Raw genomic sequence first — 57,671 nt, 5'->3', positions numbered from 1 at the left:
TATTTTTATATTATAAGGTTTTAAAACAGTGTTATTTATTACATATAACTGACACGTAATTACGGTGAAATTGAAAGGAGATTGATTTGAGCATTTTAAGAAAATTATTAAAAAGTAAGATATTTTATTTTTTATTAATAATATTATTCATAGTATTAGTATTACTTGCTGTACGTCAAACAACATATAAACCTATTCAAGTTGTTAAGCAACATCTTGGAGGACAAGCTCCTTATCTTAGTGTTAATAGGTTACTAAAACAGGTTGAAATTAATGAAGAACAAGTATTACTTTTTTATTATAATAATAAAAATAACATAGCTTATGCTTTATTAGAAAAAGGAATATTGGGGTACAAACTACTGCACGCAAGTGGTGAACTTAAAGTTAAAAGTAATGTTATACCAGTAGGGTTGCAATTTGGATTCTATAATAAAGAAGCAGGATGGGTAGGTTGTGGTGTTATTTATGACGATTCTGTGGCTAAGATTATTATAGATGATAATAATGCAAATATCATTAATGCAGATGATATAAGATTATGGTATTTAGTAGGAACAGGAGAAATAGACACAGATAATACTAAAATAATTGATTACAATGGAAATGATATAATACATTAAATATGTTACTTGACTCACAATAAAAGAGTGCTATGAAATAAGAAATCTGAAAATTACATAAGTATATTAAAAATCATACAAAAAGGAGATAGATAATACTATCTTCTCTTTTTATATAATTAGAAACAAGCATGATAAATCAATCACCAATTAGAACGAAAAGTAAGAACACTATTAGGTATGAATTATCATAAATTAAGAAATAATTTTAATAACGAGCTAGAAATTTTTTTAACATACGGTTGTTAAAATGAATTTTGTTTTAAATTATCAATTATTTTGGCATCTTGGGCAAATGCCATATATCACCAAGTTATGGCTAGTAATAACGTAGTTGGTATCTTCACTGAGATACTGTTCATATTCTTTAAGAGGACAGTAGTCAATTGGTTTGATTTTTTTGCATTTAGTGCAAATTAGATAATGTTTATGTCCTTTTTGTTTAATTTCATAAATGTTTTTTTGTTCTAAATTTGAATAGAATTTAGTAATTAATCCTTTAGTAACAAAAACTTCTAATGAACGATAGATAGTAGACAAATCAATATTTCCTTGCTCTTCATTCAATTTAAAAAATAAATATTTTGCGTCTATTGGTCTATTTTCTCTTAATAAAAATGAATAGATATTTTCTCTATTTTTAGTGTATTTAATTCCTATTTCTTTGAAAATTTCTTTAATATCATTATTAATATTCATTTGTTCACCTTCTTATAGTTTAATAAGCAACATAAAATAATATAAAACCAGCTTAAAGTTTATATGATTATAAAAATAAATTGCAGTTTTAAATAGTTGGGAACTATATACTAAATAGAATTTTAATTATATAAAGCGTTAATTTACTATATGAATTAGCATAATGTTCTTTACAAATAATGATATCATGCTATAATATAAATTACAAGAGCAAATGCGAATCATTTGCAAATGGAGGTGTGAAATGAAAAAAGTATTCTTATTAGTAACTTTAGTTGTTATGTTATTAACTAGTAGTTGTTCTAATGAATCTAATGATCATAATCGTAGTGATGTAAAAGTAGCTGTATCTATTATTCCACAATCAACTTTTGTTAAAGCTGTAGGTGGTGATTATGTTGATGTTATAACTATGATTAGACCAGGTAATAGTCCTGCAAATTATCAACCAACACCAAGAGAAATTAAAAAATTAAGTGATGCAGATATTTATTTTTCTATAGGCGTTCCTACAGAATCAGCGAATATTATTCCAAAACTCTACAGTTTAAATAAAAATATTAACTTAGTTTCATTGCAAGAGACAGTAGACAAAATATATTTACCTATAATAGCAACAGATTATGATAATTATGATGAAGTAGAGCATAGTCAAAATAAAGAAGGTCAGCGTGATCCACACATATGGATGTCTCCAAAGAGAGTTATAGTAATGATTGAAGAAATCAAATCTAAATTATGTGAAATTGACCCTGAGCACAAAAGTACATACATTTCAAATGCAGAAAGTTATATAAACAGCTTAAAAACACTAGATAGAGAGTTAACCAACGTTACAAAAGAACTATCACAAAAAACTTTTATTATATATCATCCTTCATTAGGGTATTTTGCTAAAGATTATGGTTTAAAAATGATTACTATTGAACAAAATGGTAAAGATGCTACAGCACAGAAGCTGCAAGATGTTATTGATTTTGCGAATGAACGGAATATAAAAGTTATTTTTTATCAAGCAGAATTTGATAAGCAGCAAGCACAGACTATTGCAGCAGAAATAAATGGAACTACTGTAGAAATTAAACCTTTAGCATCTAATTATATAGAAAATATGAAGAAAATTGTAGAAACTTTCAAAACAATACTAGAAAAGGAATAAAAAAAATGAATGTTATAAGTATATCAAATCTATCAGCACATTATAAAGGTATATGTGCGTTAAAAGAAATTACTTTCAAAATTAAAAACAAGTCTTTTCTTGCAGTTTTAGGTCCGAACGGTGGTGGAAAATCAACACTGTTAAAGATAATCCTTGGACTAAAAGCACCTACTAGTGGAGAAGTTCATATAAAAGAAGATACCAAAATGGCATATGTTCCACAGTTTAAATCTTTTGATTTGGAATTTCCCATTAGTGTTAATGATGTTATCTTACAAGGACGGATTAAACAAGGAATAAAGTTTTTCCATCGATACAGTGAAACTGATCAGAATCTTGCAAAATATTTTATTGAAATGTTAAATTTAAAAAATGTTATGCATAGACAAATTGGTGAATTATCAGGTGGACAGTTACAAAAAGTTCTTATTGCCAGAGCCCTAGTGTCAGATCCTGATATTCTGTTATTAGATGAGCCTACTGCTAACATTGATGCAGAAGCAAAAAAAGATATTTTAAACATTTTAAAAGATTTAAATAAAGATAAGACCATTATTATGGTAACTCATAGTATGACAGATATTTTTTCTTATTGTGATTGTTTTGCTTTTATAGATAGAACCCTTAAGTATTATGAAAATAGTAATAATGGAAATAAAAATGCGTTGAGTAAATTATATTCTTTTCCAATAGGTGTTAATGACAAAAACTATAAAAAAAGCTTATTGAAAGATATCTATACTGAAGGGAGTATTCGTTTATGATAGGAGTTATTTTTAAGTATCAGTTCATACAGAACGCTATATTAGCTGCGCTTTTTTCTAGTATAATATGTGGCATTGTCGGTACAATCATTGTTGAAAAGAGATTAGTGAATATGTCTGGAGGGATTGCACATTCATCTTTTGGAGGTATAGGTTTTGGATATTTGCTAGGAATAGAACCAATCATTCCCGGGATTATTTTTTCCATACTATCAGCTTTGGGAATTATAGGGATAAAGCGTTTATCTAATACTAAAAGTGACACCCTTATAAATATGTTTTGGGCAGGGGGTATGTCACTTGGAATTTTATTTATTAATCTGACACAAGGATATCCTCCTGATATGACGTCATATTTGTTTGGCGATATTTTAACAGTGTCTAAACTGTACGTTAAAATTTTGATTGTTTTAAGTTTTTTTATTTTATTTATTATTAGTAGTATGTTTACATATTGGAAGGCTTATCTTTTTGATGAAGAGCATCTAAGAGTAATGGGTATAAATATTCTAAACTTAGAGATTTTTTTGATGATAATTATTGCAATTAGCATTGTTTTAATGATTAAAGTAGTAGGAATTATATTAGTCATTGCATTACTTACAATTCCACCAGCTATTGCAAAACTATTCACAAAAAATTTAAAAAGTATGATGATTTTTTCAATTTTTATAGGTGTCTTTTTATGTTACTTAGGTCTTTATTTATCATACATTTTTAATATACCTTCAGGTGCAACAATTATATTAGTATCTATAGCACTCTATTTATGTTTATTAGGATATAAACGTGTAAGAACTCATCATTATTCAGACATATATGGATAACTAAGGTATTATTAATATATAAGCCTATTATAATACATTAATAGGCTTGCTTGATGTAACTTATCTTGTTAACCTCTTAATATTATTAATAATATTTAACCCAAATTATAAATAAATACTTTTAATCAATGAAGCTCATTCTTCGAATGAGCTAATAAAAGTTTAATAGTTTTCAAAATCAGTGTGTGTACTATATAATTTTGACTAAGTGTTATATAATAAATTCGAAGTAATTTGGACTAAATATAGCTGTTTATAGAATTAATAATTTAATGTTATACAATTTTGGAGGTAAATATGAAATTAATATCATGGAACGTAAATGGTCTTAGAGCTTGCATTAAAAAAGGATTTTTAGATTATTTTAATAAAGTGAATGCAGATATTTTTTGCATACAAGAAACAAAACTTCAAGAAGGGCAAATAGATTTAGAATTAACGGATTATCATCAATATTGGAATTATGCTGTCAAAAAAGGCTACTCTGGTACTGCAATATTTACAAAAGAAAAACCTATTTCAGTTTCATATGGAATGGGAAAAGAAGAGCACGACAAAGAGGGACGAGTTATAACTTTAGAATTTAGTGATTTTTATTTAGTAAATGTATATACTCCTAATTCAAAAAGAGAACTATTAAGGCTTGAATACAGGCAGTTATGGGAGGATGATTTTAAAGATTATCTTAAAAAATTAGATAACTGTAAACCTGTGATTCTATGTGGAGATTTAAACGTAGCACATAATGAGATTGATTTAAAAAGTCCTAAGACAAATCGTAGGAATGCTGGATTTACAGATGAAGAGAGAAATAAACTATCAAAGCTACTTGAAGTTGGTTTTATTGACAGCTTTAGATATTTTTATCCAGATAAAAAAGGTGCTTATTCATGGTGGTCCTATATGCGTAAGGCAAGAGAAAAAAATACGGGCTGGAGGATAGATTATTTTATCGTATCAGAGAAGTTAAAGGATTTAATGAAGGATGCCGTTATTCATTTCGATGTCATGGGGAGTGATCATTGCCCTGTTTTACTTGATATAAGCATAGATTAAATATTTGATTTAATAATTTTAATTATGTTAACTCATTAGTATGTGGATTGGGAAATGACAATAACAATATTTTTCGATACTTGACAAATAAAAAAAAAAGGTGTACATTATGTATGAAATAATATATTAAGCTAGGGGAGCCATTTGGCTGAGATAGTTTTTAACTGACCCTTATAACCTGATACGGATAATGCCGTTGTAGGGAAGCATTGCATGATTATAACAAGGCGCAAGATGCCCCCCCACATTATATAGGTAGCTCGGATATCGATTAGACCTAACAAATAGGCGGTGTGCAATCTTGTGTGTTGAAACGGTGTATTGCAATTACTACGTAATTGCTTCCGTTGTTATAAAGGTATATTTTCAGTCAATAATCTTCCTGGGTTAAAAAAGGAGGATTTTTTTATGTTCAAACAATTTCAAGAAGCACTTAATAGTGGGCAATTACAGGATATAATAGCTTCAACAGTAGGACAAATATTAATAGCTTTAATTGCTGTAATATTACTAATTGTTGTTTTAGCTATTGGAGGTAAATCAAATAAGATGAAAACAAAAGAATTGGTTTATTGTTCAATGGCAATAGCTATTGCAATGGTTTTATCACAAATTAAACTGGTAAAACTCCCACAAGGAGGTTCTATTACGCCGTTTAGTATGTTGTTTATTGTACTTATTGGCTATTGGTTTGGTGTTACAAAAGGTATTATTTGTGGTGTAGCGTATGGGTTCTTTCAATTAGCTATTGGAGGATGGGTAGTTCACCCAATACAATTATTACTAGATTATCCACTAGCTTTTGGTGCACTTGGTTTAGCTGGTGTTTTTAAAAATTCATCTAATGGTCTTTTAAAAGGTTTAGTGCTAGGTGCTGGGGGAAGATTTTTCTTTCATTTTATAACTGGAATTGTTTTTTTCGCAAGCTATGCTAAAGAGGTAGGCTTTGACACAGTTCCATATTCATTTGCATATAATATTTCTTACATAGCTGGTGAAGTGTTTTTAACAATACTTATTTTAATTATTCCTGCTGTTGGTTCTGCTATGAATCAAATTAAAGCTAGGGCAACTGCATAGCGGTTTTTTATATTAGATGTTATTTTAGGGGTATATGATAAATGTATACCCTTATTTTATTTAATTAGAGAACTTAAATTTAGATTTGATGTTAATTGTCAAATCTCCATCTTCCATCTAGCTTAATACACACCTTATTAACACATCATCTATAATAATTACAAGTATTGCTATTAAAATAGAGATAATAAATACCAATAATGTTAATCCCAGATTTTCATAAAATTCAAATATTCTACTAGAGCCTTTTGGTTATAAAGTATCATTAAATTTTTGACATATCAACTTCGTATGCTCTTCCAATCTACTGAAATCTTCTAATTCAGAATTATACAGTACACTATTTAAAGATATATGAATAATCAAGGTTAAAGAAATTTTTAGTAATTTTTTTTGAGTTTTATTAGGTATTGAGATTTTCTCAGTTACAATGCTTGTATTTTTCAAATAATTGCATTAGATAAACTTGACAATTTTTCAACAAAATAATATATATTTCATTAATTTCATATATTTAATTAAATTTAATAATTATTACAATTTCTTAATAAATTTGTTTTTATAGTCTATCTATGAGTTAATGAATGTATTTTTATTACAAAAAAGTAATTATAATAAGTCTTTTTTTAAACAATAAACCATTATTCAGCAATAAAAATATAAATATTTATACAATTTTTAAAATAAAACATTTTCAAAGAAACATCAAAAAACTACAATGTTCAATTAAGGGGAAAATACAAAAAAATAGAAAAATACCATATATTATAAAATAATATAATTTGTTTTACAAAATACGATCAAGAAAGAATAGAAAAAATTATAAAAAAATGTAAAATTATAAACAAAATACATATAAAACAAAGTATTGTAATAAAATATGTAAAATTTGGGATAAACAATACTGCGTGATATACTAATATAAGTAAATTAATATAAAATGATTTGAATAAAAATACTATTAATACTTGAAATTTAACTAAAAAAATATTTGGTAAAGCATTCTACCAAAATTCAAATTTATATTTGATTAAAAAGTAGCAAAATACATAAAACAAAATTTTAAGTAATAACTTAATTACAAATCATATGAGGAGGATAAAAATGACAAGACAATTAGACGATAATCATTGGCCATTTCTTAATTATGAACTTCCACGTCTCAATAAGCTTTCTTCAAATCTCTATGGAGCAAGCTTTTATTTAATGAAGCTATTACCAGCTAGATATATTTTACAGAAAGCTTATGAGCAAGGAAAGATTAAAAGAGGAAGCAGAATTTTTGAAACAACTTCGGGAACATTTGGACTTGCACTAGCAATGCTTTCAGCAGTAAAAGGTTACAAGCTTAAGCTTATCAGTGATCCGGTTATTGATAAGAGATTATACAATAGGTTAAAAGATTTAGGTACTCAAGTTGAAATTATAAGTACACCTCATCCCACAGGAGGGTTTCAACAAGCCCGTTTAGACAGATTAAATGAATTGCTTAATCAAAATCCAGATGCATTTTGTCCTAATCAATATTCAAACGTTTACAATCCTAAGTCATATAAAAAAGTAGGTCAATTTATAATGGACGAGCTAAGTTGCATAGATTATTTAGTAGGACCAGTTGGTTCGGGGGGATCAATGGTTGGTACTACTACATTTTTACGCGAGTATTTTCCTAATTTGAAAGTAATAGGTGTAGATACTTGTAATAGTATATTATTTGGTCAAAAAGACGGGACAAGGAAATTACGTGGACTAGGAAATAGTATAATGCCACCAAATCTTAATCATACAGTATTTGATTTTGTTAGTTGGGTACCAGCTGGTATAGCTTTTAAAGCTACAAGAAAGCTTCATCAAAATCATGGTTTGTACATGGGAGGCACTAGTGGAGCTGCTTATCTAGTTGGAAATTGGATAGCTGATAAGTATCCTAATAAAAAAGTTGTTGTCTTTTTTCCAGACGAAGGACATCGCTATGCAGATACAATTTATAATGATCAGTGGTTAAAAGATATACCTAGAGCATTTGAGCAAATTCCTGATGAGCCTAAGATTGTTAGTAAACCACGTGATGATGAAGAATCATGGACTATTATCAATTGGAATCGTCAATCGATTGAAAATGTAATGAATGAGATGAAAAACGAGAAGCTATTAAAATCAACTATATAATTTTAAAAATAGCGAATGATATGGTGGGTGCTTTGTATTACTGAAGTTAAAAAAATAAAAAAATGATAGCGGGGGATAGGAGGCAATTTATGTCTAAGTTAGCCTTCCTTAAACGGTTATAAGCTACTAAAGTGTCTTGAGGATGCAAAAGCTACTATTGTGCAAACAACACCAGCAACAACTAAAACAATAGATAAAAAGATTGATGTTATGTTATCTAATAGGGTTGTTCTTAAAGAATATAATTGTGAAAAAAGTGATAATTCAGATATACTATTATTTTATGTAACAGAAAAGACAACAAAGCTCAGTCATACACTAATTGATGCAAATGTTGGAATAAATATACTTCTGGTAAAGTAGAGTTAATCAAGACTTTATTAGTAGAGAAACCGTATGTAACTGAGTTTGGTAAAAATATACAGAATATATTAAATGATTTGGAAGTTAGAGAAAACACTATTTAATTGTATAAATGATTCTAGGGCTAGTGGTAAGCTAGCCTTGAATATAATGATAATTTGTAGGAGGAAAGATAATGAAAAATTTGGCTAAGCCAGTAACATTTACAGGTAGAATAAAAACAGGTCCAGATGATCTTCTTCATGAGGAAATATTGAAACCACAGTTTGATTATGAAAGTGAGTATTACTTACCTTGGTATATATTGATAGAAAAAGCTTTACTAGTTGAATATAAAAGAATGGGTTTGATTGAAGGTAAAGTTACACATGAAATTAATAATATTCTAAATGAGATTACTAAAGAGAATTTAATTGGCGATCCAAAGCTAAATATGACAGATATATCATTTGCAATAGAGCAGTATGTTGAGCAAAGAGTTAAAGGAAACGCATATGCTTGGCATGTTGATAAAAGTCGCAATGATTTTCAAGCTTGTGCTCAAATTATGTTTGGGAGAGAACAAATTTTTGAAACGATTCATTTATTACAATGTTTTGCAGATACTGTTTACAATTTAGCAAATAAAACAACTATGATACCTATGCCAGGATACACACATTATCAGGCAGCTCAAATTATCAGTCCAGGATTTTATTTATCATCAATTTATGAGCAACTTATTAAGTCAATGTACGGATTATTAAATATATTTGATAGACTTAATAAGTGTCCATTAGGCGCAGGAGCTATGGCAGGACAAGAATTAGATTGGGATAGGAATAATATGGCTTATGTTTTGGGATTTGATGATGCACAGAGACATGCACTGGTATCAGTAGCTTCTAGAGAGTGGACAGTACTAGTAGCTGGGGAGTTATCAAACTTAAGTATGATATTGAGTAGATTTGTTACGGATTTAATACAATGGGGAAGTAGTGAATATGGTTTTATTGATTTACCCGATCAACTATCAGGTATTTCATCAATAATGCCTCAGAAAAAGAATTTTCCTGTTCTTGAGAGAATTAGAGCCAGAACTGCACATGTTTCTGCTTTTTACATAGATTTTATAATGGGACAGCGAAACACATCATTTACTAATTTGGTAGAAGTATCAAAAGAAGCTGGAACTTATGTTATAAATATGTTTAAAACAATACAATCTGTTTTAAAGTTATTTACAGCTGTTATAGATAATTTAAAATTTAATGAAGAACGTATGCAAATAGTATGTAAAAGTAAATATTTTGGAGGTTCATCTTTAGCTAATTTGCTTACTTTACATGGTAAAATACCTTACAGAAAAGCTCAAGTAATAGCTGGTAAGTATATTAAAACATTACTAGATAGAAACTTTGCTTCACAACAAGTAGATATTGAACTGCTAAGTGCTATTTGTAAAGATTATGGGTTTGAAATTAATTTAACTTATGATATGGTTAGTGCTGCTTTTAATTATATAAATAATTTGCATGACAAAACAACTAGAGGAGCTGCAAGTAATCAATCAGTAATTAAGATGCTTAATGAGCAAAAACTAGAGTATGAGAAAATATGCTTTGCTTGGAAGGAGCGAGGTTTAAAAATTGAAGAAGCTAATAAAAAGTTGGAATCTTTATTATTGGCATAAAGGTGGAGATAAAATGAGTTTTAAATATAGAAAATCAGATGATTTTAAAAAAGTTGTAAATAACCAATCAAAATACAGCAGTGGTCAAGGTAGTTGTTTTGGAACTTTTAGAGAATTACTTCAAGGAGTTCTTTATGAAAATGATGTTGATTTTCTTGTGACATTTCCTATTGAATGTTACACTAGGACAATTTTAATTTAGACTCTGAAAAACTCAGCGTATATCCATCTATTAAATTAAAAGCTTTGAAAATTGTTAAAATAATTTTAATGCACTTTGGACTACCCCTGAAAGGGAGTTTAGAAATTTATAGTGATATTAATGTAGGTAAGGGTTTATCAAGTTCAACTGCTGATATGGTGGCAGCTTCTAGAGCAATTGAATCGTGCTATGGTATATCAATTTCAAATAAATTATTGCAAAGCTTTTTACGTCAAATTGAGCCTTCGGATGGGGTAATGTACCCTGGTGTTGTATCTTTTTATCATCGTAAAGTACGGCTACGCGAATTTCTGGGTGAAGTTTCGCCTATAACAATAGTGGCAATTGATGAAGGTGGAGAAGTGAGTACTGTAGAGTTCAATAAAATATCAAAACCCTTTAGTAAAGAGGATAAATTAGAATATCAAAGTCTTTTAAATAAAATTTTACTTGCTATAAAGAGGCGAGATTTAGAAACTATAGGCAAAATTGCAACACGAAGTGCAATATTAGATCAAAAACTAATACCAAAAAAGAATTTAAACTATATGATAGCGATTTGTGAAGAAATAAAAGGTTTAGGAGTAATAGTTACACATAGTGGTACATGTATAGGAATTATGCTTTCTAATGAAAGTACGGAGTATCACAATCAGTTAAGATTAGCAAAAGAAAGAATTAAGAATTTAACAGATGAAGTACTTATTCATTATTCATGGAAGGAGAGCAACTATGAAAAAGAAGCTTTTATTTATTGAATCAAATACGTCGGGAACAGGTATGCTAGCTTTAGAAAAATCAAAAAAACTTGGATATTACCCTGTGATGATTACCAATAATCCCAAAAGGTATCTTGGGTTAGAAAAAATAGATTGTCAAGTAATAGAGTGTAATACAAATTCTTTAGTAGAGCTTAAAAACTGTATAGAATATAAATTTAAAATAGATGAAATTTCGGGGATAATGACTACAAGTGAATTTTATATAGTAACAGTAGCTGAATTAACTAAATATTTTGGGTTACCTTGTAATAGTCCGGAATCAATGAAAATATGTAGAAATAAAGCAAAAACAAGGATTAGACTTGAAGAAGTACAAGTTAGGCAACCAAAATTTATTATAGTTAATTCTGTTGAAGATATAAAAAGTGAAAAAATGGATATTGTTGGATTACCTTGTGTAGTTAAGCCAGTTGATGACAGTGGTTCAAATAATGTTTGTCTTTGCGAAACAATAGAGCAGGTAAAAAAACAATCAAAGAAGATACTTAGAGAAGAACTAAATGTTAGAGAGCAAGAAAAAGAACATGCTGTACTAATAGAAGAGTATTTGGATTTTCCAGAGTACAGCGTTGAGATGTTTACATCGCAAAACAAAACATATTGTATTGGAATTACAGAAAAGAAATTAATAGGTTATCCATATTTTGTTGAATATCAGCACATATTTAATGCTGATCTATCTGAAAATATAAAAAAAGAAATTGAGTTAACAGTAAGAAAGGCTTTAAAAGCAGTTGGTATAACATTTGGTGCGACACATACAGAAATAAAACTGACACCCAAAGGGTGTGCAATAGTTGAAATTAATGCTAGATTAGCAGGAGGAATGATTCCACAGTTAATTAAATATGTAACGGGAATAGATATGCTTCAAAATCAAATTAAAATAGCTGTTGGACAAGTTCCAGAATTAAATATAGTATATACTGGCTACTCAGGTATTCAATTTCTTACTGCAAATGAAGAAGGAATTTTTAAAGGAGTAAATGGTATTGAAGAAGTAAAAGAAATGGATGGTACAAAAGAAGTAAAGATCACATATCTGGTAGATAAACCTATCAAGCGACCAAAGAATGCTTATCATCGCTTAGGATACTTTATAGTTACAGCAAAGACATATGAACAAACTCAGCTTAGGCTTGAAAATGTAAAAAATAGACTTAGAATAATTGTTTCAAATTAAAAATTATTTAAATTACGAAGGGGGTAATTGAAATGATAGAAATGAGAAGTGATACTTTTACATTGCCAACAAAAGAAATGATAGAGGCAATAACTACAGCTCATTTAGGAGATGATGTTTATGGAGAAGATGTAACAGCAAATCAAATAGAAAAGCTAGCAGCGAAAATCCTTTCAAAAGAAGCAGCTTGTTTAATGCCAAGTGGAACAATGGCGAATTTAGCAAGTATAATGGCTCATTGTCCTCGTGGCTCTAAAGTACTTGTAGGTAATGAATCAGATATTTATATTTATGAAGCTGGAGGAGCTTCTGTGTGTGGAGGAATAGTGTATGAACCAATAAGTACTCAGCCAGATGGCAGACTTTTGATTAAGGATTTAGAAAATGCGATACCAAGTGATTTAAATGACCCTCAGTTTGCACTTCCAAAATTAATCTGCCTTGAAAACCCTCATAATCGTTGTGGGGGAACAGTTTTATCTCTAAACTATTTAAAAGACGTTCAGAATTTTGCTAGAAGTCATGATCTTTTTGTTCATATGGACGGGGCTAGAATTTTTAATGCTTCTGTTGCACTAGGAGTAAAACCATCTGAAATAGTACAGTATGCTGATTCTATACAATTTTGTTTATCAAAAGGCTTATCAGCTCCTATAGGATCAATGGTAGTAGGAAGCAAGATTTTTATAGATAAAGTTCGATGGATTAGAAAGATGCTCGGAGGCGGAATGAGACAAGTTGGAATAATTGCTGCGCCTGGGATTGTTGCTCTTGAGCAAATGATTGATAGGTTAAAAGAAGATCATGAAAATGCACGTATGTTTGCAGAGGGGTTATCTAAAATGCCTGAAATTAAAATTGACTTAGATAATGTTAAAACCAATATTGTATTTTTTGAAGTTATAGATGATAGATTTACTTGGGAAACATTTGTAGATGAAACTAAAAAGAGAGGATTAAATATAGGAGAGTTAGGATATGGACGTATTCGTGCTGTTACACATTATGGAATAACAAAGAAAGATATTAAAGAAGCCTTGAAAATTATAAGGGATGTTTTTAAAAATTGTTGTAGCAAAAGGAATTAAATTCAATAATATTGTTAAATTTAAAAAAAATATAAAAATTAATACTAAATTATGGCTGAAAAAAATTCATATTACAAACAAATTTTAACAAATATTTTAAAAAAATCATGATATAATACATTATGGAATTTATCATATCTTATATTATTAGTTAATATACTTTGTATGTCATGTACAATCATTAAATAATTGAATAAATAAAATATTAATATTACTATATTTTTAATTTAATTAATACAAGGTAATATTTAGGAGGATAAAATGTTAACTGAAAAACCATTCATTCATTTATTTAAAACACCATTAGGTTATTATTTTTTTGATGTCAATACAAATTGTATTATAAGAGTTAAAGAAAAAGTATATAACATTCTTTTCAAGAGGCAAGAAGGTACTCTAAAAAATAGTGAAATAGATATTGAAACAAAAGATATAATTAAAGGTCTAATAGACAAAAAATTCTTATCATCCAATAAACCCAAAGAAATTGAACATCCTCAAACGAGATACCTTGATTATCAATTAAATAATAAAATGAAGAAAATAACACTCCAATTAACTCAGAATTGTAATTTCAGATGTTCATATTGTATTTACTCACAGACTGAAAACGGTAAGCAAAGACATCATTCTAATAAAAGAATGAGTTTTGAAACAGCAAAAAAAGCCATTGATTTTTTAATTGCTCATTCAAGAGATGAAGGAAGAGTTAATATTGGATTTTATGGTGGAGAACCGTTGCTTGAATTTGATTTGCTTAAAAAATGTGTTTTATATGCAGAAAAAGTTGGCGAGGGAAAAGAAATTGATTTCTCAATTACTACAAATGGAACTCTTTTTAATTCTGAAATTATTGAATTTTTTATGAAGCACGATGTAATTACTTTAGTTAGTTTTGATGGACCAAAGGAAATTCATGATAGACACAGACGATTTGCCTCAGGAGAAGGAAGCTTTGAAAAAATAAATGAAAATTTACGTTTTATAAAAGAGAATTATCCTCAGTATTTCGATAAATTATCATTCAACGTTGTTGTTAATCCACAAGATGATTATAACTGTGTTAATAGATTCTTTGTAGATTATGAATATTTTAAGGAATCAAATGTTAGATCATCATTGATTGATGACTTGTATCTTGATGAAAAAAATAAAATCACAGAAAATTATATAGTTTCTTTTAATTACGAAATTTTCAAGATGTTTCTCAACTATCTAGGTATGGTAGACAAGAAATATATTTCACCTATTGCGTTACAGGAACTGGATAGTTTGAAGAAGTTTGAAGAAGAGTTAGATAGAAGAGAAAAATTATTAGAAAAAACTGCGCCAGGAGGACCATGTATCCCGGGTCAGCTTAGATTGTTCATAAATACAGAGGGTTATTTTTATCCTTGTGAGAGGGTTAGTGAGGTATCACCAGTTATGAGAATAGGACATATTGATAGTGGTTTTGACATGAAAAAAGCACAAAGTTTACTAAACGTAGGTAAATTAACTCAAGAACAATGTAAAAATTGTTGGGCAATCACCCATTGTACTTTATGCGGCAAACATGCAGATAATAATCATGAACTTTCAGGAGAACTTAAAAGCCGTTACTGTAATGGTGTAAGACAAGCACTTGATAATAAATTGAAAAAATATGTAGAAATTACAGAAATCAAGAAACGGTATGAGGATGTTTTGTGTTAACTTAAGGAGGAAAATATGAATAAAAATAAAGAAAAATTATTAATCTATCCTTATGGACATGAATTTGCACCTATTGTTAGAAATAATCAATTATCTTTAAATTACGATATAATGCATCTAGTTTCACCGATTGGGTTTGCTTTAAACAATGAAGATGCTGGAAAAGCAGACCATGGAAGTAAAATAGGTAAAATTGTAAAGAATGATTTTAGTAAACATATTGATGAATGCGATACTTTATTAGTTGCTGATTGTAAAGTACCAGATAAATTTAAAAAGATAATATACGATAACATAATTCTTGCAATAAGTAAGAAAAAAAATATCATATGTACACTTAAATTTGAAAATCAGCAAATTAAGCAAATGCAAAAAGAAGCTGAATTGAATAATGTATATTTTAGATATTATGGCGAATATCCAGAGTATAAAGTTAATGTATTTGGAGATTGGGTAGAAGGACTTATTGAAACAGAGACTCCTGTAGTTTTCGTTGCTGGAGAGACAGAAAATACTAATAAATTTGAAATACAACTTACATTAAAAGAAAGGCTAGAAAAGAATGGGTATAAAGTAAGTCAGATAGGGAGTAGGCATTATTGTGAATTATTAGGTATGCATTCTTTTCCATCATTTATGATGAATGCTAATACGAATGAATATAAGAAAGTTATTTTATTTAATAGATTAGTAAAGAAAATTGAAGAAAATGAATCTCCAGATATTATAATTATAGGCATTCCAGGTGGAGTACTACCCTTTAGCAAAAAATTTACAAATAAGTTTGGTATATTAGCATTCGAAGTTTCACAAGCTGTATCTCCAGATTTTGTTATAATCAGTACTTTATATAATGAGTTGGATGATAGTTATTTTGATAAATTAAATAATTTAACAAAATACAGATTTGGATTTGAAATAGACTGTTTTAACATGTCAAATACTCAATTTAATTGGAATGCTTCTAAATCATCAAAAAAGATAGCCTGTAATTTTCTAGATACAGAGTTTATTGATAAAGAAGTGTTAAGATATACAAAATATAAGAAGCCTATTTATCATGTATTTAATAATGATGATAAAAATAAAATGCTCAAATTATTAATTGATACTTTGTCATCATATAGTTCAAGTGAACTAGCTAATTTGGGGGAGATTTAATATGACTGAATTAAGTAAAACTAATATCATGGAAGAAATAGTTAGTATTATTAAAAAATTATTCGAAACAGATATAACTTGTATAGGTAAAGGTTATGAAAATGAAAAACTTCTAGGTATCAAAATAAGATTAAATGCGTCTCAATTAGTATATGTTTTATTAGAGTGCGAAAGATTATTTAAGATTAAAATCCCACAAGAAGATATAGTCAAAGGGAGTTTTAATACAGTTAATAACATTGCAGACATTATTTATAAGCAGCTTAAGATAAACCAAAAACCAGCAATATAAAAAAAGGTTTGTGTATCAATAGTTATACTGATGAATTTTATTTTAGGTATAACATTGATATTATAATATAATTTATAATTAGTTCAATATTATTCACAGGCTAATTATAAATTTTTATAACATAAAAAGGGGGTGAAACAATGAAAAAATTAGGTAGAAAAATCAATATAGAGGAGCAGACAATAAAAGCTTTTCATGATCCATGTGCTTTGTGTGGTAGATGTTCCTGTGGTTGTTCTGGTGATAAAATTTATTCAAAAGATTATGATTCAGATAATGATGCAGCTTATGATCCATCAGGTGCAGCGATGTAGGAGAATATATCCTGTATTAGCTATAATAAAAACTTCCTTGGTAAAATTTTATACCAAGGAGGTTTTTATTATATTAAAATACACCAGAAAGATTGTGAATTATATATATTTGAATTAATTAAAAATATACTGAGAGAAAAAAATATATTAATTGAATAGTTTATTAATAAAAAGTAAAACTATCAAGAGGGAGTGTTATTGAGTATATCAGTAGCTAAGTTATAAAAATGATATTAATACATTACAAAAATTAAAAAAGAAAACAACTATGGAGGAAGAATAAAATGACTAGCAATCTTGAAATTTATAAATGTGACATATGCAATAATATCGTAGAAGTTTTGCATGGAGAAGGTGTACCGCTTGTTTGTTGTGGTCAAAAGATGGAATTATTAAAAGAACAAACAGCTGATACTTCAAAAGAAAAACATGTACCATTTATTGAAAAAATAGAAGGTGGGTATAAGGTAAGAATTGGAGAAAACGAAAGCCATCCAATGACGAAAAAGCATTATATTCAGTGGATAGAATTAATCGCAGGGAATAGAATATATAGAAAAGAATTAGCTCCTGATGATATACCAGAAGTTGTTTTTAAAATTGAGAAATTAGATAATGTTTATGCTAGGGAGTATTGTAATATACACGGACTTTGGAAAGGTAGAATTTAATAATCAAAAATTTTAATAAAAAACCAAAAAAGGTATTGACAAAACATTCAAAAAGGTGTACTTTAAAGTTGTTAGCACTCATCAGTGATGAGTGCTAACAAAAAACTATTAAAGGAGGAACTTAATATGTTTGAATTGACACCTTTTAACAACAGTTTCACTAATGACTTACTTACTTTTAACAACATGATTGATGATTTCTTCAATAATAGATATTTATCTTCAAAAAACATACGGAATGACACATTTAAAATTGATGTGAAGGAAAGTGAAAAAGAGTACTTAGTTGAAGCCGAACTACCAGGTATAAAAAAAGATGAAATGAAGATTTACTATGAAGAAAGAAGAATGATGATTGTTGTTAAGCGTGTAGTACAAGCAAATGAAGAAAAAGAAAACTATGTTCACAGAGAAAGAAGAATAACTTCAATGCAAAGAAGTATATATCTTGGAGATATAAATGTAGGTGCTATTGAGGCAAAACTTGAGGATGGTATATTAAAAATCAAAGCACCAAAAAAAGAAAAGATAGACAATAGACTTCAAATTGAAGTCAAGTAATATAAATAAAAATATTATAAAAGGAGGAATTGATATATTTGGATTAACACCTTTTAACAGAAATTCTATGCAAAAAAAATATAATAATGATATTGTTGATCTTAATGACATGATTGATGATTTCTTTAGTGATAGTTTTTTTCCGATAAGAAATTTGCGTAATGATACATTTAAGATTGACATTAAAGACAATGAGAAAGAGTATTTAATTGAAGCTGAACTACCAGGTATAAAAAAAGAAGAAATTAAGCTAGACTATAATGAAGGAAGACTTACAATTGCTGTTCTAAGACAAGAACAGAAAAATGAAGAAAAAGAAAATTATATACACAGAGAAAGAAAAATGACTTCAATGCAAAGGTGTATGTATCTTAAAGATATTAAAGCAGGAACTATTGAAGCAAAACTTGAAGAAGGAGTATTAAAAATAACAGCACAAAAAGAGGAAAAAGTTGATAATAGGTATAAAATTGAAATTCAATAGATAATATATTACTTTAGGATGGGTCATGTTATTTACATGTACTCATCTTTTTTAGCAGATAATCAAAATTTTATTTCATATATGAATCGCTTACTCTTATGAACATGTAAGTAAGAGTATTTAACGGGTTGACCAACCCAATAGATCATAAACAATTCAATAACTGTAAGAGGCTTCTACGAATTTAAGCATTGAAAATGCAATAGAAACTGTTTTAAATTTGTTAGATAATTTTTTGTTATAGACTAATTTAACTAATAATATTGCTATTAATGTTCTTACAATTTTATCTGTAATACCTACATTTTTATTAAAATCCAATTTCATAACATCACCTCAATATTAGTATTCTGTTATGTATTAAAAATATACAAGATTGATATAACATTCATATTATAAAAGATGTTATAAACGTTTATTTCTTAGGAATGTAATAAGGTATTTAACTATTGTAAAATTATATTTAAAGTTTCATATTAATTTCCCCTATTTGCTTAAATCCTAATTTTGTATACAGTTTTTTAGCTGATTCATTACCTTCTTTATAAGTTAAAAAAATTTGCGATTTTTATCCATTGTATAGCTAGTTTCATAGCCTTTAGATTGATATTTCTTGTCAATCACAAGTTGCCACATTAATGTTTTCCTATATTATGGCTTTGCATATCCATATCATACATTAAAAAACTGTTAATACTTACAATTCTATTATACTTACATTTCAAACAAAGATATGCTTTACACTATTTTAAAAGGATTTTGTAAAAAAAAATAGAATAATACAATAATTGAAATTATTAAAATACATTATTAAAAATAGAAAAACTATACTTAAACCCAGATTATTCATAGAAAATTATGAGCAGTGAACTAAAATCTATGATTTTATGTGAATCGCTTACTCCTATAAAGGAACGGAATAGGAGATTCATTAATAAGTGTTCTTTCTGATTAGAAGCTATCCATTAAATTCTCGACATACCAATTCGGTATGCCTTCTAATTCACTGAAAGCTTCTAATTCAAAAACTCACAGCATATTGTTCAACGTTATATGAATAATCAGGGTTAAATTAGAATATATAGATAGCAACTAATTGATGATTTAACAATTTGTATTGTGGAATATGGAGGAATGTTTTAGTGAACTATGTTGTAAAAAAAAATATTTATAATTTCGTTAAAAATTACTATGTTAGTTTAAATATAAGAAGACACCTAATTATGGGTCTACTTATGATAATATTTTTAACACATGGAAAAGAAGATTTAATTATTAACATATTAATTATTATTACAATAAATTTTTTGCACTTTTTATTCTTTTCTGACCATCTTAGAACAGAAACAAAAAACTCCATAAATAATTTTTATGATAAAAAACTAATAAGTGACAATGATGTAGTAATAATTTGCAATTTAAAAAAATTTAATGGACCAAACTTTGGTACTTTATATGCTAATAATAAAGCAATTGAATTTATTCCTTTTAGGGACAATCTTCAAGATGAAAGATTTATTATTGATGAAGCAAATATTCAAAATGTACAAATAATACTAATAGAAATTAAAAGTTCAGTATTTAACAGGATATTTTTTAATGATTTGTGTAAAGGAGTATGTCTGTCTTGTAATGGTAAAAAAATATTATTACAAACATCAGAGCCTGAAGAAGCTATCGTAAAGATTAAAGAAAAGATATATGTTTGATTACTATATTTTATAAGTATAAACAGTAGTAGTTTTTAATTATTCAAATGTTAAATTAAAGGGAGTGTAAAGAAATGGTCTTAATTCAAATGGCAGGTTTTTCAGGTTCGGGAAAGTCTACTTTAGCAAAAGAAATTTCAAAATATTTTGATGTTATAATTCTTGATAGGGATGTTATTAAAACTTCAATGATGGAAGCTGGAGTTGATTTAAATATAGTAGCAAATGCATCATATCATACTACATTTTGCTTATGTAGCTATTACCTGAGTTTAGGAAGGAGTGTAATAATTGACACCCCTTGTTTTCACTGTGAAACATTAAACACAGGGATTAATATTGCAAAGAAATATAATGCATAGTATAAATATATTGAATGTAGAGTAAAAGAGTTTAAAGAAATTGATAAAAGAATAAAACAGCGTGATAGAATGTTAAGTCAAATAGCTTGCGTGAAAGAAGACATTTTTTATAAGAACTATAACAAATCGAAACATCCAAAAGATACTGAATTCTTAATTGTAAATACATCACAGTCTATTACATCATATATTAATAAAGTTGTTGAGTATATAAAGCATAAATAGTTTAGCGAGATATTATGGCTTAAATTTTAAAGGTTAAGTAAAATAACCTAAGCTTTTTATCATATCATTATCGCCATATGTTAAGAGTAGTGTAAGTAACTGTGCAAAATACATTAAAAACAATTTGAAACCAGATATTTCAGAAATTAAACACACTAATATATTTATTCTATTTATAAGATATCTATTGACTAATATAAATTATAAGAAATTAATAAATAGAGAGGGACTATATATGCAAAAACTTAAAATGATTTTAAGCGAAAAAGAATATTATCATGAAAAAATAAAAGCATCTATAAATGATGAAAAAATGGGTTTTTGTGGATTTATGATATGCTTAAGCATAGGTATCTTATTAGTAAAATTTATTAAAGCTAAATTTAGCATTTTTCAAATGAAAAATAATATTAAAATATCAAAGACTCCTTATATAATATCATTGAGTTTCCTCTTATTATTTATAACACAATTTTATTTGATTAGAAAGAACCATAAAAAGCAGTTTAGTAAAAATGATATTATTAAATGTACATGCATAGCTAGCGAATATGGCTTATTTTTTACCTTCAATAAAGAAGAATATCAATGTAGATGGGAAGATATATTTTTAGTTGAAGAAAGCAGAAAGTATATTAGAGTATTTCTAAATCAAAGTGAGTTTATTTTAATGAAAAAAAGTGATATAGAAGGAAGAGAATTAATAGAATTTAAAGAATTGCTCAATCGTAAACTTGATAAAAAAAGCAATGAATTATTGAAAGCAAAGTAGAAAAAAGGGTACACAATTTATATGGGGTTTAATAAAGTTATAAAAATCTTTTGTTATTTATTCTTAAGAAAAGATAAAATTTCTGTTGAATATAGCAAAAAATGTATGATATAATATTTGAAAAGGGCGGTGGTAATATGGAGAAAATATTAAAAGAGATAGTTGAAAAGCTTAACACAATAGATGAAAGATTTAACACAATAGATGAAAGATTTAATACAATGGATGAAAGATTTAATACAATGGACGAAAGACTTAATTCGATGGAAAGTACAATGGATGAAAGATTCAATACAATGGATGAAAGATTCAATACAATGGATGAAAGATTCAATACAATGGATGAAAGATTTGAAGACTTAAAGCAAGATATAAAACGATTAGATAACAGAATCACTGAAGAACATAGATTAACTAGGAAAGAATCCAAGCATGAAATACAATATGTTTATGATGAAGTTAAAGAACTTAGACAAGACTTTTCAACGGTTAAATTAGTAACAGCGGACAATATGAAGTCAATTGCAAAGCTTCAAACTAAAAAAAACTAAATCTCAAATAATGTAGCACAGTTAGCACCGCATGATAGTAAGAAATAAAATTTTTTGGATCAGACAAACATATTGATTATTTAGTATTTTCTGATTATAAATATAGGACATTTGGTGTAGGGCATTTACAACGAAATTATATTATTTATTAAGCAATGTTTGGACTATAGATAACATAAATTTCTCAACAAAACAATCATTTCTGGTTGTTTTGTCGAGAAATATTATAATCAAAAGTCAAGATCTGAAGAATTGAAATTATCCAGTGTTTGCATCTGAATTGGGTTTTGAATAAGAGTAGAACCTTTAAAATTATGATCGTGGAAGAATACACATGAAGAGGTTCCACTGAAACCATGAATGTGACCAATAACATTTCCATTTTGGTCTTTAACTGGTATTGGAGGACCAGTTTCTACTTCTATATCATGGAAATGATTAAAAAAGAAATCAGAATTCACACTTAGTATATGAACATGTCCTCCAGTTTTTTCAATTTCAGGACCTGTTACTCCAGCAAATCTATGATTGTGTAGTAAATCTTGCCTATCTTGAGGAGCTCCTAACATTGTACTTCCTGAAAACTCATGGACATGGGTTTGAAATTCATTGCAAGTATCTTTACTACAAGCACATTGCTTACAATTTTTTTCATTTTTCTGTGTCATTATTTCTTCCTCCTTTATCTTGGATAGTACATTATATGAAACAATTTTTGTCTGGTGCTTTTTAGTATGAGATAAAGTTAAATATTTTATAGATGTAGATATTATGAAGTTTTTATCAGTTAATTTCAATACGAATACAGAGCATTGAAGGTGAAAAAAGATAAGAGGTTATTTGGACTTGATATTCCTGTTATCAAAGAAAGATTCTATAAGAGATTTATAAAGAAGTAAGAGGAAACATTTCAGTTAAAATAATGTCTGACCTATTTTGGACGGATAATGTTATAAAGAGAAGGGAACAGCACTGTCAAAGTGCTGTTCTCTTTTGATTTCGTCAGGTAACTTTTGAAAAGTGTGTATCTAGCGGTGATAGAATAGCCTCTTATGGGCACGAGAAGCCTTTAACAAAAAATATCAATACATAGTAACAATTATTTAAATATATAAATTTACCATTTAAATTCTTACTAAAATAGCATTGTTTATGACTTGAATAATATCAAGTTGTAATTATAATTAGAACAAAATGTTTCTTTCGACTAGAAACATTTTAAACTTTTGTAATTCGACAAATAATGATAAAGTAATACTAGGGAATATAAGTAATAAGGTAGGTGCTAGATTTGAACAAAAGAATTTGTGAAATTATAAAAATTATATATGAAAGACCCAATAAGTTTGATGTTAAAGGACTAGCACAATTCTTAAATGTCAGCATAAAAACAGTGCAGTCAGATATCCAGGAAATAAATGAATATTTTAATTCTAAAGGAATTGCTTCATTGCAAGTAATGGATAATAGGTTTTCCATAAAAAAAACAAATAAATCTATATATGAGACACTTAATACACTTAGCTTTTATGATTACAGATTATCAAGGGATGAACGTTTAGAAATAGAAGCTCTTTTACTTATATTTACTCCTAAACACGTCACTTTATCGAATATAGCTGAATTTATGTATGTATCTCGTTCAACAGTTATCGGAGATTTAAAATATCTGAATGATTACTTGAATGATTATGGTCTTTCAACAAATTCACAAACCAATACTGGAATTTGCATTAATGGACCTGAAAAAAAGGTAAGGGATTTATTTGTAAGTATTTTGCAAAAATATGGGTATTTATATAGTTTATTTTCTCATCAAGAAGGAAAAAGAAATGTAAACGGAGGAGAAACAAAAGCTGATGCTAGAGAAAAAAATATAATTCTGCAAAACTTAACATCTGAAGCTGAAGGGTATTCAGGACTTCATTTGACAGAATGTTCCTTTAACATGCTGATAAATTATTTGTGCATGGCGATTTTTAGAATGAAATCAGATAAACATCTTAGAAACGATGAGCAAAAAGTTACAAATGTTAATAACAAATTGATTGAGAGGTTATATAAACTCGTTTGTCAACATTTTAACCTTGTATACAATAAACATGAATTAGCATATTTGAAAAGCTTTTCAGTAAATTTAACATATTTGAAAAAGAACAGCTGTGTTGATGGAAGCAAAGAGATAGTGAATATACAAATTATAACAAGATTATTTATTATGAATGTATCTATGTCTTTAAAACTTCCTTTATACAGAGATTATGAACTTTTTCAAAGCTTATCTAATCATTTACAAAGAATATTTAATGATGGATTTAATAATTCCACTGAAAATGACGAGATTAATGTTATTTTAGAAAAATATTCAGATATTAAAAAGATGGTTACTGAAAATATAGAAATCTTAGAACAATATGTAAATAGAACTATTAGTGATGAAGAAATTTCATATATCGTCATATATATATGTGCTTCCATTGAAAAGATAAAGACTCAAAAAACTACGTGTAATGTAATTTTAATATGTAATAGTGGTATTGGAACAAGTCAACTATTGAAATCAAAATTGCTTGAAAGGTTTGATTTCAATGTAATTAATGTTATACCTAAGCATAGATTAAGAGATTCACTAAGTAGCGAAGTAGACTTTGTTATTTCCACAGTAGATCTAGAGGATATTGATGTTCCATTTATTAAGATTTCTCCTCAATTGCCTGATAGTGATTTTCTAAGAATGAGAAAAATGATTGATGATTATGGCTACATTAACTCTGAGAAATTTGTGAAAAATGATTATTCAGATATTATTAATAAAATAGAACCTATAGTAAATAATGATGAGTTACTTGATGTAATTAAAGAAAGCTTGAATAATTACTTCGCCAAAAAAAATAAGGTGGTTTTAAGTCTTTCAAACTTATTAACAGAAGATTTTATTCAGGTAGATGTACAAGCAGAAACATGGCGGGAGGCAATAGAGAAGGCTTCAGCAAATTTGCTAAACAAAGGATATATAAATCGTAATTACATACAATCTATGATTAGAGATGTTGAACAAAATGGTCCGTATATTGTAATTTCAGAAGGCTTTGCAATTCCTCATTCAGCTATTGATGAAGGAAGTATGAAATTAGGTTTTAATTTAATTAAATTGAAAAATCCTGTGGTGTTTAATGCTGGGATTTTAGATCCTATTAAATATGTATGTGTTATAAATGCTGTAGATAACGAAAAGCATTTAAATGCATTATTTAACTTAGTAAATTTACTTCAGATTTACGAATTTAAAGAAGCTTTAAATAAGGCTCAGAGTAGCAAAGATATGGCAAAGGTTATCGAAATATTTGAAAGAAGGATACAATAATTAATTGGAGGTATTTAAACATGTTTTTTAGTGAGGAAATTGTTTTTTTTAATCAATCCTTCAATAACAAGGAAGATGCTCTAAAAAAATTAGCAGGCGAATTTTTAAAAAAAGGGCTTGTGAAGGATACGTTTTTCCAAGCTGTTATTGATAGAGAGAAGGGTTATCCAACAGGTTTAAACATAAATGGAATAGGTGTTGCTATTCCTCATACTGATGGAATTCATATAAATAAGCCTCAGATTGGATTTATGTCTTTAAAAGAACCAGTAATTTTTAAAGATATGGTTGATGATCAGCATGAAATAGAGGTAAATACAATTTTTATGCTTGGATTATTAAAATCAGAGCAGCAAGTTGAGATGCTTCAGAAACTTGTTGGATTATTTCAAGATGAAACATCTTTAAAAAAGGTTATAGCTTGTAAAAATATTGATGAATTTAAGGACATAATGAAAAAAGCTAATATAAATTAATAATTAATTTTTTAAAGGAGATGATTTTTTGCTAGTTTCATCAAAAGAATTATTTAAGGTAGCAAGGAAAAATAATTTTGCTATACCAGCACCAAATTTTGTGGATCAAAATTCTATTAAAGCTTATATAGAAGTTGCAGAAAAATTGAATTTACCAGTTATTATAGGTTTTGCAGAAGCACATTTAGAATACTTATCATTTGATGAGGCATTGTATTTAGGTAAATACTATGGCGAAATAGCTAAAGTTCCAGTAGTATTACATCTTGATCATGGTACAACTAAAGAGTTAATCTTTAGAGCTATAGATGAAGGCTTCAAATCAGTTATGATAGATGCTTCTATGCATTCATTTGAAGAGAATGTTAAAAAGACAAAAGAAATTGTTGAGTATGCTCATCTAAGGGGAGTAGTTGTAGAAGCAGAAATTGGTCATGTTGGTAATGGTGATGAATATAAAAGTAATGATAATAACGATAGTATTTATACTACTGTTGAAGAAGCAAAGAAATTTGTTGAACTTACAGAGGTAGACTCTCTTGCAATATCAATTGGAACTGCTCACGGAGCTTATAAAGGAAAGCCAGTTATAGATTTCGATAGATTAAAGGAAATTAGAAATGCTATAGATACTCCTTTGGTGCTTCATGGAGGTTCATCATCAGGAGATGATAATCTTGGTAGATGTGCTACAGAAGGAATAAGCAAGATAAATATATATACTGATTTAGTTAATGCTGCTTTTAATAAAGCACAAAGCATCAAATCTAATAATTATTATGAATTAAGAAATGCACAAAAAGAAGGCATGAGAGAATGCCTAGAACATTATTATGGTGTATTTCAAACAAAAAAATTTAGATAAGGAGGTGAGAAAATGAAAAAAATAGGCACACCATTTTTTATAGTTAATCCAAAGTCGTACTTATATGGAGAAGAAAGTTTACAACTAGCACTTGTTGCAGACAAGCTTGCTGAAAAATATAATGTAGAGATATTTTTCACTGCACCTTTTGCAGATTTAGCCAATATTAAGGCTCATACAAAAAACCTTAGAATAACAGCTCAACATATGGATCCATTAGTTCCAGGACGTGGAATGGGACATGTGTTACCTGAATCATTAAAGGCAGCTGGTGCTGAAGCAGTATTTTTAAATCATGCAGAGCATTCATTAACCTTAACTGATTTAGTAAAGAGTATTAATAGAGCAAAAGAACTTGGAATAAAAACTGTTGTTTGCGCAGATTGTTTAGAAGAGGCAATAGCTATTGCTAAATTAGGTCCAGATATATTGTTATGTGAACCTACTGCTTTAATTGGAACTGGTAAAACTAGTGGAGCTGATTACGTTGTTGAAACTACAAATAGAATAAAAGAGATTGATGAAAATATTTTAGTTATGCAGGCTTCGGGAATAAGTACTGGTGAGGATGTTTATCAGACAATAGTTCATGGAGCTGATGGAACTGGCGCAACAAGTGGAATACTTAATGCTCCAGATAGAGCAAAAAGATTAGAAGAAATGATACAAGCAATAGTTAAAGCAAAAAATGAAAAATAATATAAGGAAGATTGGAGGTATTAGCTATGACTATTTATAAAGAACAAATTAATTTAACTTCTCATGGAGGAACTCCAAGTTTTTTTGATATCACTGAATCTGTGAAAGAAATAATCAAAAAAAGCAAAGTTCAAAATGGTATCTGTGTTGTCATTTCTCCACATACAACATGTTCTGTATTCTTTCAAGAATTCGTTCATGATTATACTGAAAATGGTGATGAATTTCTTCAAGCCGATTTGAACAATGTCCTTCAAAAAATTATTCCAGACAATGTTGCAGAAGGTCAATATAACTATCCTGGAGAAAAGCATTACGAAGCTGTTAAATCATGGCCAAATGTAGAAGCTTATCTTCCAAATGGTGATCGCAGTGCCCTATTAAACTGTGATGCACACTTAAAAGCAACATTGCTTGGTTCCAGCCAGGTATTCGAGGTTGATGAGGGAAAATTGGGAGTTGGAAAAACAGGTTATGTTTATTTTGTAGATTTTGATCGTACAAGATCTCGTACTCGTAAATGTAAAATCATGGTATTAGGTGAATAGATAGATAATAAAGTATTTTATTAATTAATTTAATCCGCGGATTTTTAAAATATAATTGAAGTCAAACTATAGAGAAGCTTATTGTGATATCGATAATGTAAAAACATACAATGAATCAATAAATATAGATAATTTGAGATAATTAAACAGAACCTTGAAAACGATTTTAGCTTGTAAATGAATTAATTCATTTAATAAATTAATAGAAAGGTAAGTGATAATAAATGAAAAGAATATTATTAGCATGTGGAGCAGGAGTTTGCACTTCTACTGCAGCTAGAGTAAAGGTAGAAAAATTATTAGATGATAACGGTTATAAAGGACAGTATAAGGTGGATCAGTGTAAGATAGCTGAGGTACCATCTAAATCAGCTGATTTTGATTTTGTTATTGCAACAACTATGAAACCAGATGGAGTTAAGTGCCCATTTGTAAGTGGTGTATGTTTCTTAACAGGTATGGGAATTGATAAGACTACTAAAGAAATATTAGAACTCATGAAATAATTAATTTAGATTTTATTAATCAAAATAATTTACTGAGGTGAAAATTATGTCATATATATTAAGTTTTTTTAATTTCATACAGGGCTTAGGTCCAACAGTTATGATGCCAATTATAATTTGCATTTTTGGAATAATTTTGGGAACAGAAAAAGGTAAAGCATTAAGAGCTGGATTAACAGTAGGTATTGGATTTATAGGTTTAAATTTGGTAATTGGAGCACTATCAAGTAATTTAGGACCTGCAGTAGAACAGATGATAGAACGTTTTGGATTATCATTGTCTGTCATTGATGTTGGTTGGCCAGCAGCAGCAGCTATTGCTTTTGCATCAACTGTGGGTATGGTAATAATACCAGTTTGTTTGCTTGTAAACATTGTAATGTTATTAACTAATACAACACAAACAGTAGATGTTGATATTTGGGATTATTGGCATTTTGCATTTACTGGAGCACTTGTTGCTATATTAACTGGAAGCCAGGCTATTGGTTTAGTGGCAGCTGTTTTAAATATGGTAATAATCATGGTAATCGGTGATTATACAGCGCCAGGAGTTGAGAAAACTTTAGGTTTACCAGGCGTATCACTTCCTCATGGATTTACTGGAGCGTATGCACCAATAGCTATAGTAATCAACAAGATTATTGATTTAATTCCTGGTGTTAGAGATATAGATATTAACATGGAAAAGGCTCAGGAAAGATTCGGTGTATTCGGAGAACCAATAATCATAGGTACTGCTTTAGGAAGTATAATTGCTATTGTAGCAGGCTATGGCTTTGGGGATGTACTTAGACTTGGAATTACTATGGGAGGTGTATTAGTTCTTATTCCTAAGATGGCTTCTCTACTAATGGAAGGTTTACTTCCAATTTCTGACGCAGCTTCTTCATTTATTAATAAAAGGTTTTCTAACAGAGGAAAGATGTACATTGGTCTTGATTCAGCAGTTGGAGTAGGACATCCTTTAACACTTTCTGTATCACTTATATTAGTACCACTAACAGTATTCATGGCTGTAATACTTCCTGGAAATAAGGTTTTGCCATTTGCAGACTTAGCAGTTATACCATGGATGTTCGTTTTGATTACTCCTGTAGTTAATGGTAATGGTTTCAGAGCTTTAATAAACGGTATTGTTGTATTAGCAACAGGTTTACTGATTTCTACTAATTTAGCTCCATTAATGACTACTGCAGCCATCAATGCAAACTATACAATGCCTTCAGGGTCTACACAAATTTCAAGTATCTGTGATGGTGCAAATCCATTAACTTGGGCAATCGTACGTTTAAATGATTTTGGATGGATTGGAATGGGTATAGTAGCAGTTGTTGCAGTAAGTTTAGCATTAATTAATAGAAGAAGAATAATAAAGGAAGCTGCAGAATTAAAGCAAGCTGAATAATAAAAATACTTTTAAATTATAAAATATAGGAGGAAACATGAGTAAAGAATATTTATTTAATAAAAAAACATTTTTAATCAGAGTAATTTACGCAGGAATTCTAGCAGCAATCGTACTTCTATTTGGAATTTACAGTATAAGTAGAGGCTCAACTATGAAATATTTATGGGTACTAATATGCTTTTTATGTGTATACACAATAATTACTAATTTTATATCTATTAGTTATCCTCAAAGAATAGTAATAGACAATGATGAAATAAGTTTTTCTGCTTTCAAAAAAACTCATGTTTTCTCCAGAAAAGAATTAAAAGGTTTTAAGATTAAAGAACTAAAACTGGCAGAAAAAATGTATATAAGAGTGAATAAGCCTTCGTTATTTAAGGGACGATACTGGATAGATTTAAAAGCATATAATAACCATAAAGATTTAAGCAAAAACCTTTTGGAAATCGAAGAAATTGTTCATCCTAACTCTCTAAAGGCAAATATAAAAAAGAACAATATAATGTATGAGGAAAGGAAGAAGAAAGATGTATCAAAAAGAAAAGGAAGAAGTCATAAAAGCAGGGATGAAGCTTGATAGATATAGACTAATTGCACTTTCAGGAGGAAATGTAAGTTGTAAGGTTGATGAAGATAAGGTTTTAGTAACTCCATCTGGAATGATATATGAGGACTTAGTGGCAGATGACATTATTTTAATGGATTTATCTGGTAATATCATTGAAGGAGATCGAAAGGCATCAGTAGATACAAAAGCTATTTTATATATCTATAATAATATGCCAGAGGTTAAAGCTGTTATTCATACACACCAACCCTATGCAACTGGATTAGGTTTAGTTCAGGACGAATTTAAATGCAATTTGACTACTCTTGCCAATGCAACAAAAGGCTCAGTTAATGTATGTCCTTTTTCATCAGCTGCAAGTGAACAAATGGGTATAGAAGCAGTTGAAAACCTTAAAGGAAAGCTTGCTGTAATATTAAAGCATCATGGTGTAATAGCAGTAGGTAACTCATTAAAACAAGCTTTATATTCTTGTATTTACTTAGAAGAAGCTGCGCAAACTTTCTTCATAGCTAGGGCTATGAGTAATAATGTTGCTATGATGACTGATGAGCAGATTGAGCAGGCAGTTAGAATATTTGATTTTTACGGTCAAGGTAAGGAAAGTGTTCCAGATACATTAGTAAATAAAGAATAGTAGTTACTGGCGTGTAAATAATTTTGTATATTTTCTCTCTAATATAGATTGAAATTATCAAATTCTCAGCTTAGAATTTTAAGTTTTGTCGAATAATCAGTTAAAAAAATTTGAAATGCTAAGGTTTAGAAAAAACTTTAGTTAAATTTGAGACTAAATCAATTTAAAATAAGGATGAATAGCTGAAAGAAATTGTTAAATATAAATGGTTATATTAGATGGAGAAATAGTAATATACAAAGATGTTGAGATTTATTGATAGATATAACGGTAAGTTACCTACTAATATGAGATTAACAAATATACAACTGTTTCAAAAAAGTAAATAAATATAAAAAATATTATTATAATAAAAGCATTAGGCGTATTTCCTAGTGCTTTTGCATTTCAGTGAATAATAAGGCTTCGTTGCCTCGGTTGTTTTAGTTGATTCACGATATAAGAATATAGCATTTTGAATTACTTAAATTATATTCCTTTTTTTAAAAATATTACGTCAATAAAAGAGATACCAAAAGCTAAACCTAAAGCATTAGAAAATTCTCTAAATAAATCTATTTTTGAAGGTCTGAATACATAATCAAAAACATAATTTAAAGACCCAAATAATACAAACAAAACTATGAACTTTAGTAATTTTTTTCTTATTTTAATCCATTTTAATTTTCTTAAATTTATAATAGTGATTAAAGGAATATACAAAAGCATAAAGAAGGTAAAAAATAGATATCCCATTACAAATTTGAAAGCAATGCTGCTGTCTATATCTTTATAAACAACAAAAAGTGAAATTATAGTTCCAATTATAAATAGAATATAAAGAATTCTTGTAAAAAATAATATTGTGTTTTTTTTCATTGTACACCTCTATCATAGTTATAACATTGCAAAGATTTATAATAGCTACATTTGTGAAAATTAATGAACATAATTCTACAACTATAAACTTACTATATACAATGTATTATATAGAAAATCACATTGACAATCAACCAACTATTAACTTTTTGTGTGTATGATTACAGTTTTTGAAGGTAACAAATTAAAACAGTAGCACTATAAAATAAAAGTAAGTCCTACTTAGAAATAAAGTTGTTTTTTATAGTACAAATATAATATAATAATTTTATTCGTGTATTTTTTATAAACAAATGAAAGGAGACAACTTAATGAAATCACGTATTATTTTGTACATAGCTTTATTTTTAGGAGTATTTTCATTATCTACCTCAGCCATTTTTGTAAAATTGGCAAATGCACCTTCTTCCATCACAGCTTTCTATCGGCTCTTTTTTACAGCGTTGTTACTCTTGCCATTTTTACTATTGAATAAGGGAAATAGACAAGAGTTATTTTCATTGTCAAAACAGCAATGGGCATTGGGACTATTATCAGGTTTATTTTTAGCAATGCATTATGTTTTATGGTTTGAATCCTTGAATTATACATCTGTGGCAAGCTCAACAGTTATTGTTACATTACAGCCGCTTTTTTCAATTTCTGGGGGATATTTCTTATTTAAGGAACGCTTTAGCAGGGGAGCAATAGCGGGTTGCTTTATCGCTATTATAGGATGCTTCATTATTGGGTGGGGAGACTTTCAAGTAAGTGATCAGGCTCTATTTGGTGATTTGCTTGCATTTATAGCTGCAGGTATCATAACGGCTTATTTTTTCATTGGACAATACATACGAAAAAATTTGTCCGTTATTCCTTATTCATTTTTAGGATACGTAAGTAGCGCGTTTTTTTTAGCAATTTATGCTTTTAGTCAGCAAATATCTTTTACTAATTATTCACTACAAACATGGAAATCTTTTATTGGGTTAGCTTGTATCGCGACGATTTTAGGGCAAATGATTTTTAATTGGTTGCTAAAGTGGGTGAGTACTTCAGTTATTTCAATGAGTATTTTAGGAGAGACGATTGGAACCTGTGTTCTTGCTTATTTCATTTTGGATGAGGTTATTTCTTTACAACAGGGTATAGGTATAATGATTATCTTAGTTGGTCTTGCTTTATTTTTATTCCAGAAAAATAAAGCATATAAAAAGCATGACAGTTCCTCTGCTGTCTAATTCCTATATAAAATGGAAACGAATAACAAAACTTAAAGAGCAACTCTAATTTAATAAGTAGAATTGCCCTTTAAGTTTTAGTTGATTCGCCATTTAGGAATAGCTTGTACTAAATTGCCAGAATTTTAGTTACTTCATTGAATGAAATTCTTCAGCTAAAATTGAATATTGGTAAGCATCATGCCATATTGGTTTTCCTTCATTTGATTTTTCAAAGAAGGCTGGTTTTATAAAATGCCCTTCCCTTCTCATTGAAAGACGTTCCAATAACTTCCATGAGGAAGTGTTTTCAGGGTTACATTTGCCAATAATTCGGTGAGCTCCTAATTGTTCAAAACCATACTTCATAACATTTTTACACGCTTCTGTGGCATAACCTTTTCTATAATATGCAGGATTAAACACATAACCGATTTCCCACGTTAAAAATTCTGTAGGCTGTTGCTGTTGAAAATAAACATTTCCTATTAGTTTATTATTTTCTTTTAAGCATACAGCAAAAAAGGCATCATTCTGTGAACGATAAACAGCTTCTTCCTTACACTCTTCCATACTGTAAACATTATATGGTTCATACTTAACAACTGTTTCTTGGCAAAGATACTCATAAAGGTCACGCCAATCATCATAACAAAATTTTCTTATAATTAATCTATCAGTTTCTAAAATAGACAATACATCACCTCATTTGATTTACAATTTTTAACTAATATTATCTTACAATAAGATTATAAGTATAGATTAAAATTAAATCAATGGAAATAATGATTATAAATGTTTTTTCAAAGATTAATTCGTTTTTTAATGTTTTATTCTAAAAATGTTAACTAATTGAGTTAAAAATATTTTTGAAAATTTTATAAGCTTATAATTAATGAGTGATTATTACAATATAATATCTAGCCAATTCTTTATTGCAGTAGATTTTTTTTTGCTTTTACTAACAAACATATAGATTTGTCTTTTTGGTACTATTAAATCCTTTATTTTTATATGTATTAAATTTTCAGATTTTAAATCATTATTTACAGAGGATCTAGTAACGAAGGCAAAACCAAATCCTTCTTTTAAAAAATCGATTACATAAGAAGTCTCATCAACTGAAAGTCTTAATAAAGGGCTATCACCAAACTGTTTGCTTAACCATTTAAAAAATTCTCCTCCTAAATCTGCATAAAGTAAAGGTAATTTCATTAGATTGGCGAAAGAAATTTCTTGGTTAACTATTTCTTTATTTTTAGGACTTGTTACTAGGATTATTTCATCTTCTAAAAAATCAACAACTTCAAATTTGCTTAATTTTGATTTTGTATAAACAAATCCAATATCTAATATACCATCACTTAATAATTTAATAATTTCTTCTGAATGATTGACTTTTAGTTTTATTGCAATATTAGGAAAAGTTAAAAAATAATCTTTTATTATTGGTGAAATGATACCCTTATATATAGAATTCTCTAATCCTAATGCTAATCTGTCTTCAAATATCCCTATAGATCTAGCTTTTATTATTCCGTCTTTTTTTAACATGAGCATTCTTTTAGCATATGGTAGAAAAGCATTTCCTGATGGTGTAAGTTTTACGTTTTTATTATTTCTAATAAACAAATCTTTTCCTATGTATTTTTCAAGTTCATTTATTCTGTTAGAAATTGTTGATTGAACTAAATATTGCATCTCGGCAGTTTTTGTAAAACTTCCGTTTTCTGCAAGTAGTATAAAAGTTTCGATTGATTCAATATTCATAAATACCTCCATCTATTATCAATTATTTCGATTGTTATTATTAATATAATTCGTTTTTAAAATTGAATATCCTTTACTATACTATAAATAAGCCCTGAAAATTCATATAATGCCCAAATAATATGCTGTAAGTTTATGATTTTATACGAATTGTCATACATTCAAATAATGAGGTTCATTTATAAAAGGTATTTAATTTTGTATGGAAAATCTGGGATAAGTTAAATATAAAAAATAAAGGGAGAGAATATTAATGATTAGGAAAATTACAAGAAAAATAAAAGTAGGAAACATCTATATAGGTGGAGATTCAAAAATTTCTGTACAGTCAATGACTAATACAGATACTAGAGATGTAGATGCTACTGTAAGTCAAATACTTAAATTGGAAAAAGTAGGTTGTGACATTATTAGGTGTGCTGTACCTGATATAGTAGCAGCAGAGGCTTTGAAGAATATAATAAAACAAATTCATATTCCTTTAGTAGCAGATATACATTTTGATTATAAATTAGCTCTCAAATCTATAGAAAATGGAGTAGATGCTTTAAGGATAAATCCAGGTAATATAGGAAACTTAGATAGAATAAAAATGGTAGTAGAAGCTGCCCAAAATAAAGGTATACCTATCAGAATTGGAGTTAATTCAGGTTCTTTAGAAAAGGATATTTTAGAGAAATATACAAAAGTTTGTCCAGAAGCATTGGTTGAAAGTGCTTTAAAACATGTAAGAATTTTAGAAAGTTTAAACTTTTATGATATATGCATTTCTATAAAATCATCTGATGTAATGGATATGATAGATAGTTACAGATTGATCTCTAAAAAAGTAAATTATCCGCTTCATCTAGGCGTTACAGAAGCAGGAACTTTATGGAGTGGAACTATAAAATCAAGTATAGGTATAGGAAGCCTTTTATCAGAAGGTATTGGGGATACTATAAGAGTTTCACTTACTGAGGATGTATTGGATGAAGTTATGGTAGGACGTGAAATTCTTAAATCTTTAGGTTATATAAAAGAAGGTATTAAGTTTATATCCTGTCCTACATGTGGTAGAACACAAATAAATCTTATAAAAATAGCTAAAGAAGTAGAAAAAAGACTAGCAAAGTGTAAAAAAAATATTAAGGTAGCTATAATGGGATGTGTAGTTAATGGTCCTGGGGAAGCTAGAGAAGCAGATATTGGCATTGCAGGAGGAAATGGAGTAGGTTTAATATTTAAAAAAGGTGAAGTAATAAAAAAAGTTAAAGAAGAAAATTTAGTGGAAGAACTTATGAAAGAAATTGAAAAATTATAAATATGAAGTTGTAGAAAGAAAATCATCTATAAGTAATTCGAGAATTTTACAAATTTATAAATTACTTGGTGTATCAAATTTGCTGTGCAATTGTTATTTCAGCAATAAATAATGGTGGTACTACTATTTGGCAGTACTATTGAAATGTCTTTTCATTTAACATTTGTATAGGTTGCTGCCAAACTTGTAGTATCAACATTGTAGTTTATTTCATGTACTACATCATTCTTCCTGGTATGACAGCATCTAATATTCCAATAACTAACGAAGCTAATAAAGCACCTATTATAGATACATTCATATTAGGAACTATAAATTGTGCAACATATATAATTATAGCTGCAATGAAAAAACCCTTAATTCCTTTACCGAATGGTGATGCATCAACACCCATTATTGATTCTACTAGAGAATCTATTGCCATAATTACAATGGATGCTAATATAATTGGACCTAATCCTCTTATGCTAAAACCTGGAGTTAAAAAAGAGGCAATTGATAATACAATAGCTGCTAAAATAAATCTTATTATATAGCTAAAAATACTTTTCCTTTCTTTGTTTCTGTTTTTTTCAACATTACTCATATTTTCATTCCTTTCTTGTTTAGTTCTTATAATTAGTGTTTACCATATTGTAAAAATTTATATCTTCCAGAAACTTTTTTTATATATTTTTTATGTATAAATTTTCTTTAAATTATTGTGTAATTATTATGCTATATGTTTATGGATATATTACAAATATAAGAAACATATTACTTTCAATTGGGTATAGCTAACTGGTTATTAATTTGCACTTGTTTCTAGTGGCAAACCAGTTACTAGCACCAGAATTTATGTCATCATAACAGAATATAAGAAAATTTTTTTAAAAATAGGTCGAAGGAGTCCGTTGTAACATTTCTTATCTACTCTACATAAAATATTGTAAGTTAATAAAGAGAAAAAATCTTCATGTAGAGTTATGGTAGTATGTTATATATGTTGTGGGCAGTTAGCAACAATAGCTGCAGCCCATGGACAAGGAGGATAACTGTGAAAAGACTTAATCCTGATAAGTTATATGTTGAATATAGACCAGACGTTACAAAGACAGAACCAGTAATATCGCGTAAGTATACATTAACACACTCAGATATAACTGCAGACCTTTTTCTTACCATAGGTTTACAGTTTGCTTATGACAAGATCAATCCCATGAGAGATGAAGTGCTTGCAGAATGGAGAACATACAACGGTAATCCATTTTTGTATGTATATGTTTATGTAGACGGTCAGTTTGAACCGTTAGTATCGTCTATACGAGATGGTATTTTCAGGCGTGAATTACCACTTGCACTAGAAGCTATCAGATATGGGGACAATAGTTTTTTTGCTGCACATCCCGATTTAGATAACGCACCGATCTGGATATATTTTGACTCAACAAACCCTGATTATAACCGATTTGAGTACTGGGGTACGCTTAAAGATTACAAGTAGGACGTTACTCTTACAAGTAAAATGCCTCCCTTGTATATTAAACAGTTGTAAGGATAGAGAATAAACAGATTGAAATCAAAGAGATAGAACAATTCTAGTAAAAAATTAAGGTATATTTATAAATCTATTTCCTTGCCATAAAAAACAGCTATGCTATAAAAAAATGAATAGAATACTTATGTTTATGAGTATATTGCAAATATAAAAGCATGAATGGTGGTGATAAAGCGACCGTCTACAATAAACGTACATTTATTAGATTAATAGTTAAAAAATCACCATATCTTGCAGCACGTTTATAAGGATTAGCATCCATGGGATGATGATAAGCTTATATTCCTTTCAATTGGTAACTGGTTGCTTTTACGTACTTGTCATTAATGACAGTTTGGGAAGGTAACTAGTTTAAAATCTATAAGAAAAGAGCAATTCCAGCGAAAAAGTGGAATTGCCAATGAGGGTATTAGTTGATTTACTTAATTAATTTTGTATGATATTCATTTTGTATAACGGAAAAATTAAGTAATTCTTTTATGATTTTTTAATACAAGGAATATAATAATCAAGAATTAAAACTTTCTGTCCATTATTCTTAGGGATTCCAAATCGTGTGTCAGTATATACTTCACATGAAAAGTAATTTTCCCAATCAACAACATATCCATTTTGATTAATTGCTTCAACTGTTAGTTGATGTGCATTAGGGTATATGTCATATTCTTCGCCCTCGATCCATGCTTTTGCAATGGTACAAGCTGGCACATAATAAAAAGCATATCCTTTAGGAACTGGAGTATTTGCATTCATAAAAAAACCCACGAGGTAAGTGAATGTTTCATCTTCACTACAAAAATCCCTCATATATCCCTCATAAGCATCTGGAGTTTCACTTGGACAATATTCGCTCATCTTTGCAAGAGTATCAAATGTACCATCAGAAAAGCATTGTTTCCATAATGAAGGGATAGTTTGATACTTTGATTGAAAAATAGGATTAAAGCTTTCGTGCTTTGTTCTTATTTCTTTTCCAATAATCTTGTATGGACCAAAATCTACAAATTCTATTTTTTTTAATGTTGCCATTTTATCATTCCTTTCATACTATATTTGAGTAATTAATTTTTCTTAACAATAGGTATCCAGATTTCATTTTGGGGATTGTGTCCTGGAGGATAATAGCACTCAATGGCAGGTAAATCAGCAAGGAAATAATTTGATGTAGGAACCCAATCGGTATATAAACGCTTCCAAGCTTTTACGATATCAGTAAGATTGGAGGCTTCAAATACTACCCATTGGCTTTCTGGAAAGGTTAATTTCTCCATACCTACAGGAGTTTCCTTTTTATAGGGAACAGCCAAGTAGTAAGAAAAATCTTTTTTCTTACCCCAATCACCATCTGATAAAATACCAAATACACCGTTTAGTGACTTTTCTTCATTCGTATCCATTAAACTAAGTAATCTTTCTGAAAAGCCATTTTGTTGAACCTCTTGCCAAATCATAGGTACTGTATTGAATGCTTTTTCAGTGTTCACATTATATTTGAAACCTACTGCTGAAAACGAATCGATTTTTTCAAATCTGTAATTCATTTCTGAACCTCCTACAATCGAGAAATGAAAAGACATACGTGGATAAGCTTTCAATTTTGCACCTGATTTACGCGCAGATGTAGGTGCAATTCCATGAAGCTCATTAAATGCACGAGTAAAGGCTGAATGAGATGTATAGCCATACTTTTGTGCAATCTCTATAACGCTACAATGATTTTGCTGTAACTCAAAAGCTGCAAGTGTTAAGCGCCTACGTCTGATATATTCAGAAAGTGGTATTTCTGTAATAAACGAAAACATACGTTGAAAATGGTAATTGGGACAACAAGCAATTTTTGCAAGCTCCTTATAGTCGATATCACATGTGATGTTATCCTCAATATAATCTATAGCTGCGTTCATTCTTTTTAGCCAATCCACATTTATCATTCCTTCCATTATAGTTTAGCAGAGAAAATAATATATTGCTTTGCAGTTGGTGTACTAAAAATGTAAAGTATATTAACTTTTAAATATCTTAATTTACACATAAATTGATTATTCAACTTTAAAATCAATTTATATTGATACTTGGCTGTAATACAACTACATCTTATCTTACGACTGTTAACTAATTATATACTTGTATTATACGAAAATTAACATGGACAATCAAACGAGTTTTACCTTTTTACGGAAAAGTAATACTGACACAATGAATAAGGCCTCCGCAGTGGCAAACTATACTAAACAACAAGAAGGAAGGTGAGAATATGTCTGAAAATACATAGCGAAAAGCAAATAGATTGGTACATGAAAAAATACCTATTGTAGCATGCATATAATCCAATCTGAAGTAAGTAAAATCAAGGATAATGCTGAATTTTAAATTAATTTTAATTGTAAGCATTTTTGAAATAGAAGGGAAAAACCAACAATAAGGATTAAACTAATAAGATGCGATTTCTTATGTTAGAATCTATAAGAAAAGAGCAAATCCAATATAAAAATGGAATTGCCCTTGAAGGTTTTATTTTATTCACCATATAAAAATGATGTAAAAATTATTTCTTTTTAACAGGTATCCAAATCTCACTAAGATAGTCTTTGCTCTGGTTATTCCCATCAGTATATAGCTCAATATCATAATCAGGTATTAATTCATATTCTGATTGTGGAAGCCATTCGCTATAAATTCTTTTCCATGTATTCTGAATAGTATAAGGCATTGGTCCGACACATTTAAACACTGCCCATGTATGTGCAGGAATCGTTAGTTTTTCAAACCCATTTGGTATCTTATCATTATTACTACATTCACAACCAATACCATAACGAAACTCTTTACATCCTGCTTTCTCTTGCTCGCAAATTCCAAGCATACCGCATACAGTCTCATGTGAACCATCTGCAAAATATTCAGACCAGAACTTAGGAATTTCTTCTGAACTGTTTTCTGATGTAAAATATCTTGTTTTCGCAATAATCGTATATTCCTGTCTTTTAACAATTTTGTAATCCATAATATTACCACCTTCCAATATAACTTTAATAAGAAGACGATTAAATGATTTTAGATTAGAACCTTCTTTTTTTGCTTGATTTGGAGTTATTCCATGAAATCTACTAAATGCTTTTGTGAAGCTTTCGGGCGTGTTATATCCGTATTTTAGAGCAATATTAATCACTTTTGTTTGCGACATTATTAACTCCTGTCCAGCCAAAGAAAGACGTCTATGTCTGATATACTCTCCAACTGTCATTCCCGTCAACAAACTAAACACTCTTTGAAAGTGAAAAGTAGATGAATAGATATGTTCTGCAATATCTTCGCAGCTCAAATCTGTAAACAAATGTTCTTCAATATAATCAATTGCGCTATTAAGACTCTGTATCCACTCCATTTAATCTCTCCTTTATACATATAATATCAATTCGTTTGATATCTTTCCTGTCACAGAATGCTTTTATTTGTCTCGTAAAAATAACCGTTACTTCACATAATTAAACAACTATGAACCAATTCTAAATATATTATACAGAAATTAACATAGACAATCAATCAACCATTCCCTTAACATATGAAAATGACATTAAATTAGTGAATAGTTTTAATAAGATTGGACTTTTTTGCTAGAGTTTAAAACATATAAGAAAAGAGCAGTCCAATTAAAATAGTGGAATTGCTCTTAACGGTTTTATTTGTATTCACGATATTCAAAGAATGCTAATTAAAATTATACTCATAATAAATGGTTGTAAAGCAGAACAATCTATAATTTAGTTATTTACTCATTACTCCAAATAAGAACTGCACTATTTGTAACTTTCTTCAATTCATTTTCTGATAAATTTTCTAAATTGCTATAATTGCCTACAAAATAGTAGTTGTCTATGCTGACAGCTCCACTTTTTTGTTCCTCAGAAATGTAATTATACGCAACAATGTATTTAGATTGTGTAGAAGAATTAAAGCTAAAGAGTTTCGAAGCTGAAGATAAGTCTATTTTTTTAAACATATGATAATCAACCTGCCTTTGATGACAGTTTGGGAAGATAACTAGTTAAGAAGCAAGTGAAATAAACGAATATAAAATCAATAAAAAAAGAGCAAGTCCAATGTGAAAAATGAACTTAGCTTTGATTGTATTAATTAACGCTTTTCTCCAACTTCATTATTATTGTTTCAATACCAGCAGGATTTTTGCCACTATCTTTATAATCTTTGAATCCAAATTGCATATATAACTTTCTTGCAGCTTCACCAGCTTTTACTTTAGAAGAAAAAGTTTGTACAAATATAGGATTTTTATTATCTAAACAATTAATTGCAGCTTTTAATAATTGATAACCATATCCTTTTCCGCGACATTTTTTTTTAACTGCCAACCAAGCTATTTCATTTTCATCTTTATTAATTGCAATTACCCCTTCAATATCATTATTAGTATTTACAAAACAAAAAGCTGATAAATTAGATATGCATTCCTTTATTCCTTTTTTAAAATCTTCACATCCAACCATTTTACCAAATAATGGTTCGACCTCTTTGGCTAATTCTAACCACGCATTGAAATCTTGATTTGTAACAAGTCTAATCATAAATGACCTCTCTTTCTTAGTTCAATGTTTTAAATGACTACGCTTATATATTATACAGAAAATTACTTGGGCAATCAACCAAGGATTACCTTTTTATGTGATATTGAAACAATGAATAGTAAGGCTTGTGCAGTGGTAAACTATACAAAAACAAGAATGAAGGTGCTAACATGTCACAAACTGTGCAAAGAAAAGAAAACAAGTTAGCAAAAGAAAAGTTACTATATCTTTTACAGCATAAAAATAATCCTGTAGACTGGTTTTCATGGAGAGTGATGAAGTATTTTCAAGAGCTTAAGCTGAAGATAAGCCTATATTTTTAAGCATAGGATATTCAACAGGTGGCAATTTCATTACTAGAATCAAATAATCTGTTGCTAAGTGATATGGATTTCTGTTTTAATATAGTAAATTAGCGAGGAAATAATATGAGAGAATTGTTTTGGAGCAATACAATATGGTATATATTGCTATTTGTAACGAGTATAGTATCTTTTGTATTCACATATCATAAATCACCAAATCGTAAGTTAAGTATGGCTTTTACTTTTTCTATTATAGGGTTGACATATCTTATAGAAATATTACTTTTGCTTGTTTTTAATGCATATACATACTATCCGGGTCTTGTAACAGACAATTTTCAAGATGCTGTTTTAGGTAACGTCTTTTCTCAAGTTTCGGTTTCAACAACAGCGGTGTTAATAGCAGTATATAATCTTTCTAATATATGGTTTCTTATATTTGCAGCAATTTATTTCACCATTGAAGAATTGTTTGTAAAGCTGGGAATATATGAACAGTTCTGGTATAAAACTATCTTTACAGTAATTGGGTACATACCGTACTGTTGGTTAGTAAAAAAATGGTACAAAAAGTTACTAGATGTACCATCCAAATATGTATATTATATTACTCTTTTCCTAAGTGTCTTTACAACCTTTGGGAATAGTATAATCACGACTTTGAAATTATTGAAAATACAAATATTCAGAATCAATTTTACTTCAGACTTATCAAGAAATCATACTTCAACAGCTGTAATCATAATGTCTTGTCTGATTATATTAATGATTGAGCTATATAAAGCTAAGCTACACTGGATACAGAAAGCCTGTGTGTTTGTCTGCTTGTTTGTTAGTGAATATGTGCTATATCGTACTGGTATCCTTTATATTAAGGAAGGGTGGACTTTTATTGTTATCATTTTACATTTACTTGGTAGTTATTTTTGGGTTAGTGTTATGAATCAGTTATTAAGTAATAATAAAAACTTGAAATAAAAGTTTAAAGAGTAATTATCTCTTATTGAGAGACAAGATAGGGATTATGAAGCTGGTATATATACACATGAAGAATTCATAAGTAATCCTAATTTGACTTAGGAAGAACAGAATGAATTATATAAAACAATTATAGATAACATTATATATACGAGATTAGATGAAGAAATAAAAGTAGAGATATATAAGACTATCAAAACGTAAATTCGTTACAAAATTTTATAAAAATAAGACTGTCATCTGACATGCTAATAAAGCTAATATAAATAATTTTTATTTCGTTATTGTTATATTTTAATACAGTGAATTAATCATAAACATTGAATTATACTGAAATTAATTGAACAATCAAACAATGATTATCTTTTTATGGCAATATAATGAATAGTCCAATTTTCCCAGTGGTAAACTATACAAAACCAAAAAAAGGAAGGTGATAACATGTTACAAACTGTGCAAGGAAAAGAAAACAAGTTAGCGAAAGAAAAGTCACCATATCTTTTACAGCATAAAAATAACCCTGTAGATTGGTTTCCATGGAGTGATGAAGCATTTTTAAGAGCTAAAGCTGAAGATAAGCCTATATTTTTAAGCATAGGATATTCAACCTGCCATTGATGACAGTTTGGGAAGGTAACCAGTTTAAAAGTGAGTAGAATCAAGGGGATAAGGTGAATTTTGAACTGAAGTGCTTTTAAAATAGAAGAGGATAATGAACACCTATGATTGAATTAACAAGATAGATTTTTGGTACATTTTAAAACTTATAAGAAAAGAGCAAGTCCCGTGTGAAAAAGTGGAATTGCCCTTGATGGTCTTAGTATCACATTTATATTCTAAATTGAGTTGAAATCAATATATCATGCTTTACTCTTCAACATATTCTAAAATATCTCCAGGTTGGCATTCTAATTCTTTACAAATTGCAGCTAATGTATTAAATCGTATGCCCTTGACTTTTCCAGTTTTTAATAAAGATAAATTAACTGTAGTTAATCCTACTCTTTGAGACAATTCATTTAATGACATTTTTCTATATGCCATTACTCTATCTAATCTAACTATAATTTTCATTACTTATCCCTCTAAATAAACATATCATTTTCAGATTGTAATTCTAATCCAAAGTGAACAATGTATGCTACACCTAGCATCATTAAGGCAGCAATAACATATTCAATTGGAAAGATTAAAATAACTACTTGAAAACTAAATCCATTTGTAGTAGCAATTCCAATTAAATTACCACAAATATCTATGATTACTTTAATGGCACCAAAGACTAAAATTTTCTTGCTAAAATTTTTAAATATTGTAACACTTTCTAATGTAAAAGGCGTTTTTTTATTTTCAATTGATTTTAAAATTGTTATAAATTCCTGTAATCCTATTAAAGTTAAAATAAATAATGGAATTGTTATAATTACTGAAAATTGATATTTTGTGACTAAAGGTATATAAACAGTTGTATTACCTAACATAAATTTTTGCCATCCGTTAAATAAATTACCGTTTATTACAAATAAACTAATGTAAGATAAAATACCTCCGACTTTTAATATTATCCTTGTAACATTTAACCATGAAATCATTTTATGTATATTCATATTACTATCACCTCATAGGTATTATATACCAAAATTTAAAATAAAACAATAAATATTTAAAATAAAACGATAATTTTAACGGTAAATTTATAATATTTTCTACATAAGCCTATATTTTTAAGCATAGGATATTCAACTTGTCATTGATGACAGTTAGGGAAGGTAAACAGTTAAGAAATAAGGAGAATAAATACTTCACCAGCAGTCTAAATTGATAGAACTATAAACAGAATATGAAATTTTGTTTACAAAAAGTAGGTTTATTTTTAGCACAAAAAACAAGTCTATATAAAAATAGACTTGTTCATAAGAAATAAGAAAATTTTTGATTCATAATTTAGGAATATTGTGTACAGAATTATTTTTGGTTATTATAGATTTATTCCTTGTTCTATTTCTTTTCTTGGATTTAATCTTGGCGTAAGAATTACTTTTTTTGATTACCATGAAAACAAAATAACCATCTATTTCCCATATCTTTACTCCACCAAATATTGATATCAATTTATTTTTATACCACTCTTTTCTTTTAGTAACCATATACATCTTTCCGCCAATAGTTAATCTGTTAAACCCCTTTTCAATAAATTCCTTTGGCACAGAAAAATCTGCATGATAAGGTGGATTTGATAAAATTAAAGAAAAATCTTTTTCATGAAAATTTTTAAATCCATCACTTTGATATAATCTAACCTCTGTAACATTGTTTAATATAGCGTTTTCTTTTGCGTGGTTAACTGCACAACTGTCTTTGTCTACCATAACTACATTAGTAGCATGTATAATTTTTGCGGCTAATATACCTACTACTCCATACCCACAACCTAAATCTAATACCTTATCATTTTTACAAAACTCTGTTACAGATAGCATTGCAAGGGTACCCTTATCGATATCTTTTGGTGAAAAAAGTTCAGTAGAAGTTTTAAATTTCATTTTAATATTACTGATTTCAGTGTTTATTATAGGTTTTTGATCCACTATATGTTCCTCCAAATTTAAAACTATTTAATCTTTTTATGAGTATTATTGAATTATAAACTAATTATATGAAAATTCATATGGATAATCAAGAAAATATTTACTTACATTCTATATTAATGCAGAAAATAGTACAATTTGAATGTTCTTCACATGAAAATTTTGCTGTCATTTATGAATGTTTAGGAAGGTAACCAGTTTTGAAGTATATAAAATCAATTGCAAATAATTTCTTGTACTATATTATACATAAATTTATGCAAGGCACCAAATTGTTTACTATCTAGAGTTTGAAATATGAATAAATTATGATTAACTATGTGGAATTTATAATTAGTTTAACCTAATTATTACATTTAATGAGATTTTATAATATATTAGAAATCAACTCTATACCAACTATTTCTTTGACTTACAAAAATCCTATTAGTTATATGAATAGTCCAACTTCTGAAGTGGTAAACTATTACAAAAACAACAAGAAGGAAGGTGCTAACATGTCACAAACTGTGCAAAGAAAAGAAAACAAGTTAGCAAAAGAAAAGTCACCATATCTTTTACAGCATAAAAATAACCCTGTAAACTGGTTTCCATGGAGTGATGAAGCATTTTTAAGAGCTAAAGCTGAAGATAAGCCTATATTTTTAAGCATAGGATATTCAACTTGCCATTGGTGTCATGTGATGGAAAGAGAATCATTTGAGGATGAAATGATTGCTGAGATTTTAAATGAAAATTTTGTAGCAATTAAAGTAGATAGAGAAGAAAGACCAGATATCGATACTGTTTACATGAATGTATGTCAAATTATTAGTGGAAGTGGTGGATGGCCACTTAATATATTTCTAACACCGGATAAAAAGCCATTTTATGCAGGAACCTATTTTCCAAAAGAAAGCAGATATGGCATAACTGGACTTGCAGATTTGCTTAAAAACATAGCAAAGTTATGGAATGATAACAAAGATGAGTTATTAAATAAAAGTAACGAGATAACAAATTTTTTAAAAGCACAGCAAAAAGGTAATGAGCAGAGTGAGATAGAAAAAAATGTATTTGATAAAACTTTTGAACAATTTTTAGATGAATATGATAATGAATATGGTGGTTTTGGAGATGCTCCTAAATTTCCCTCAGCTCATCAGTTATTATATTTGCTGCGATATTATAAGTTTTATAATAAACAAGAAGCTTTTAACATGTGTTTAGATACATTAAAGAGTATGTATAAAGGTGGAATTTATGATCATATTGGTGGTGGTTTTGCTAGATACTCTACTGATAAAATATGGTTAGTGCCTCATTTTGAAAAAATGTTGTACGATAATGCATTGTTACTTATGGCTTATACTGATGCATACGCAATAACAAAAGACTGCTTATATAAAGATATAGCTAAAGAGATAGTACAGTTTGTTTTAAGAGATATGACCGATGAAAAAGGTGGATTTCATAGCGCTATAGATGCTGATTCAGAGGGTGTTGAGGGGAAATATTATGTTTGGTCCTATGATGAAATAATCGAAATCTTAGGTGAAAGTGATGCAAAGATGTTTAGCGACTTTTACGGTATAAGCAAGAGAGGTAATTTTGAAGGATCTAATATTCCTAACCTAATAAAAAAAGACATAACTGAGTTTAATGATCCCAATATTAAAGACAAACTGAATAAATGTAAAAATAAATTGCTTCAATATCGAACTAAGAGAATTGCTCCACATAAGGACGACAAAATTCTTACAGCTTGGAATGGGTTGATGATTGCTGCACTAGCAAATGCAGGTAAAGTTCTAGAGGAAAAGAGTTATATAGAAATGGCAGAAAAAGCAATTAAGTTTATTGAAAACAATTTATTTAGGGATGATGGAAGATTACTAATAAGGTTTAGAGAAAACGAGTCTAAAAATTTAGCATTATTAGATGATTATGCTTTTTTAGTTTGGGGATTGATAGAAACTTATGAAGCAACTTTAGAAACAAAATATTTAGATATCGCATTAAGGTTAAACAGTGATATGATAAATATATTTGAAGATAGTGAAAACGGTGGATTCTTCTTATATGGCGAAGATAATGAAATTTTAATAATGAAACCAAAGGAAATATATGATGGTGCAATGATGTCAGGTAACTCAGTTGCTGCTTATAATTTATTAAGATTATCTAGAATGATTGATGATTCGTTGATAAAAAATTATGAAGCTTTATTGATGAATTTTTCTACTGATATTAACAATTCCCCAAGACATACTAGCTTTTTGTTAATATCATTGATTTACTATTACAATAAATCAAGAGACATTGTTATAGCTTCAAGTAATATAGATAAGCCAGTAAATGATTTCATCAATCAAATAAATAAAGAATTTAGTTCATATTTTACTTTGCTACTTAACAATGATTCTATGAAAGATTTAAATAAGGAAATGGTAAATAAAAAGATGATTAATGATAAACCTACTGTTTATATATGCGAAGGATTTTCCTGTATAGAGCCTTCAACAGATTTAAATAAAGTACTGGATAATATTTCAAACACAGATTATTCATAGAAAATTATGAGCAGAGAACTGAAATATTTGATTTTATGTGAGTCGATTACTCATGAGTAGAGAACAGAAATCTATAAATCACTTACTCATAGGAATGAAATGAGTAGTGAGTTATATATTAGAGAATGAATATTAGGTGTAATTTACGCTTACTTCTAGGAAGTAATTGAATAGGAGATTCAATAATAATATTCTTCTTGGTATGAGATATTCGTTGAATTCTCAACATACATATTTTTCAAAGCTATATAAATAATCAGGGTTGAATTAATAAAATAATGGTCTATTTTTATCAAACCTAAATAATTAGGTTGATGAAGATAGACCATTATTTATTATTGTATATTTTTATTATTCAACTAAATTATTCAAAAATATATTTAAACTATTGTAAAATAACTGAGAACATTTCAATAATTATAAAAACATAATATACCATTAGTATCAATATGAGTATCAAATTAATAAATACTCCAACAAGCACCATTGACTTGATAATAATTATTATTTATAATGGCATAAATGATATGAATTATCATTATCATAAACTAAGGAGGTTGTTATGAAAAAAATATTTATTTTAGTACTTATTGGAATTATGGTTTTAAGTATTGTTGGTTGCCAGAAGAATGATGAAAAGGTGGTAAATATATATACAGATAGGCATTATGATACAGACCAAGCATTATATGATGCATTTACTGATGAAACTGGTATTCAGGTTAATGTAGTAAAAGCAGCATCAGATGAATTATTAGAACGTTTAACTACTGAAGGTGAGGATACAGAGGCAGATTTAGTTATTACATCAGATGCAGGGCGTTTATATAGAGCTCAAGAGAAAGAATTGTTAAAACCAATTGAGTCAAAAGTAGTTGATTCAAATGTACCACAAAATTTAAGAGAAAGTAATAATAATTGGGTGGCTTTAACAATGCGTGCTAGAGTTATAGCATATTCAATCGACAGAGTTAATCCTACAAATTTATCAACATATGAAGCTTTGACTGAGCAGCAATGGAAAGGTAAAGTTCTTGTAAGAAGTTCAGGTAATATATATAATCAATCATTATTAGCATCGTTCATCTCATTAAATGGAGAAGAGAAAGCAACTGAGTGGGCAGAAGGTTTGGTTAATAATATGGCTAGAACGCCAGAAGGTAACGATAGAGATCAGATGAAGGCAGTTGTTGCTGGTGAAGGTGATGTTGCTATAGTTAATACTTACTATGTAGGTAAGTTATTAAATTCAGCTGATGAATATGAGGTAGAAGTAGGAAAACAAATAGGCGTATTTTTCCCTAATCAAGAGACAAATGGCACACATATTAATATTAGTGGAGCTGGTCTTACTAAGCATGGAAAGCATTCAGATGAAGCAATAAAGCTTATAGAATATTTAACTGGTGAAAAAGCTCAGTATGATTACGCTAATGCAAATTACGAATATCCAGTAAACCCTAATGTAGAACCTTCAGATTTATTGAAGAGCTGGGGTGAATTTAGTAGACAGGACATTGATTTATCACTTCTTGGTAAATACAATAGTGATGCAGTAAAAATATTTAACAAAGTTGGTTGGAAATAATGAGTTGTAATTTTAGGAGACCTAGTCTCCTTTTTTCAATAACTACTATTATTATATTATTAATATTGTTACCAACTTTAGCTTTGTTCAAAGGAATCTTTCAACCTGTAACTGAATCATGGATTCATATTAAAACATATTTATTAAATCAATATATTATGAATTCTTTGATATTAGTTATTTCGGTTGGGATTATTACAGGTATAATAGGAACATATTTATCATGGAGTTTAACTCAATATAAATTTAAGGGTAATAGTTTATTAACAACTTTACTTTTTATACCAATGGCAATACCACCTTATATTGCAGGATATATTTATAATGGTATATTTAATTATACTGGAACATTAGAAAGAATTTTTAGAGCTTTAAGTCTACAGCCAATTAGAATTGATATTCTATCAACAGGTGGTGTAATATTTGTATTTAGTCTATTCTTGATGCCATATGTTATTCTAGCTACAATATCTTTTTTTTATAAATTGCCTGATAGTTATTTTGAATCATCAATACTTTTAGGTAAAACTCCAAGACAGACTTTTTTTAAGGTAATTTTACCAATGAGTAGGGGTGCAATTATTGGTGGTATAGTATTAGTAGTACTTGAAGTCTTAAATGATTATGGTCTAGTAAAATATTTTGGTGTTCCAACATTTAGTACAGCAATTTATTCAACATGGTTCGGATTAGGAGACATTCAAAGTGCAATTAGACTAGCATCTAATCTTATGATTATTGTGTTCATCATTTTAGTTACTGAACAATTATTAAGGGGAAAAGGACGTATCAGTCAGCCTAGAGCATTAGTGAAATCTTCATTAAAGAAAGAACCAAGTAAAATATATAAAATTGTTTTTTATTGTATCTATAGTTTTTATATGATTTTAAGTGTCATTATTCCAATTGCACAATTAATTTATTGGAGCATTCTAGCTTCTAATAATATAATCTTAAAAGGATTATCAAAGCTTATATTTAATACATTATTTTTAGCAGTTATAGTTACAATATCTGTATTAATTTGCGGACTAATTATCGGAAATTATAGTAGATTAAGCAAATCATTTTTGAGAAAAATTTATTCTAGGGTAGTGATTCTTGGATATTCTGTTCCAGCTTCAATTATTGCTGTAGCTGTTATGATATTTTTTTTAAGTATTGATAGAGGGTTAACTCGTATTTATGAATTTCTTGACTTTAAAAATTTGTTTCTGACAAGTAGTATTATCATACTGATTTTCGCAATGATAATCAGATTCATGGCTATAGGATTTAATAATATAGAATCGGGATTTAATAAAATGGGCATTAAGTATTATGAAGCATCAAAACTACTTGGTAAAAGTGATTGGGTCACATTTTTCAAAGTAGATTTACCAATCTTAAAGCCAGCTATAATAAGTGCTGTTATCTTAATATTTGTTGATGTGTTAAAAGAATTACCATTGACACTTATTTTAAGACCCTTTAATTTTGATACATTAGCGACTAAAGTTTATACTTATGCTGGTGATGAAATGATTCACGAAGCTTCTGTTTATGCATTAGTTATAGTTTTAGTAAGTGTGATTGCACTAACAACTTTACAATTTTTACAAAAGGAGAAAGTAAAATGATAAAACTTAATAATATTGTTTTTAAATATGATAATACTAATGTTCCAATATTAAATAACGTATCATTTGAATTGAATAAAGGAGAAATTATGGCAGTTGTTGGTCCAAGTGGGGGTGGAAAATCAACGTTATTAAGAATTATATCTGGTTTAGAACAACCTTTTTCTGGTAGCATAGAAATTAATCAAAAAATGGTATTTAACAAGGTAACTAATGTAAAACCTGAGAATAGAGGAATAGGCATGGTATTTCAGGATTATGCTTTATTTCCACATATGACAGTTGAAAAAAATATTGCTTATGGTGTTGACCATATACCTAAAAAAGAAAGAAAATTAAGAATCGAAACAATGCTTGAATTGGTAAATTTAAAAGGTTATGAAAAAAGGTATCCACATCAACTTAGTGGTGGTCAACAACAGAGAATTGCTCTTGCAAGAGCTTTAGCTCCTAAGCCTAAAATTTTACTATTAGATGAACCCTTTAGCAATTTAGATACAGAAATGCTAGAAAAGGTACGAAATGAATTGTTTGAAATTATTAATTTCACCCAAATTACGACAATTATGGTTACTCATAATCCAGAAGATGCTAAGACAGCAGATATAATATTGAGGCTTGTATCTGGTAAAATGAGTATCGTGTAAAGCAAATGAATATTATTTAAAATCCTACTAATATATCGATAAGTTGTGGTCAATGAATTACAAATAAGATAAATTTATAATTCTAATTAATAAATTTTATTATGCAAGTTGTAGGGCTATGTTATTTAGTCAAAAAGTTATTATTTCTAAAACTAGAAAGAAATTGTGTTTGACATTTATCAATAATAACATATTTATAAGCCATGCATATAATGTTAGTGAGAACAAGCTTAACAAGCATTTGTAATACTAATCATTAAGCATTATAATAAAGCTTTTAACAGTTATTTCGAATGCATATTAATGTAAATTTACTCAAAAATAATATTTTATTATTAAAGTCGAAATAAGGGGGATTTTTATGGATAATATGAACGCTAATAGTGACTGCATTAAAAGGAAAGATAGAAAATGTATGTATAGTATGGAATCAATGAATTGCATGCATTCTATGTATAGTATGGAATCGATGAATTGTATGCATTCAATGAACTGTATGCATTCAATGAACTGTATGTCATCAATGAACTGTATGCATTCAATGAACTGTATGTCATCAATGAATTGTATGCACTCTATGAACTGTATGTCATCAATGAATTGTATGCATTCTATGAACTGCATGTCATCAATGAATTGTATGCATTCTATGAACTGTATGTCATCAATGACATCCATGCATTCTATGCATGGGATGACTTGCATGACTCCTATGAAATAAATAGAAGTAGCTGATAGTTTACTATAAGACTATCAGCTTTATTAATACCTGAAATTGAGTATTTACTATTCTAGATATATTCACCAAATAATTGATTAATTGGATTTAGAGAATATTGTTCTTTTACCAGCTTATATATTTTTTCTGTTGAAGAATATAAACAATTATTTTTCAGCTTACATTTTTTACAATCCCAGCAATTCATTTGACCATACTGCTTTAGAATTTGCTCTTGATTTCCAAAATCAGTTATTACACCATTAATGATAGGTAATGGATAGAAAATTCTTAAAATTTTTATAGCATCTTGCTCGTCAATATCATCAATTTTTGTTCCGATATAATCTCTTGCACATCTATAATAAGTTTTTTCAAGCTTGTTATATGAGTTTTGCTGCATATGGTCAATAAATTTATTGATTGTTTTGTGTGCACTTTTGAAATCACCTATTTTATAGCAAAGTGCAGTAATAAATAAATCAATTTTTGCATAATACCATGGAAATATATTTTTAACTGGAAGATTTAAAAATTGAGTAATAGAAGCATCTTTGTTATAATTTACAGTTTCAAAAAAATTTATTATTGCTTCTATTTCTATATCAGAAATATTTTCTAAATTCCTTATATATTTTTTTATTCTATTGTACTTTGAATAGCTATCTATTGCATCAATATCATCAAATTCTTCAATTTCGCTAAAACCTGGTACAATGATATGAAAACTTGGGAAACCTAAAAAAGATACATTTCTTATAAAAATATCATATCCCTCAGATATCAATAAATTTGTTAAATAGTTTAATAGCTCTTTGTTATTTGATACATTAAAATTCTTAAATTCACAAAATTCATAACTAAATTTTGTGTCAAACATTTCAGCGGGATAAAAGCCACATCCGTTAACAAGGATGCCCATAATATTATTCTTTTCATTATAAATATTTGGTTTATATGCGTATTCTTTTACACCTTTCATATTTTTTATATCCTGCCCTTGTAAAAGTTCTGTCAATGTTCTTTCAATAGCTACTTCAAACATTGGGTGAGCTCCAAACTTGATAAAATAAGTTTGATCATCCTTATTAATATAAATAACACCTATTACAGGATATCCTTTTTCTAAAGAGCAATCTTTTACAATTATTTCATAATTTCCGCTAGATTCTAATTGTGATATCATAGCTTTAATTCTTGGATAATTATCTAGGTAATTTCGGGGAATAGTTGGTGGTGTAATTTTATTCTGAATTATTTCTTTATTAACATGTCTTTCGAAAACTTCAGATAATCCTTGTACCAGAGCTTCTTCTTCTGTATTACCACCGCACATACCATTAGATACATACATCTTAGAAATCATTTTAATTGGAATATAGGATAGTTTATTGTTATTTATATTTAGATAAGGTAATGATATAAAATCAGAAGGTATTTTTTCATAAGAAACTAATTGCCACTTTTCTAATAGTTGTTTCTTGTCAGAGTCAGTATTTATACTAGATAATTGTTTTTTTATCCAATCTTCATCACTATCTAGGAGATCCTGTAGCTTAAAGAATTTTTCATCTGGAGCATAATAAAAGCCTTGATATTCTAATGCTTCTTTACTTAAATCTGCATTTAATCTAAAGAAAGATTGATTTTGTAATCGTTCCATAAGTTCACCATAGGCACTTGCCAGTGCATATTGGTATGATGTGCCTTTTCCGTTAGTACCTATATTAGTATTAGTAATTTCTAAATTTATAGAATAAAAGTTCTCAGCAGAATTTTGCCAACCTATTTCAACTGCCAAAATTCCTAAATCTGAAAGTATATTTCGAATATTAGTTATTGTTTTAATAGGTAGAGCATCTTTATATTTTCTATTACTGAAGGTATCCATTCTAATCCCCCTTGTATAATATAGTCATAACATTCAATAGAAAACTCTCTATTATTATAACGAACATTAAGACAAATCTTTTTATTAACATTCTGATTATTCTGCCCAACATGGCATTCATTTCACTTCTAAACTAAGTTTTCTATTACGTTAAAATTGAAACCAATACAGTTAAATATTTTGATATAATATCTCCTGAATAGAAGATAGATGTAATCCCCCTGGGAAGGACTCTATCGAGTCATTATTACCCGTGAATTAGCGTATCATTCCATCAGTGAGAACTCTATGTTTAGCTGGTTGGGTTTCCAATTTGGAACTACCCGTGTCACAAACAAGGTTATAGAATTACTGATAGAAATGGAATTTCTATTCTATCTCAAAAATAAAGGAGATTATAATCATGAGTAAATTTTTTTATAGACCAACAGTCGGAATTGATGTATCAGCAGATTTTTCAGTAGTAGCAATACTTGCACCTGACGGTGAAACTTATAAAAAGCCCTTTTAAATTATCCATAATAGAAATGGTTTTGATTACCTAGTAGCTCAAATAAAAAAAGCGGAAGAAGAGTTTAACATGAAAACTGGCATTTTCATGGAATCTACTGGTGTTTATCACCTTACTCTTTTCCACTTCCTTAAAGATAAATTTGAAACATTCATCTTTAATCCACTCATTACTAATAGTAACAAAAATAGTGGAATAAGAAAAGTAAAAAATGATAAAACTGATGCAATATCCATTGCTAAAATAGGTAAATTTCAAAATGTAAAATGTTCTTGTGCATTCGATGTTGAAATTTATACTCTAAAATCGCTTTGTAGAGACTACTATAAGTTAACAGATACCAAATCTACTTACAAGAAAAAACTATCTACTGATTTAAGGGTAATTTTCCCTGGTTACAGCTCTGCATTCTCAAAAATTACTGGTAAAACCTCTTTAGCTATACTTAAGAAATACAACAATCCACAATCTATTATTGATGCCGATAAAAACGCCTTAATAGAACTTATTTCTACGACTTCAAGAAAAGGCTTAGGTTATAGCGAAAAACTTTATCAAAAGCTTATCGAGATTTCCAATGAAGCTATCTATATGGGTATTCACTCACCAGGATTATACGTTAAAATAACTAATACAATTACTCTAATAGAAACCTTAGAAATACAACTAAATATTTTATTAAAAGAAATCCATTCTCATATAAAAAGCGGTAAGCTTCCTGAAGTATTTATAAAAAATATTGAATTAATATGTTCAATTCCTGGTATTGGTGAATTAACAGCAATAACCATAATGAGTGAGATTGGTAACATCAAAGGATTTCTCAAACCTAAACACTTAGTCGCGTTTTTTGGTTTAGATCCCTCTGTAAACCAATCTGGTAAATTTAATAGCAATCAAAACACCATGTCTAAACGCGGAACTAAAATTGGACGTCGAGCATTGTATGCTGTTGCATTGGCCTCTATCCGCAGTACTAGAAATGGTAAGCCTATAAATGAAATTCTACTTAAGTATTACAAAGAAAACCTCAAAGGTAAAAAGAATAAAGTAGCTTTAGTTGCTATTATGAGCAAATTAACGAGATACATATTCTCCATTCTAAAAAATCAGAAACCTTACGAGATTAGAGATCCTAGGATACATGAGAAAATGTACCTACAAAATCACTCTAAATCAGTAGCCTAATCGGCTTAAATTTATAAAATCCTTTTAAGCTATTGTTCGTATATTTCTAATAGCTAGCTTTGCTATACCCAAATTTCATTTTCTTTTTTCCTTAAAAAACTATTGACTATTACTAGCTGGTCTTTATTAAATACTGTTTAGTTAGTTGTAATACGCTATACTTCTAATAAATACTATATTTAAATGTATTGAAGAAAAAATAATATTACATGTAGAAAACTGTATATTTGTGATTAAATAAAAAAATTACTACTCATAAAATACTGATTAGAAGATAATCCCTGATTATTCATAT

Annotated in this window: 60 protein-coding genes, 2 pseudogenes and 1 riboswitch; of the genes and pseudogenes, 46 read left to right on the top strand and 16 right to left on the bottom strand. The window is 28.5% G+C overall.

Annotated features, from left to right (window positions below; all coding sequences use genetic code 11):
- Positions 1–86 precede the first annotated feature (86 nt).
- Positions 87–623 carry a hypothetical protein gene (locus AYC61_RS08395; protein ID WP_066499748.1) on the top strand — a complete coding sequence of 179 codons (537 nt, stop codon included), beginning with the start codon at positions 87–89 and terminating at the stop codon, positions 621–623.
- Between the two features lie 270 nt (positions 624–893).
- Here the strand turns inward: AYC61_RS08395 and AYC61_RS08390 are convergent, their stop codons facing one another.
- Positions 894–1,322, bottom strand: a complete 429-nt coding sequence (locus tag AYC61_RS08390) for a Fur family transcriptional regulator (RefSeq protein WP_066499741.1) — start codon at positions 1,320–1,322, stop codon at positions 894–896.
- 244 nt (positions 1,323–1,566) lie between these two features.
- On the opposite strand from AYC61_RS08390, the gene AYC61_RS08385 reads away from it, so the two are divergent.
- From AYC61_RS08385 to AYC61_RS08300, 19 genes are all read left to right on the top strand, one after another.
- Positions 1,567–2,481 carry a metal ABC transporter solute-binding protein, Zn/Mn family gene (locus tag AYC61_RS08385; protein ID WP_066499739.1) on the top strand — a complete coding sequence of 305 codons (915 nt, stop codon included), beginning with the start codon at positions 1,567–1,569 and terminating at the stop codon, positions 2,479–2,481.
- A gap of 5 nt (positions 2,482–2,486) precedes the next feature.
- Entirely contained in the window at positions 2,487–3,245 is a 759-nt protein-coding gene (locus AYC61_RS08380; protein WP_066499735.1) for a metal ABC transporter ATP-binding protein, read from the top strand.
- Entirely contained in the window at positions 3,242–4,072 is an 831-nt protein-coding gene (locus AYC61_RS08375) for a metal ABC transporter permease (RefSeq protein ID WP_066499729.1), read from the top strand. The genes AYC61_RS08380 and AYC61_RS08375 overlap by 4 nt, the downstream gene beginning before the upstream one ends.
- A gap of 297 nt (positions 4,073–4,369) precedes the next feature.
- Positions 4,370–5,128 carry an exodeoxyribonuclease III gene (locus AYC61_RS08370; RefSeq protein ID WP_066499721.1) on the top strand — a complete coding sequence of 253 codons (759 nt, stop codon included), beginning with the start codon at positions 4,370–4,372 and terminating at the stop codon, positions 5,126–5,128.
- 123 nt (positions 5,129–5,251) lie between these two features.
- A riboswitch (TPP riboswitch) is annotated at positions 5,252–5,350 on the top strand.
- 186 nt (positions 5,351–5,536) lie between these two features.
- A complete protein-coding gene (gene thiT / locus AYC61_RS08365) occupies positions 5,537–6,208 on the top strand; it encodes an energy-coupled thiamine transporter ThiT (RefSeq protein WP_066499717.1) in 672 nt (223 codons plus the stop codon).
- A 1,104-nt stretch (positions 6,209–7,312) separates the two neighbouring features.
- Positions 7,313–8,377, top strand: a complete 1,065-nt coding sequence (locus tag AYC61_RS08355; RefSeq protein ID WP_066499708.1) for a cysteine synthase family protein — start codon at positions 7,313–7,315, stop codon at positions 8,375–8,377.
- Between the two features lie 159 nt (positions 8,378–8,536).
- The gene (locus AYC61_RS08350; RefSeq protein WP_066499702.1) at positions 8,537–8,740 is read left to right on the top strand and encodes a hypothetical protein; all 204 of its coding nucleotides are present in this window, start codon (positions 8,537–8,539) and stop codon (positions 8,738–8,740) included.
- Positions 8,741–8,915: 175 nt separating this feature from the next.
- Positions 8,916–10,412, top strand: coding sequence for an argininosuccinate lyase (locus tag AYC61_RS08345; protein ID WP_066499695.1), 1,497 nt, complete (start codon positions 8,916–8,918; stop codon positions 10,410–10,412).
- 13 nt (positions 10,413–10,425) lie between these two features.
- Positions 10,426–10,614: a hypothetical protein gene (locus tag AYC61_RS21675; RefSeq protein WP_202906816.1), complete on the top strand. Its 189-nt coding sequence runs from the start codon at positions 10,426–10,428 to the stop codon at positions 10,612–10,614.
- Between the two features lie 44 nt (positions 10,615–10,658).
- The gene (locus AYC61_RS08340) at positions 10,659–11,372 is read left to right on the top strand and encodes a GHMP family kinase ATP-binding protein (RefSeq protein WP_202906815.1); all 714 of its coding nucleotides are present in this window, start codon (positions 10,659–10,661) and stop codon (positions 11,370–11,372) included.
- Positions 11,347–12,579, top strand: coding sequence for an ATP-grasp domain-containing protein (locus AYC61_RS08335; protein ID WP_066499693.1), 1,233 nt, complete (start codon positions 11,347–11,349; stop codon positions 12,577–12,579). Before AYC61_RS08340 ends, AYC61_RS08335 begins: the two co-directional genes overlap by 26 nt.
- A gap of 32 nt (positions 12,580–12,611) precedes the next feature.
- The gene (locus AYC61_RS08330; protein ID WP_066499689.1) at positions 12,612–13,667 is read left to right on the top strand and encodes a GntG family PLP-dependent aldolase; all 1,056 of its coding nucleotides are present in this window, start codon (positions 12,612–12,614) and stop codon (positions 13,665–13,667) included.
- A gap of 261 nt (positions 13,668–13,928) precedes the next feature.
- Positions 13,929–15,362, top strand: a complete 1,434-nt coding sequence (ccpM, locus tag AYC61_RS08325) for a Cys-rich peptide radical SAM maturase CcpM (protein WP_066499686.1) — start codon at positions 13,929–13,931, stop codon at positions 15,360–15,362.
- Between the two features lie 15 nt (positions 15,363–15,377).
- Positions 15,378–16,523 (top strand): TIGR04066 family peptide maturation system protein, encoded by a 1,146-nt coding sequence (locus AYC61_RS08320; RefSeq protein WP_066499683.1) that lies wholly within the window; start codon positions 15,378–15,380, stop codon positions 16,521–16,523.
- Between the two features lies 1 nt (position 16,524).
- On the top strand, positions 16,525–16,815 hold the full coding sequence (locus AYC61_RS08315; RefSeq protein WP_066499680.1) for a hypothetical protein: 291 nt from the start codon (positions 16,525–16,527) through the stop codon (positions 16,813–16,815).
- 140 nt (positions 16,816–16,955) lie between these two features.
- Positions 16,956–17,129: a CLI_3235 family bacteriocin precursor gene (locus AYC61_RS20660; protein ID WP_082759864.1), complete on the top strand. Its 174-nt coding sequence runs from the start codon at positions 16,956–16,958 to the stop codon at positions 17,127–17,129.
- 284 nt (positions 17,130–17,413) lie between these two features.
- Entirely contained in the window at positions 17,414–17,800 is a 387-nt protein-coding gene (locus AYC61_RS08310; protein ID WP_066499675.1) for a desulfoferrodoxin, read from the top strand.
- Between the two features lie 126 nt (positions 17,801–17,926).
- Entirely contained in the window at positions 17,927–18,361 is a 435-nt protein-coding gene (locus tag AYC61_RS08305; protein WP_066499673.1) for an Hsp20 family protein, read from the top strand.
- Positions 18,348–18,845, top strand: a complete 498-nt coding sequence (locus AYC61_RS08300; RefSeq protein ID WP_066499669.1) for an Hsp20/alpha crystallin family protein — start codon at positions 18,348–18,350, stop codon at positions 18,843–18,845. Before AYC61_RS08305 ends, AYC61_RS08300 begins: the two co-directional genes overlap by 14 nt.
- 156 nt (positions 18,846–19,001) lie before the next feature.
- Here AYC61_RS08300 and AYC61_RS21180 read toward each other — a convergent pair whose 3' ends face one another.
- Positions 19,002–19,172 carry a hypothetical protein gene (locus AYC61_RS21180; RefSeq protein WP_156456400.1) on the bottom strand — a complete coding sequence of 57 codons (171 nt, stop codon included), beginning with the start codon at positions 19,170–19,172 and terminating at the stop codon, positions 19,002–19,004.
- Between the two features lie 815 nt (positions 19,173–19,987).
- On the opposite strand from AYC61_RS21180, the gene AYC61_RS08295 reads away from it, so the two are divergent.
- From AYC61_RS08295 to AYC61_RS08280, 5 genes are all read left to right on the top strand, one after another.
- Complete coding sequence (locus AYC61_RS08295; RefSeq protein WP_066499666.1) at positions 19,988–20,554, top strand: hypothetical protein; 567 nt, start codon at positions 19,988–19,990, stop codon at positions 20,552–20,554.
- A 74-nt stretch (positions 20,555–20,628) separates the two neighbouring features.
- Positions 20,629–20,916: a P-loop nucleotide/nucleoside kinase family protein gene (locus AYC61_RS08290; protein WP_066499660.1), complete on the top strand. Its 288-nt coding sequence runs from the start codon at positions 20,629–20,631 to the stop codon at positions 20,914–20,916.
- 69 nt (positions 20,917–20,985) lie between these two features.
- Complete coding sequence (locus tag AYC61_RS21175; protein WP_156456399.1) at positions 20,986–21,141, top strand: hypothetical protein; 156 nt, start codon at positions 20,986–20,988, stop codon at positions 21,139–21,141.
- Positions 21,142–21,376: 235 nt separating this feature from the next.
- A complete protein-coding gene (locus tag AYC61_RS08285; protein ID WP_066499657.1) occupies positions 21,377–21,913 on the top strand; it encodes a YcxB family protein in 537 nt (178 codons plus the stop codon).
- A 137-nt stretch (positions 21,914–22,050) separates the two neighbouring features.
- Positions 22,051–22,464, top strand: coding sequence for a hypothetical protein (locus AYC61_RS08280; protein ID WP_066499655.1), 414 nt, complete (start codon positions 22,051–22,053; stop codon positions 22,462–22,464).
- 230 nt (positions 22,465–22,694) lie between these two features.
- On the opposite strand, the gene AYC61_RS08275 is transcribed toward AYC61_RS08280, so the two are convergent.
- Positions 22,695–23,132, bottom strand: coding sequence for a YmaF family protein (locus tag AYC61_RS08275; protein ID WP_066499649.1), 438 nt, complete (start codon positions 23,130–23,132; stop codon positions 22,695–22,697).
- A 623-nt stretch (positions 23,133–23,755) separates the two neighbouring features.
- On the opposite strand from AYC61_RS08275, the gene AYC61_RS08270 reads away from it, so the two are divergent.
- The 9 genes from AYC61_RS08270 to AYC61_RS08230 all read left to right on the top strand — a co-directional run bounded on the left by AYC61_RS08270 (position 23,756) and on the right by AYC61_RS08230 (position 31,541).
- The gene (locus tag AYC61_RS08270; protein ID WP_066499642.1) at positions 23,756–25,828 is read left to right on the top strand and encodes a BglG family transcription antiterminator; all 2,073 of its coding nucleotides are present in this window, start codon (positions 23,756–23,758) and stop codon (positions 25,826–25,828) included.
- A 20-nt stretch (positions 25,829–25,848) separates the two neighbouring features.
- Positions 25,849–26,304: a PTS sugar transporter subunit IIA gene (locus AYC61_RS08265; RefSeq protein ID WP_066499637.1), complete on the top strand. Its 456-nt coding sequence runs from the start codon at positions 25,849–25,851 to the stop codon at positions 26,302–26,304.
- Positions 26,305–26,332: 28 nt separating this feature from the next.
- Positions 26,333–27,169, top strand: a complete 837-nt coding sequence (locus AYC61_RS08260; protein ID WP_066499631.1) for a class II fructose-bisphosphate aldolase — start codon at positions 26,333–26,335, stop codon at positions 27,167–27,169.
- A gap of 12 nt (positions 27,170–27,181) precedes the next feature.
- A complete protein-coding gene (locus AYC61_RS08255; RefSeq protein WP_066499629.1) occupies positions 27,182–27,868 on the top strand; it encodes a triose-phosphate isomerase in 687 nt (228 codons plus the stop codon).
- 26 nt (positions 27,869–27,894) lie between these two features.
- Positions 27,895–28,416: a YjbQ family protein gene (locus AYC61_RS08250; protein WP_066499621.1), complete on the top strand. Its 522-nt coding sequence runs from the start codon at positions 27,895–27,897 to the stop codon at positions 28,414–28,416.
- Between the two features lie 224 nt (positions 28,417–28,640).
- Complete coding sequence (locus AYC61_RS08245; RefSeq protein WP_066499618.1) at positions 28,641–28,922, top strand: PTS sugar transporter subunit IIB; 282 nt, start codon at positions 28,641–28,643, stop codon at positions 28,920–28,922.
- A gap of 46 nt (positions 28,923–28,968) precedes the next feature.
- Positions 28,969–30,330, top strand: coding sequence for a PTS galactitol transporter subunit IIC (locus AYC61_RS08240; protein ID WP_066499617.1), 1,362 nt, complete (start codon positions 28,969–28,971; stop codon positions 30,328–30,330).
- A 37-nt stretch (positions 30,331–30,367) separates the two neighbouring features.
- On the top strand, positions 30,368–30,913 hold the full coding sequence (locus AYC61_RS08235) for a hypothetical protein (protein ID WP_066499616.1): 546 nt from the start codon (positions 30,368–30,370) through the stop codon (positions 30,911–30,913).
- The gene (locus AYC61_RS08230; RefSeq protein ID WP_066499613.1) at positions 30,864–31,541 is read left to right on the top strand and encodes a class II aldolase/adducin family protein; all 678 of its coding nucleotides are present in this window, start codon (positions 30,864–30,866) and stop codon (positions 31,539–31,541) included. The genes AYC61_RS08235 and AYC61_RS08230 overlap by 50 nt, the downstream gene beginning before the upstream one ends.
- A 468-nt stretch (positions 31,542–32,009) precedes the next feature.
- On the opposite strand, the gene AYC61_RS08225 is transcribed toward AYC61_RS08230, so the two are convergent.
- Positions 32,010–32,399, bottom strand: a complete 390-nt coding sequence (locus tag AYC61_RS08225) for a hypothetical protein (protein ID WP_066499606.1) — start codon at positions 32,397–32,399, stop codon at positions 32,010–32,012.
- 311 nt (positions 32,400–32,710) lie between these two features.
- On the opposite strand from AYC61_RS08225, the gene AYC61_RS08220 reads away from it, so the two are divergent.
- Positions 32,711–33,619, top strand: a complete 909-nt coding sequence (locus AYC61_RS08220) for a DMT family transporter (protein WP_066499604.1) — start codon at positions 32,711–32,713, stop codon at positions 33,617–33,619.
- A gap of 129 nt (positions 33,620–33,748) precedes the next feature.
- Here the strand turns inward: AYC61_RS08220 and AYC61_RS08215 are convergent, their stop codons facing one another.
- Together AYC61_RS08215 and AYC61_RS08210 are read right to left on the bottom strand one after the other, a co-directional pair.
- Entirely contained in the window at positions 33,749–34,294 is a 546-nt protein-coding gene (locus AYC61_RS08215; RefSeq protein ID WP_066499602.1) for a GNAT family N-acetyltransferase, read from the bottom strand.
- A gap of 210 nt (positions 34,295–34,504) precedes the next feature.
- Positions 34,505–35,368 (bottom strand): LysR family transcriptional regulator, encoded by an 864-nt coding sequence (locus AYC61_RS08210; RefSeq protein ID WP_066499594.1) that lies wholly within the window; start codon positions 35,366–35,368, stop codon positions 34,505–34,507.
- A gap of 253 nt (positions 35,369–35,621) precedes the next feature.
- On the opposite strand from AYC61_RS08210, the gene ispG reads away from it, so the two are divergent.
- A complete protein-coding gene (gene ispG, locus AYC61_RS08205; RefSeq protein WP_066499592.1) occupies positions 35,622–36,671 on the top strand; it encodes a flavodoxin-dependent (E)-4-hydroxy-3-methylbut-2-enyl-diphosphate synthase in 1,050 nt (349 codons plus the stop codon).
- 217 nt (positions 36,672–36,888) lie between these two features.
- Here the strand turns inward: ispG and AYC61_RS08200 are convergent, their stop codons facing one another.
- Positions 36,889–37,257, bottom strand: a complete 369-nt coding sequence (locus AYC61_RS08200) for a phage holin family protein (RefSeq protein ID WP_066499590.1) — start codon at positions 37,255–37,257, stop codon at positions 36,889–36,891.
- A gap of 450 nt (positions 37,258–37,707) precedes the next feature.
- Between AYC61_RS08200 and AYC61_RS08195 the strand changes: the two genes are divergently transcribed.
- Positions 37,708–38,154, top strand: coding sequence for a staygreen family protein (locus AYC61_RS08195; RefSeq protein WP_066499589.1), 447 nt, complete (start codon positions 37,708–37,710; stop codon positions 38,152–38,154).
- 531 nt (positions 38,155–38,685) lie between these two features.
- Here AYC61_RS08195 and AYC61_RS08190 read toward each other — a convergent pair.
- The 5 genes from AYC61_RS08190 to AYC61_RS08170 all read right to left on the bottom strand — a co-directional run bounded on the left by AYC61_RS08190 (position 38,686) and on the right by AYC61_RS08170 (position 42,791).
- A complete protein-coding gene (locus AYC61_RS08190; RefSeq protein ID WP_066499586.1) occupies positions 38,686–39,237 on the bottom strand; it encodes a GyrI-like domain-containing protein in 552 nt (183 codons plus the stop codon).
- Positions 39,238–39,269: 32 nt separating this feature from the next.
- Positions 39,270–40,148, bottom strand: coding sequence for an AraC family transcriptional regulator (locus tag AYC61_RS08185; RefSeq protein WP_242866766.1), 879 nt, complete (start codon positions 40,146–40,148; stop codon positions 39,270–39,272).
- A gap of 605 nt (positions 40,149–40,753) precedes the next feature.
- Positions 40,754–41,593 carry an AraC family transcriptional regulator gene (locus AYC61_RS08180; protein ID WP_066499581.1) on the bottom strand — a complete coding sequence of 280 codons (840 nt, stop codon included), beginning with the start codon at positions 41,591–41,593 and terminating at the stop codon, positions 40,754–40,756.
- A 384-nt stretch (positions 41,594–41,977) separates the two neighbouring features.
- A complete protein-coding gene (locus AYC61_RS08175) occupies positions 41,978–42,208 on the bottom strand; it encodes a hypothetical protein (protein WP_066499579.1) in 231 nt (76 codons plus the stop codon).
- Positions 42,209–42,338: 130 nt separating this feature from the next.
- The gene (locus AYC61_RS08170) at positions 42,339–42,791 is read right to left on the bottom strand and encodes a GNAT family N-acetyltransferase (RefSeq protein ID WP_066499577.1); all 453 of its coding nucleotides are present in this window, start codon (positions 42,789–42,791) and stop codon (positions 42,339–42,341) included.
- Positions 42,792–42,961: 170 nt separating this feature from the next.
- On the opposite strand from AYC61_RS08170, the gene AYC61_RS20655 reads away from it, so the two are divergent.
- The 3 genes and pseudogenes from AYC61_RS20655 to AYC61_RS20650 form a co-directional block, all read left to right on the top strand.
- Positions 42,962–43,114: a DUF255 domain-containing protein gene (locus tag AYC61_RS20655; RefSeq protein WP_242866765.1), complete on the top strand. Its 153-nt coding sequence runs from the start codon at positions 42,962–42,964 to the stop codon at positions 43,112–43,114.
- A 105-nt stretch (positions 43,115–43,219) separates the two neighbouring features.
- Positions 43,220–44,074: a hypothetical protein gene (locus AYC61_RS08165; protein ID WP_066499576.1), complete on the top strand. Its 855-nt coding sequence runs from the start codon at positions 43,220–43,222 to the stop codon at positions 44,072–44,074.
- 441 nt (positions 44,075–44,515) lie between these two features.
- Positions 44,516–44,689 (top strand): annotated as a pseudogene (locus AYC61_RS20650) (DUF255 domain-containing protein); the annotation flags it as partial.
- A 252-nt stretch (positions 44,690–44,941) separates the two neighbouring features.
- Here AYC61_RS20650 and AYC61_RS08160 read toward each other — a convergent pair.
- The 3 genes from AYC61_RS08160 to AYC61_RS08150 form a co-directional block, all read right to left on the bottom strand.
- The gene (locus AYC61_RS08160) at positions 44,942–45,148 is read right to left on the bottom strand and encodes a helix-turn-helix domain-containing protein (RefSeq protein ID WP_066499573.1); all 207 of its coding nucleotides are present in this window, start codon (positions 45,146–45,148) and stop codon (positions 44,942–44,944) included.
- A gap of 11 nt (positions 45,149–45,159) precedes the next feature.
- Complete coding sequence (locus AYC61_RS08155) at positions 45,160–45,681, bottom strand: hypothetical protein (protein WP_066499571.1); 522 nt, start codon at positions 45,679–45,681, stop codon at positions 45,160–45,162.
- A gap of 330 nt (positions 45,682–46,011) precedes the next feature.
- On the bottom strand, positions 46,012–46,662 hold the full coding sequence (locus AYC61_RS08150; RefSeq protein ID WP_242866764.1) for a class I SAM-dependent methyltransferase: 651 nt from the start codon (positions 46,660–46,662) through the stop codon (positions 46,012–46,014).
- 359 nt (positions 46,663–47,021) lie between these two features.
- On the opposite strand from AYC61_RS08150, the gene AYC61_RS08145 reads away from it, so the two are divergent.
- From AYC61_RS08145 to AYC61_RS21170, 5 genes are all read left to right on the top strand, one after another.
- Complete coding sequence (locus AYC61_RS08145; protein WP_338026028.1) at positions 47,022–49,214, top strand: thioredoxin domain-containing protein; 2,193 nt, start codon at positions 47,022–47,024, stop codon at positions 49,212–49,214.
- 562 nt (positions 49,215–49,776) lie between these two features.
- Positions 49,777–50,802, top strand: coding sequence for a Fe(3+) ABC transporter substrate-binding protein (locus AYC61_RS08140; protein WP_066499559.1), 1,026 nt, complete (start codon positions 49,777–49,779; stop codon positions 50,800–50,802).
- A complete protein-coding gene (locus tag AYC61_RS08135) occupies positions 50,802–52,421 on the top strand; it encodes an ABC transporter permease (protein WP_066499551.1) in 1,620 nt (539 codons plus the stop codon). The genes AYC61_RS08140 and AYC61_RS08135 overlap by 1 nt, the downstream gene beginning before the upstream one ends.
- The gene (locus AYC61_RS08130) at positions 52,418–53,068 is read left to right on the top strand and encodes an ABC transporter ATP-binding protein (protein WP_066499541.1); all 651 of its coding nucleotides are present in this window, start codon (positions 52,418–52,420) and stop codon (positions 53,066–53,068) included. The genes AYC61_RS08135 and AYC61_RS08130 overlap by 4 nt, the downstream gene beginning before the upstream one ends.
- Before the next feature lie 361 nt (positions 53,069–53,429).
- Positions 53,430–53,789, top strand: coding sequence for a hypothetical protein (locus tag AYC61_RS21170; RefSeq protein ID WP_156456397.1), 360 nt, complete (start codon positions 53,430–53,432; stop codon positions 53,787–53,789).
- A 70-nt stretch (positions 53,790–53,859) separates the two neighbouring features.
- Here AYC61_RS21170 and AYC61_RS08125 read toward each other — a convergent pair whose 3' ends face one another.
- Positions 53,860–55,677, bottom strand: a complete 1,818-nt coding sequence (locus AYC61_RS08125) for a YcaO-like family protein (protein ID WP_066499531.1) — start codon at positions 55,675–55,677, stop codon at positions 53,860–53,862.
- A 403-nt stretch (positions 55,678–56,080) separates the two neighbouring features.
- On the opposite strand from AYC61_RS08125, the pseudogene AYC61_RS08120 reads away from it, so the two are divergent.
- Positions 56,081–57,376, top strand: a pseudogene (locus tag AYC61_RS08120) (IS110 family RNA-guided transposase).
- Positions 57,377–57,671: the final 295 nt, after the last annotated feature.

Origin of the sequence: Abyssisolibacter fermentans (assembly GCF_001559865.1) — a bacterium.
Taxonomy (GTDB): domain Bacteria; phylum Bacillota; class Clostridia; order Tissierellales; family MCWD3; genus Abyssisolibacter; species Abyssisolibacter fermentans.
The sequence above is the reverse complement of the archived record's forward strand: the minus strand, read 5'-3'. Positions and strand labels throughout refer to the sequence as shown.

Coding starts and splice junctions, on each gene's coding strand:
- AYC61_RS08240 (WP_066499617.1), top strand. CDS start 28,969: ATGTCATATATATTAAGTTTTTTTAATTTCATACAGGGCTTAGGTCCA.
- AYC61_RS08380 (WP_066499735.1), top strand. CDS start 2,487: ATGAATGTTATAAGTATATCAAATCTATCAGCACATTATAAAGGTATA.
- AYC61_RS08180 (WP_066499581.1), bottom strand. CDS start 41,593: ATGGAGTGGATACAGAGTCTTAATAGCGCAATTGATTATATTGAAGAA.
- AYC61_RS08190 (WP_066499586.1), bottom strand. CDS start 39,237: ATGGCAACATTAAAAAAAATAGAATTTGTAGATTTTGGTCCATACAAG.
- AYC61_RS08285 (WP_066499657.1), top strand. CDS start 21,377: ATGCAAAAACTTAAAATGATTTTAAGCGAAAAAGAATATTATCATGAA.
- AYC61_RS21675 (WP_202906816.1), top strand. CDS start 10,426: ATGAGTTTTAAATATAGAAAATCAGATGATTTTAAAAAAGTTGTAAAT.
- AYC61_RS08125 (WP_066499531.1), bottom strand. CDS start 55,677: ATGGATACCTTCAGTAATAGAAAATATAAAGATGCTCTACCTATTAAA.
- AYC61_RS08160 (WP_066499573.1), bottom strand. CDS start 45,148: ATGAAAATTATAGTTAGATTAGATAGAGTAATGGCATATAGAAAAATG.
- AYC61_RS08145 (WP_338026028.1), top strand. CDS start 47,022: ATGAGATTTTATAATATATTAGAAATCAACTCTATACCAACTATTTCT.
- AYC61_RS08390 (WP_066499741.1), bottom strand. CDS start 1,322: ATGAATATTAATAATGATATTAAAGAAATTTTCAAAGAAATAGGAATT.
- AYC61_RS20655 (WP_242866765.1), top strand. CDS start 42,962: ATGTCACAAACTGTGCAAAGAAAAGAAAACAAGTTAGCAAAAGAAAAG.
- AYC61_RS08265 (WP_066499637.1), top strand. CDS start 25,849: ATGTTTTTTAGTGAGGAAATTGTTTTTTTTAATCAATCCTTCAATAAC.
- AYC61_RS21175 (WP_156456399.1), top strand. CDS start 20,986: ATGTTAAGTCAAATAGCTTGCGTGAAAGAAGACATTTTTTATAAGAAC.
- AYC61_RS08155 (WP_066499571.1), bottom strand. CDS start 45,681: ATGAATATACATAAAATGATTTCATGGTTAAATGTTACAAGGATAATA.
- AYC61_RS20660 (WP_082759864.1), top strand. CDS start 16,956: ATGAAAAAATTAGGTAGAAAAATCAATATAGAGGAGCAGACAATAAAA.
- AYC61_RS08310 (WP_066499675.1), top strand. CDS start 17,414: ATGACTAGCAATCTTGAAATTTATAAATGTGACATATGCAATAATATC.
- AYC61_RS21180 (WP_156456400.1), bottom strand. CDS start 19,172: ATGAAATTGGATTTTAATAAAAATGTAGGTATTACAGATAAAATTGTA.
- AYC61_RS08255 (WP_066499629.1), top strand. CDS start 27,182: ATGAAAAAAATAGGCACACCATTTTTTATAGTTAATCCAAAGTCGTAC.
- AYC61_RS08305 (WP_066499673.1), top strand. CDS start 17,927: ATGTTTGAATTGACACCTTTTAACAACAGTTTCACTAATGACTTACTT.
- AYC61_RS08200 (WP_066499590.1), bottom strand. CDS start 37,257: ATGAGTAATGTTGAAAAAAACAGAAACAAAGAAAGGAAAAGTATTTTT.
- AYC61_RS08135 (WP_066499551.1), top strand. CDS start 50,802: ATGAGTTGTAATTTTAGGAGACCTAGTCTCCTTTTTTCAATAACTACT.
- AYC61_RS08335 (WP_066499693.1), top strand. CDS start 11,347: ATGAAAAAGAAGCTTTTATTTATTGAATCAAATACGTCGGGAACAGGT.
- AYC61_RS08320 (WP_066499683.1), top strand. CDS start 15,378: ATGAATAAAAATAAAGAAAAATTATTAATCTATCCTTATGGACATGAA.
- AYC61_RS08345 (WP_066499695.1), top strand. CDS start 8,916: ATGAAAAATTTGGCTAAGCCAGTAACATTTACAGGTAGAATAAAAACA.
- AYC61_RS08175 (WP_066499579.1), bottom strand. CDS start 42,208: ATGTTTAAAAAAATAGACTTATCTTCAGCTTCGAAACTCTTTAGCTTT.
- AYC61_RS08210 (WP_066499594.1), bottom strand. CDS start 35,368: ATGAATATTGAATCAATCGAAACTTTTATACTACTTGCAGAAAACGGA.
- AYC61_RS08230 (WP_066499613.1), top strand. CDS start 30,864: ATGTATCAAAAAGAAAAGGAAGAAGTCATAAAAGCAGGGATGAAGCTT.
- AYC61_RS08235 (WP_066499616.1), top strand. CDS start 30,368: ATGAGTAAAGAATATTTATTTAATAAAAAAACATTTTTAATCAGAGTA.
- AYC61_RS08355 (WP_066499708.1), top strand. CDS start 7,313: ATGACAAGACAATTAGACGATAATCATTGGCCATTTCTTAATTATGAA.
- AYC61_RS08250 (WP_066499621.1), top strand. CDS start 27,895: ATGACTATTTATAAAGAACAAATTAATTTAACTTCTCATGGAGGAACT.
- AYC61_RS08290 (WP_066499660.1), top strand. CDS start 20,629: ATGGTCTTAATTCAAATGGCAGGTTTTTCAGGTTCGGGAAAGTCTACT.
- AYC61_RS08220 (WP_066499604.1), top strand. CDS start 32,711: ATGAAATCACGTATTATTTTGTACATAGCTTTATTTTTAGGAGTATTT.
- AYC61_RS08375 (WP_066499729.1), top strand. CDS start 3,242: ATGATAGGAGTTATTTTTAAGTATCAGTTCATACAGAACGCTATATTA.
- AYC61_RS08130 (WP_066499541.1), top strand. CDS start 52,418: ATGATAAAACTTAATAATATTGTTTTTAAATATGATAATACTAATGTT.
- AYC61_RS08185 (WP_242866766.1), bottom strand. CDS start 40,148: ATGGAAGGAATGATAAATGTGGATTGGCTAAAAAGAATGAACGCAGCT.
- ispG (WP_066499592.1), top strand. CDS start 35,622: ATGATTAGGAAAATTACAAGAAAAATAAAAGTAGGAAACATCTATATA.
- AYC61_RS08245 (WP_066499618.1), top strand. CDS start 28,641: ATGAAAAGAATATTATTAGCATGTGGAGCAGGAGTTTGCACTTCTACT.
- AYC61_RS08140 (WP_066499559.1), top strand. CDS start 49,777: ATGAAAAAAATATTTATTTTAGTACTTATTGGAATTATGGTTTTAAGT.
- AYC61_RS08170 (WP_066499577.1), bottom strand. CDS start 42,791: ATGATTAGACTTGTTACAAATCAAGATTTCAATGCGTGGTTAGAATTA.
- thiT (WP_066499717.1), top strand. CDS start 5,537: ATGTTCAAACAATTTCAAGAAGCACTTAATAGTGGGCAATTACAGGAT.
- AYC61_RS21170 (WP_156456397.1), top strand. CDS start 53,430: ATGGATAATATGAACGCTAATAGTGACTGCATTAAAAGGAAAGATAGA.
- AYC61_RS08225 (WP_066499606.1), bottom strand. CDS start 32,399: ATGAAAAAAAACACAATATTATTTTTTACAAGAATTCTTTATATTCTA.
- AYC61_RS08165 (WP_066499576.1), top strand. CDS start 43,220: ATGAGAGAATTGTTTTGGAGCAATACAATATGGTATATATTGCTATTT.
- AYC61_RS08385 (WP_066499739.1), top strand. CDS start 1,567: ATGAAAAAAGTATTCTTATTAGTAACTTTAGTTGTTATGTTATTAACT.
- AYC61_RS08280 (WP_066499655.1), top strand. CDS start 22,051: ATGGAGAAAATATTAAAAGAGATAGTTGAAAAGCTTAACACAATAGAT.
- ccpM (WP_066499686.1), top strand. CDS start 13,929: ATGTTAACTGAAAAACCATTCATTCATTTATTTAAAACACCATTAGGT.
- AYC61_RS08275 (WP_066499649.1), bottom strand. CDS start 23,132: ATGACACAGAAAAATGAAAAAAATTGTAAGCAATGTGCTTGTAGTAAA.
- AYC61_RS08315 (WP_066499680.1), top strand. CDS start 16,525: ATGACTGAATTAAGTAAAACTAATATCATGGAAGAAATAGTTAGTATT.
- AYC61_RS08330 (WP_066499689.1), top strand. CDS start 12,612: ATGATAGAAATGAGAAGTGATACTTTTACATTGCCAACAAAAGAAATG.
- AYC61_RS08370 (WP_066499721.1), top strand. CDS start 4,370: ATGAAATTAATATCATGGAACGTAAATGGTCTTAGAGCTTGCATTAAA.